Raw genomic sequence first — 57,671 nt, forward strand, 5'->3', positions numbered from 1 at the left:
TTGATGGCTCGCTTTGGCAAGAGTCAGACGGAGCCGGCCTGGCTGCGGGCCATCGGCGGAGTTGTTGCCGGCGTTTTGATTTTTCTCGCCTGAGCGTCCGTTGTTCTGCATCCTGTTGTCTGGAGATCTGGCTTGAAGCTCTTTTATCATCCCAACTCGACTTACAGTCGCCGCGTGCGCATCGCCGCCCTCGAGAAGTCCATCGAGCTTGAACTGGAAAACGTACGCATGGAACGCCTGGCGCATCGACGCAAGGAGTATCTGGCCTTGAATCCGATGGGTCGTGTGCCATGTTTGCAGGATGGCGATCTGGCGCTCTACGAGTCGCTGGCCATTCTCGAATATCTCGAAGAATTGCAGCCGCAACCGCCGCTGATGCCCTCGGGAGCTGCAGCCCGAGCGCGAGTCAGAATGTACATGCAGCTATCCAACGTCGATTTTGGCATTCCTGGTTCGACAATTTACTTTCCTCGTCGCTTTCTGCCTGAATCGCGCTGGCCGCATGAGGCGATGAAGAAGGCCGCCGAGCATCTGGAGCGCCATCTGGCAGCGCTGGCCAAAGACCTGCAGGGACGCGCCTACCTTTGCGATGAATACAGCCTGGCCGATGTCAGCTATGCTCCCTTTCTGGAGTTTCGCTCGCTTTTGGGCCTCGAAATTCCGCCGGCTGTCGAGGACTGGTCGCGACGGCTGCTGGAGCGGCCAGCAATGCTGGAAACCAGGCCGCCAGCGTGATCCAGCGCGCGGCGATCAAACGCTGGCGCGAATCAATTCCTCGGCAACGATCTTCATTCCGCGAGCGACCAGCTCCGGGTCCTGGGCATAGCTCAGTCGCAGCGTCTGCTCCGCTTCCGCTGGCATCGATTCCTGCCCGTAGTAGAAATAGCGGCCCGGCGTTACCAGCACGCCGCGGGCGGCAATTCGGCGGTAGAGTTCGCTCCCGTCGATTGCCAGGTTCCCGGCGCGCACCCACAAAAAGAAGGCGCCCTCGGCTGCATGGACTGCAATGCCCGGAGCATTGCCCAGAGCGCCCAGCAGCGCGGCTTCCGCCCTTTTTCGACGCTCTTCATAATATGGTAATACGTATTGTTTAGAAATAGTAATTAGATCGCCGCTCTGCATCAAATGCATCGCCAGTTCCGGTCCGCAGCGACCAGGCGCCAGACTCAACATGGCGCCAAGTTTTTCCAGAGATTGGACAGTTTCTTCGTTCGCAATTACAATTCCCGTACGCAATCCAGGCATCCCCGCCTTGGACAGACTCAAACAGAGCACGATGTCCGGCGCCCATAGCGGAGTGGCGTTGCCGTAGATCAGCCCCGGAAAAGGTTGCCCATAGGCTTGATCAATGACCAGCGGCGCTTCAAGCTGTCGCGCCAGTTGCAGGCAACGCTGCAATTCCTGATCGCTGCAAACCCCTCCAGTCGGATTGCAGGGCCGCGAAAGCAGGACCGCGCCAATCGGACCGCAGCGCAAGGCCAGCGATTGCAAAGCCTCAAAGTCGATCTGATATCGAAAGCGAGCGCCATCCAGATTTCTGGATTGTGGCGGCGCTTGCAGCAGCAGGCCTGGATCGAGCGGAGCATCGGCATAGCCAATGTACTCCGGACATTGTGGAAGAAGGATTCGCTGCAGTCCGCCGCCAGCATCGCGGCCGGCGAAGAGCAAGAATAGCAGATGGAATGCACTCTGGCTGCCATTGCAGAGAAAAACGTTTTCACTGTTCAATGGCCATCCGTACAAATCGGAAAGCAAGCGGGCCGTGGCGCGGCGAAAGGACAATGAGCCGGCCGGCCCGTCATACACTCCCATCGCTCGCTCAAAGCGATCGGAATCAGCCAGCAGACTCTCCATCTCTTGCCGAAGTCGCTTTTCAACATCTGGAACCCGCGCCGGATTTCCGCCGCCCAGCAAGATCAGGTCCGGTCTCTGGTTCAGAGCCCGATCTAGATCTTGCATCAGTTCACAGATGCCAGAAGGATGCGAAAGTAGCTGGGCGATGCGTGTTTGTTTCACATCCGGCGCTCAGGCCGCCTGTTCCATTGCGGAAGAATAGTCGCCGCGGCAGGCGGCGCTGTTGAGTCGAGCGCGATGCAAGAAGGCCTTTTGTGCGGCATCCACGTTTTGCGATTTTCCGGCCCACGATTTGAGCGCCGCGGCCTGCAGAGCGCGCCCGTAAGAAAAGCTGAGCAACCACGGATGCGATCCAGATTGGTTCATACGATTCAGGTGGGCCGTAGCAAGCTCATCGGACTGGCCTCCAGAAAGAAACACAATGCCCGGCACTGCCGCCGGCACCGTATGGCGCAGAGTCCGAAGCGTCTCCGTAGCAACCTCTTCCACCGTGGCCTGGACGCTGCATTTCTTGCCGGCAATGACCATGTTGGGCTTCAGCAACATTCCTTCGAGCATGACACGGTGATCGTAAAGGGCGTTGAAGACCAGGTGCAGCGTATGTTCCGTAACCTCCTGGCATCGCTGCAAATTGTGCGCGCCATCCATCAGCACCTCAGGCTCGACAATCGGAACCAGTCCATTTTCCTGGCAAAGCGCTGCGTAGCGAGCAAGAGCCTGAGCGTTGGCAAGCAAGCAATACTCGCTCGGTAGAACGGAATCGACCTCGATCACCGCACGCCACTTGGCAAAGCGCGCGCCCATTGAGTAGTACTCCTGCAGCCGCGCGCGAAGTCCATCAAGGCCCTCAGTTATTTTCTCCGCCTCTGACCCAGGCAGGGTTTTTGCGCCTGTATCAACCTTAATTCCCGGAATGACGCCCAGGGATTGCAGCAGTTGTGGAAAGGGCTGCCCGGACGCAGATTTCTGGCGAATCGTTTCGTCGTAGAGTATTACGCCGCTTACAAAACGCGCCATCTCCGGCGCCGTAAACATCAGATCGCGAAAGGCGCGCCGATTTTCCTCGGAATTGACAGCGCCCGCGCTTTCCAGACGCTTACCCATCGTTGCGTTGCTTTCATCGGCGGCGAGAATACCGCGGCCATCGGCAGCCAGCTTCCGTGCGTTGCTTTCCAATTCCTGACGAAATGACATCCCGCATCGGAAATCGAGCTGGAGCTATGCAGCAAGCTAATTTTGGACGATTGACATGATTGCCAGACTGATGCCGGCCTGGCGGGATTCTAAAAATGAAGCGATCGCAGAATAAGATTTCACGGCGCGAGGCGATACGCACGCTGGGCGCTACCGGCGCCGCCTTCCTTGGACTGGCCAGCGTAGTCCAATGCGATTGGCGACTCTTGCGTCAACAGTCGGATCCATTGCTGCAACGAGATCCGGCAGGTCGACTGGATCTGCCGCCAGGCTTTCGCTACCGCATTCTTGCCAGCGCCGGGGACGCGATGGATGACGGTTGCTTACGACCTAATAACCCGGACGGAATGTTTGCCTTCCCACTGGAAAACAAAATCTTGCTGATGTGCAACCATGAGTTGGGTCGCAGTTCCGATTGGATGGCTCGACCGGGCGCTTTTGGCAGCAACAATCGGCTGTGGCGCGAATCGGTCGGCGCGCCTTGCTATGATCCAGGCCAGGTCAATGGTAAAGCGCCGCTGGGCGCAGTAACGGCCTTACTGCTGGACGCCGCATCGCTGCAGCCGCTGGGCAGTCGACTGGCGCTCTATGGAACGCTGCGCAACTGTGGCGGCGGAGCAAGCATTCGACAGAGCTGGATCAGCTGTGAGGAGGCCGTGGATCGAAGCGATGCGGAGCTGGCCAGAGACCATGGCTACGCCTTTGAAATTTCGGCAAGCTGGCCTCCGCCCTCCGGACCAGCGCGACGCCTGGAGCAACTTGGCCGCTTTCATCGCGAAGCAATCGTCTGGGATCAATCGAGCGATGCGATCTACCAAACGGAGGACCGTGAGGACGGCTTGTGGTATCGCTTTCTGGCAACTCGGCGCGGCCAACCGGAAAGTGGCGGACGATTGCAGGCCCTTGCTCTGGTCGGCGAAGACCGCGACCTGCGCAACCAGGAGCGCATCCAGATCGCTGTGGGCGAGGAACGAACAGTTCGCTGGATCGAACTTCAAGACGTGGAAGCCCCGCAAGACGACCTGCGACATCGCGGCCGACGCAAGGGCGCCTTAGCCTTTGCCAGAGGCGAAGGAATGTGGCAGGCTCAAGACCGCAGCATCTACTTCAGCGCAACAAGCGGCGGTCCCCGAAGAATTGGTCAGATCTGGCGTTACCGCCCCTCGCCCTATGAGGGAATTTCGCGCGAACGCGAAGCGCCTGCCCGCCTGCAGTTGTTCTATGAATCGCAGGATGAAAGCCAGCTCGATAGCCCCGACAATCTCTGCGTTGCACCGTGGGGCGACCTTCTGGTTTGCGAAGACGGCGGCGGCATTCAATGGCTGCGTTCTATTGCCCCGGATGGCAGCGTCCGCAATCTGGCCCGCTACCCTACGCTTTTCTCTGAATTGGCCGGGGCCTGTTTTTCGCCTGATGGCCGGGCGCTCTTCCTCAACCTTTATCGTGAAGGTCTGACCATTGCCATTGAAGGCCCCTTCCCATCGGCAGCCGGCTGAGATGAGATTCAATTTCCGGTTGACGTTTTTGCAGCGCACAATAACTATGGCGCAACGCACCATCGATCTGGATGTCGTGCGGGAGGAAAAAATGGCACTGTCCCCGAATATTGAAAATAGCCTGCGTGACGCAGTCAATGCCGGCCTGGGCGCCTTTAAGGCTGCGCAGGAAAAGCTGAATGATATTCAAAGCCAGCTGAGCAAAGGCTATTCCGATCTGGTCAGCAAGGGAGCTGCCGATCAAAGCGCCGAGGTTTCCCAGCTGCGCGGACTGCTGGAGCAAGGTTTGGGCTCGCTCAAGGAAGCGCAAACTCGACTGGAAACGCTGCTGAAAAAGTGAGTCCAGCAAAAGACTCCTGCGAGTCAAAGCAGCCCGCCTTTAGAGGCGGGCTTTTTTTTGCGGCGATACGATCAGCGCAGGGCGCTCAGTACTGCGTCCAGCGCAACAGGCGCGCCACAAGCTACCGAAAGCGTCAGACGACTGCGCGAATCGGTGGAAGCAACTTTTGTCTCAACCGACGCTATGCCCAGTACTTTGAGGGCTCCCTCCAGTTCTTGCCGGAATACTGCCGCATGCTCGGCATTGTTGCGGGCCAGCAATCGATCGCCAGCGCAGACCAGCAATTGACCGGCGTCAAAGCTCAATCGTCCTGCAAATTCTGGCGCGGCGCTCAGCAATAGAGCGGCGCGAAATGCAAACCCAAGAGCGTGCAGCAGGCGAGCATGATTGTCGCCGTCGCGAATCTCGCGCACCTCAAATACGATTCCCAGGCGCTCTTCCGCGCCCTGCTCCAGACGGATATAGGCCTCGTGTCCAATCAGTTGTATGCCGGGACCGGCGGGCACATGGCTGTAGTCAGCTACGTCGAGCCACAGTCCAGGCAGCGCCTTTTCCTGAATCCAGCGGTGAAATACAGGAATGGCGTCAGCCACTTCCGGCGCGCTCGGAGCCAGGGAGTAAACCTTTACACTGAGGTGCTGCAGTTCCATGTTTCCTCGACTCAGGTCGCCGCAGCAAGTCCCGATTGTGCAATTCGGTCGCCCTGCCGCAAATTGCAGGCGTGCGCCGCTTCAACAAATAGTCCCGCTTCTTCCACGCGGTGGTGGGCGCTGCGCTGATCCGCTGGCTCGTCTGCCCGTTCAAAGGCTGAGAACAAGAAGTGCGCAAATTTTCCGCCGGCAAAGGGATCAAAGAACAATTGCGTATCGTAGAGGCGTTTGCGAAATTCTTCGATGATCACCGCCGGAGTCTCGGGAACATCCAGATAGCTGAGCCGCACAAGGCCCCGCGCCGCCTGCAGCATGGCGCGCAAAGCGCGTTTAGCCGCCGCGTCATTGTTGCCGCTATCCAGCAGCAGTTGCGCTTCAAAGACCTCGCGCTCCGCAGCCGCCAGATCGAAATCAATCCTTGTAACGACCTCGCCAGCGCATTCGCCCACGCCCATATCGCCGGTGCTGTACTCGCGCGGATCGCGCCAATCGGAATAGAGGCTGCGATCGGAAGCATGCTCCGGCACTGCCGTCAAATCATCCAGCATCTGCTTGATGGAGACCTTGCCAATGCGCTTGATGAAAAGCTGAAATGTTTCGCCTGCCTGACGCTCTTTGCGGAAGCGATCGGCAATCCTTTCAATCACCTGCGGAATGCGGCGCGAGGGGACAGCCAGAATGGGCAGACCATAAGCGCCGCCGTTTTCGCTCCACTGACCGCCCAGCACCACCTGGAAATGGGGAACAGTATGCGCCCCAACCTTGCGGGCCACGCCATAGAAGCCGAGATCCGCCAGGTGGTGCTGACTGCAGGAATTGAAGCAGCCGCTAATCTTAATCTTCAATCGTTCAATGGTCTCATCGATAGCCATATCTCCTGAAGAAAAGCGGCGCATCAGTTCGCCCGCCAATCCGCGCGAGGCGGATATGCCCAGCTTGCAGGTGTCGGTGCCAGGGCAGGCAACCACATCGCGAATCCCCTCGGCCCCTGCGCCGGCCAACTTCGCCGCCTGTAGCTCGGCAAATAGCGCTGGCAGATCGGAATTGCTGATCCAGCGCAGGACCATATTTTGCTCCACTGTCGTTCGGATTGCGCCGGGCGTATAGCGGCGCGCGATGTCAGCTAGAGCGCGCAATTGCGCAGCGGTAATATCGCCCAGGGGAAGCTTAACGGTAACGGTAGAGTAGCCCTCTTGCTTCTGCGCATAGACATTGGATTTTTGCCAGGGCAGCATTTCGGGATTGGTTGTGCTGGCAAGCGCCGAGCCAGGCTTCGAAGGTTTCTCCTCCGTCGCCTCTGGCAGGTCCGTCAAATAGGCTGTCCATCGCGGATCCGACGGCAGAACCTTGCGCTCCTCCTGCACCAGGCGGCGGAATTCCTCGTCGCCCAGCTTTGCAACCAGGAACTTGACTCGCGCTCTGGCGCGGTTTTTCTTTTCGCCCAGTCGAGCAAACACGCGGCTAACAGCCTGAGCCATCGGCAGCAGTTCTTCTACAGGCAAGAAATCGTACAGGACGCGCGCCGAATGCGGTACGGCGCCAAGGCCGCCGCCAACGAAAACCTGAAAGCCGCGTTGCGTCAGACCATCAACGACGCGAGTTCTGGCGACCATTCCCAGGTCGTGCATATTTGCCAGGCCACAACCATTGTGTGCGCAGCCGCTGAAAGATATCTTAAATTTACGACCGAAGTCCTGCACATCCTGGTGACCGAGCAAAAAAAATGTCAGGGCGCGGGCGTACGGCGATATATCGAAGGCTTCTTCGCGACAGACTCCGGCGATGGCGCATCCGGTGACGTTGCGCACGGAATTGCCGCAAGCCTCGCGCGTTGTGATTCCAACCGCCGCCAGCCGCCGCATCAAAGCCGGAGCATCTTCAATCAGCACAAAGTGCAGCTGGAAATCCTGGCGTGTGGTAACATGGGCGATGCCATCGGAATAGTCTTCGGCCAGCTCGGCCATTGTTTCCAGCTGTTGGGGAGTCAATCCGCCGTAGGGAACTTTGATGCGCATCATGCCCGGCGCATACCACTGGGTCATCGGCCCTTTGGTTGGCGCCTCTGGAAATGCCAGGTTTTGCTGAGCGATGCCATCGTGTCGCAGGCCGTTGTCATAGCGCTGGCCGTAGGCGCCGCGTCGCAGACGCGTCTCAGCAAAGAGCTTCTCGTCGAACTTGCCCTGCTTGCGCAAACGAAGCTCAGTCTCAAAGATATCGATCTCTCTGGCCCAATCCTCGCGGATCATTGGGCCCAATTCCTGGGACCACGCGTCATTCGATGCTTTCATGCCTTCAGACTCCGGGTCAAGGAAACGACCTCCAGAGTGGCGTCCATTCATTTCCTGGAAGATTACCAGGAATCCGATTTTGAAGTTCGACTGACGCCTGGCCGAGTCTCGCCTTCGGTCTCGGACAAACAGGGGACCGCAAAAAAACGGCTTCGCAAGCGCTCCCGCACATGCCCACCTGGCTGGATGCCAGCCCACGGCGCCTGCAGGGCGCATCCGACCTTGCGATCCGTGTCGGCGCTTTTGATTTTGTTCCTTGTTGCGGGGCCGCAGCTGCAGGCGCATCGCCGCGGCGCCGCCGAACGCGCAGCCCCCTACAATTTTCCCGTAGCGCGGTTGCTGCCGCCTGAATTTGATGAATCCCCGGTCGATCAAAATATTGCCTTCGCCCTTGCCCACTCTGCGGCCTACTATCTCAGCGCTTCGCGCAATCTCGCACTGCAGCAGGCGCTGTTGCTGAGAGCCGAAGCTCCGATCGTGGATGAGACAGGTTCCAGCGGCGACGCCGACCTTGCCCTGCGCTGGCGCTATTCGGAAGATGGACAGCGCGTCCGGGCAGAGCTGCAGATCGTCGACCTGCGTCGCGATCGTAGCTGGAGCGCCGGCCGGGTAGAAGGACTGCGATCGGCGCCCGGCGAGATGGCATACCAGATGGCGCGCGCCTGGCTGGAGGCCATCGACGAACACGAGTTGAACAGCCGCGCTCTGGACGCAGAGGACCGTCGCGAGATGGATCTACGTTTCCGTCCCTCGCTACAACCTTACGAACTGTTCGCGCGTGCGCTGACGGTTGAGGAACAGCAGCCGCTTCTGGCGCTGGCGCTCTATCGACGCGCACTTGCGATGGAACCCTACTTTTCCGAAGCCCGCGACCGAGCAGCGGTGGCGGCCTATCGCGGCGGCCCTTTCGCCTACCGTCAACGTCGAGACCTGGAATTTGATTTAAAGCGCCAGCTGCGCAGCGGGCGCCGCGATCTCAGCCACTACGCGCAGCAACTGGGCGCAGTCGGACTTTCGCGTGATCGACAGGGGGATGCGGCCGGAGCGCAGTACCTGTTGATGCAAGCCCTGCGCTGCTGGAGCGCTGCGGGCAGACTGCAGAGTTTCGAGTCGTTGCGTATGCAAAACGAACTGGGACGATTGCAACTTGAAGTCCAGTCCTCCGCAGCGGCCTACCGCCAGCTGGCCGAAGTTCGACGGGGACTGGATCGCGCCGGCTTTCACGTCGGACCAGTCAGCCGTCTGAATTTGCAGCTGCTGGCCTCGGCGGCGGCCGCAACCGGCCGTTATAGCGAGGCGCTGGAACATTTTGATCGTCTGGCGGAGGAAGCCGCTCCCGAATCAGCAGAAGACGGATTGCAAAGCGCGTTGCTCGATTACAATCGCGCGGCCATGCGCGCAGCGGCCTCGGGCGGAGATTTGCAAATGGCGCTGATCGAATCGCGGCGCGCAGCCGCTGTCTTTCACGAGCGGGGCTGGGACAATTCGGAACTGGCTATTGAGAACCTGAATAATCAGGCTGCTATCCTGCGACGCCTGAATCAGTGGGATCAGTCAGAGTCGCTTTTCGAAAAGTCCAGGCAACGATTGCGAATGCTTGGCCTCGAAAACGCCTCCATCTATCCGTCGGTCATTCGCAATCTTTCGCGCCTGCGTGCGCTGCAGGGCGATTCCTACAATGCACAGCGCCTGGGTCGCCAGGCGCAGCTGGCGGCGCGTCATGACTACCAGCGGCGCTGGACGCGCGTCCGCAGCGTATTGCAAAGCGGCGACCTGAGCGTCGCCGGCGTGCGCACCAGCCTGCAAACGCCTTCCGGCGCTGACTCGTTTTTTACTGCCGACGAGGAGGATCAGGTTCGCAGCTTTACCGGCGCCTTTCGCGCCGATCGCCACCCCCAGCACATTCTTTCGCGCACCTATGCCGGTCGGCTCGATGATACCAATGTCTTCCTGTTCGATTTACTAAACCGCAGCGGGGATTCAGCGCCCATGCAGGCCTTGCGCAAGGTAATGATCGCTGGCGGCGACAGCGATGGCCGCGGACTGCTCTTTGTTGACATCGGTCCGGCCATCGCCAATGCCACGGAGCCAGCGGTTACAACTCGCAGCCTGGCCCGCGATTTTCCAGCAATGCAAGTCGTCGCCCTGGATTTGCCGGAACAGGTTTCGATCTTCGAATTTCGCCTGCCTGAGGCTCAGCGACGCCTGGTACTGCAACATCCCAACCTGCAGGTGCTCGCCGCCAATGGTTTCGATCCCTTGCTGTCACAGATGCGCATTCCTGCGCGCTGGCGACGAAGCGACCGGCAAGCGATGATTCCGTCCGAAGGCCAGGCGATCGTTTTGCGCGCGGCCAATTCGATCGACATTTACGGACAGTGGTCGCAGATTCGCGGCGTATTTTCATCGCTCGGTCAGGAATTTGAAGAGTCGCCGGTGCTGTTCTTCTTCAATCAGTCGATCCTCTACAAGGCCCCCGACCAGCGCCGCTTTGCCATCATTGGATTCCTATCGGTTCGCGGCTTCCATCACAATGTTAACAGCCTGGATCGCGGCGGAGACCCGCCTTACACTCTGGCCGCCGAGTGGATCGAGCCCTGAACAAGGACGGATCAAGCTTCGGCCGGATTGCCGCTGGCACATTGTAGCCAGATTTCACGAACCGCGGCGGGCATGGGCCATGCAAGAGCGCGTTCGCGACCGGCCAGGGACATCTTGGCGGCCGTCTTCCTTAAAATGTCCGCGGTTTTTACCGGATCATGTTGCGCGGCAAACTCCAGCGCATAATGACTCAAGAAAACCAGACAGATAACATCCTCCAGCAGCTGCACCTCGCTGTCCTGGCGCAGATTCCTTTTTTGGACCAGCGCCTCGACTCTTAGTATCAGCTCTTCCGCAAATTGCAGCGCTGTCAGAATCTCCCGCAGTTCGGCAGCGTGAAATCGCTGTAGATCAGTTCGCCAGCGATGGTAACCGGCGCGGTCACGCGGATAGGTATCGCGCGGAATTTTCCACCTTCGAATGTGCTGACCGCGTGCGGCGATGCACAGGGCGAGGTTGGCAGCCGGTTCGATGGCAAGCAACGTGGTCGTCATCCTTCGCCCGTAGAGCAGCGCCTTTGCGCTCCCATCCTCTCCATCTCGCTGTGGATCCTCGCTGTTGGCGCGATCAATTGCAGCGTGGACCGCCTTTAGCATTTCTTCGCGATCTTGCATTGCACCCAGCGAAAGTCCCCGCCATGCCCGGGACAATCTTTTCTGCAATCTGCTGGGCGGCTCCTATTGCCAGTCGCAAGCTGTCCGCAGTGGGCGGATCCTTGATTACTCGAAGGCAGGCCTTAGCGGCCGGCGCCGGGCTGCTGGGCGCCGCCGCAGGAGTTGTGGCACAGGGCAGCGACCAGGCGGATTGGTTGCTACAAGGCGGCCAGCTCTTCGATGGCAGCGGCGCAGCGCCTCAACAGGCGGACCTTGCCATCAAAGATGGACATATCCTCGCCATCGGCGGCCTTGAGGGAATGGCGGCGAAGCGTCGCCTCAATCTGCGCGGTCTGGCCGTAGCGCCGGGCTTCATTGATTTGCACAGCCACAGTGATCTTGCGCTCCTGCAGGGCGGACGCGCGCTTTCCAAGCTCTACCAGGGCGTCACCACAGAAGTGATCGGGCAGGATGGCCGTAGCCTTGCACCGCTCAGTTCTGAACAGGCTTCAGCAAGCAACCGACGTCTGGAGGCCATGGGAATTGCCGGCGCGAATTGGCTCGATTTCGCGGGGATGGTGCAGCGCTACGACGCAGCGCCGCTCTATGCCAATGTAGTCTTCCTGGCGGGCGCCGGTCAGTTGCGCCGCCAGATCCTGGGCGATCAGTTTCGTCCGGCCGCGCCGCTGGAGCTGGCGCGCATGACTGCCGCCGGACGCGCTGCGCGTCAGGCGGGCGTCGCCGGGCTCAGCAGCGGACTGGAATATCCGCCGGGCGCTTATGCAACCAGGCGCGAGCTTATCGCTCTGGCCCGCCAGATGGGGTTATACGTTACACATATGCGCAACGAAGATGACCGGGTGCTGGAAGCGCTGGACGAGGCATTATCCATCGCCCAGAATTCTGGCGCGCGATTGCACGTCAGTCATCTCAAGGCGCAAGGGCGGCGCAACTGGCCAAAGCAAGCGGAGATGCTGCGTCGCCTGGCGGTCGACCGCAACGCCGGCGCATGGCGCAGCTTTGACGCCTATCCATACAATGCCTACAGCGTTAGCCTGATCTCATTGCTGCCAGTCTGGGCCCGACTGGATCCGGCGCAGCCACTGGGCGAGCGTTTGCACAATGCAAGCTTGCGCGAGCGGATGGCTGCCGGCTTTGAGCGAAAGATTCAGTCGCTTGATTCCTACGATGCGGTCCTGCTGTCCGATCTGCCTCATCCCGACTACCGGCGCTATGAAGGCGCCCGGCTGGGACAGCTGGCCGCCGCATTGGATAAGAGCCCCTTTGATCTGGTAGTAGAAATCCTCGATGCTCTTGGTCCGCGCGCCGCAATGATTGGCTTTGCAATGAGCGAGCAAAATGTAGCGGCGCTGATGTCCGAAGCCTGGTGCGCCATTGCCTCCGATGGCGCCGCCCTGCCCTTTGAGGGCGAGGGTCGTCCTCATCCGCGCAATTTCAGCGCCTTTCCACGCGCCATTCGCTTTGCGCGGGATGAGGGCGCAGCCAGCATGCAGGAAATGATCCGACGCATGACTTCGCTTCCAGCCGCCATTGTCGGCCTGCAGGGACGCGGACTGCTGTCGACCGGCTTTGCCGCCGATATCGTCGCCTTCGATCCGCTGCACTTTCGTGATCGCGGGGATTACCTGCATCCCCGGCAGAAGCCCGAAGGACTGGCGCATGTATTCGTGAATGGCGCGCCGATGATCCTCAACGGCAATCTGGTCGCGGAGGGGCGCGGCCGGCCGCTGCGCGGAGCACAGTGGCAATGAACAACTGGATCAATGCGCGGCATTGCAGCGATCGAGTCTTTCAGCGGCCGTCGCTTCTGACCGGCCTGATCAACAAGGACATGATCCGCTGGGCCGGGCGTTTTCACGCCCTCGGAAAGCTTCCAGGCATGATCAGCAATGTTCACGTCAGCGGCTACGATCGCTTGCCCCTTCGCGAACAGCCGGCCCCGATACTGAGTTTCTCGCACAAGAAGTTGCACGACGTCTTTACCATAGTAGACTATATGGCCGGGCGGCCGCTGGATCGCTTTCATGAACCGACTATCGTTGCTATGGCCGGTCTCTTCGACGGCTTCTACGCCTACCGTGATCTGCTGCCGGATATCCTGAAAATGGCGCCGCTGCGCCCGGCCGCGGTGTTGCTGGGCCGCAGCCTGGGTCGCAGCATCCGCAGCATTTTTGAGTCGCTCAATGCTCATCCGGTCTATCGCGACGGCAGCGACATCCCGACGCGCGAACAGTACGAAAGCGCACAATATTCCGGGAGGTCGCTCACCGGCATGAACTATGATGACTTCTTGCGTCGCGCCGCAAAAGAGACCTTGAACTCAGTTGTTGCCGTGCAGCGCGAACTCGCCGAGAAAAACCGAACCTTCTTGATATTGCCCGAGGGGCGCTACCTCCATGATGGACAGGTGGCGGAGTTTCGTGATTTCGTGGGCGTGATGGCCTTTCGAAAAAAGCGCGCCCTGGCGCTTTGCGGAATCAGCTATGACGAGTTCTGCCCCGATGCCCTTGGGCGAGTGGAAGCGTGGGTCCATACAATGTCGCCGCTGGCGCCTCCGGAAAGTAGATCGGCGATTCCGACTTTTCTAAATGAGGCGCGCGATTGTCTGCAAAGCGCCGCGCCGCTGCTTGCGACTCACGCCATTGCCGCCGCCCTCAAACCGCTGCTGGATGGACGCGAGTTTCTGCTCGATGATGTGCAATTGGCGGCCAACGAACATATGCAGCGCTTCGCCGCCGCTTTGCTGCCAAAGGACCCGGCCCTGCAGGAGGAAGCGCGGCGCGCGGAACGCTGGCGAAGCTTTTTACGAGCGCGCCAATCGCAATGGATGGAAGCGTGCGCCGGCAATCGCTGGCGGCTGCGGCTTTCCTCGATTGATCGCTTTGCCAGAACGGAGCGAAGCGTAAACGATATCTTATGGAACTACAACTGCGTGGCGCACTTCTGGGATGAATCGTGGCGCAGCCGCGCCATGACGCGCGCCGCCGGGGAATAGCTCTTGACCGGTTGAAGGCGCCGCGCAGCTTCCCGCGCATGTCTGATGCCTATATCCTTGACGGTCGACGCAGCGCCTTTGGCGCATTTGGCGGGGCGCTGCATCAATTGCATCCTGTTGAACTTGCCGTTCACGCTTCCACGCAGGCGTTGCTGGCCGCCGGCGTTGCAGCTTCGGCCGTAGACGAATGCATCTTTGGCAATGTCCTACTGGCCGACAGCCAATCGATCTACTTTGCGCGGCATGTTGCTTTGCGTAGCGGCGCGCCAGTCTCCGCGCCCGCCCTGACGGTGAACCGACTTTGTGGATCGGGCCTGGAGGCAATTGCCCAGGCGGCCCAGCAAGTGCGCTCCGGCGTCAGTCAGTGCGTTCTGGCCGGCGGCGCCGAGAGCATGAGCCATGCGCCTCATCTGCTGCAAAGCGCACGCTGGGGTCAGAAACTTGGCGGCCTGGCGATGGAAGACAGTCTGCTTTCCGGTCTGACCGACGGCTACAGCGGTTTGCCGATGGGCATGACCGCCGAAAACCTGGCCCGCGATTTTTCGATCAGTCGCGAGGACCAGGATGCGTGGGCGCTGCGCAGCCAAACGCGCGCCGAAGGCGCCTCCGACAGCGGTCGCATGGCACTGGAAATCGCTCCGCTGCGACTCAGGCAGCGCAAGGCAGAAGTCAACTTTGACCGCGACGAGTTTATCCGCGGGGCCGCGTCGGCTTCGGCTCTGCCGGGCCTGCCGCCAGCCTTTGATCCACAGGGAACTGTCAGCGCCGGCAACTCCAGCGGCATCAACGACGGCGCCGCGGCGCTGCTGGTCGTTTCGGAAGCGTTCCTCAAGAACTCGGGGCGAAAACCGCGCGCCCGCATCCTGGGCTGCAGCGCGGTGGGTTGCGATCCTTCGCGCATGGGCATTGGACCGGCGCTCGCTATTCCTCGCCTGCTTGCCAGGCATGGGCTGCAACAAAGTGATATTGATCTGTTCGAAATCAATGAGGCCTTTGCGGCGCAGACCCTGGCTGTTATCCGGCAGCTGAAGCTGGATCCGGAGCGAACCAATGTAAACGGCGGGGCAATTGCACTGGGCCATCCACTGGCAGCTTCCGGCGCCAGACTGGCTCTGAGCCTCGCCATCGAGCTGGAACAGCGCAGTCTTCGCTACGGAGTAGCATCGCTCTGCATTGGCGGCGGCCAGGGCATCGCCATGCTGCTGGAAGCCTGTTGAAATTGCAGTCAAGCTTGTGCCAGGCATCTATATTTTCTGGAGGGGCGTCCCCTGCCGCTGCCTGTGAGCCGCACTGAAGATTTCATCGTAGCCGAGTCCCTGGCTGATATCGACCCCGCGCAGTGGGACGATCTCAATCTCGATCGCAATCCGTTTATGGAGTACGGCTTCCTGCAAGCGCTGGAGGATAGCGCCTGCGTTGGACCAGATACAGGCTGGCATCCGCGCTACCTGCTTCTTTATCAAGAGGGCCGGCTGCTGGGAGCGGCAGCCAGCTACTTGCGGGAAGATTCCATGGGCGAATATATTTTCGATCATGGCTGGGCCGATGCCTACGCTCGATCAGGCCTGGCTTACTATCCGAAACTGGCAGTGGCAGCGCCATTCACTCCGGCCAACGGACAGCGACTGCTGAGCGCGAGGCATCTGTCGCCGGAAGAAAGCCAGCAACTTCGGCGACGCCTGGCCGTCGGCCTTTGTGAACTGGCAAAGGCCCAGGGCTGCAGCGGCGTGCATGTTCTTTTTCACAGCGCCGAGGAGCTGGAAGCGCTTCGCCTGGAAGGCTACCTGCCTCGCTTCACGCTGCAATTCCACTGGCACAACCAGGGCTACGCCGAGTTTGACGATTTCCTGGGCGCATTGCGGTCCTCACGTCGCAAGCTGGTTCGCAAAGAACGTGAAAGCGTCGGTCGCCTGGGCCTTGAGATTCGACGGCTGCAAGGCGCACAAATTGAAGAGCAGCATATGGATGCGATGTACGCATTCTACCAACACACCGGCAGCCGCAAGTGGGGGCGTCCCTATCTCAACCGAATCTGGTTTCGCAAAATCCTTGAGCTGCAACGCGATCGTCTGTTACTGGTATTCGCCTATCGTGATGCCCAGCCCATTGCCGGCACGCTGAACTTTATGAAGGATGATGCCATCTTCGGGCGCTACTGGGGGGCTCTGCAGGACTATCCCGACCTGCACTTCGAACTGTGCTATTACCAATTGATCGAAGAGGCGATCGCAAAGGGCGCGGCGCTGGTGGAAGCGGGCGCCCAGGGCGAGCACAAGTTTCTTCGCGGCTTTGGCGCGGAAATTTGCCTGAGCTCCCATTTTCTCTTGAATGCCGGCGGACGCGAGGCTATAGGACGATTCTTGCAGATGGAACAGACTCAAATCGAACGAACGCAGCTGGAGTACAATCGGCAATCGCCGCTCAAAGCCCTGCGAGCCGACGCACAGTTGACGATTGCGCAATCTACTGACGGCGCGGCGCTATGAGCTCGCCAACCAGACGCCAGCAAGAAGAGGGAGCGCTGCTGGCAGAGGAGCGCGTTCGGCCGCGGCGACCATCGCGCTATCTGGTCATCATGCTCAACGATGACTATACTCCTATGGAATTTGTGGTCTGGGTATTGCAGCGCGTATACCACAAGGCTATGGAGGAGGCGACCCGTCTCATGCTTGAGGTACATACGCAGGGAAAAAGCATCGTCGGGGCCTACACCCATGATGTCGCCCGCAGCAAGATCCACCAGACGCATGAACTGGCCAAAAAGCATCAGCATCCTCTGACCTGCGTGCTGGAAAAGGAAGACGGCGATGAGTGAAATTCTGAGCGCAGAGTTGCAGAAAACGCTGGAGCGCGCCTATCGCGAGGCCGCTCAACGTCGCCATGAGTTTGTAACTGTTGAACACTTGCTCTATGCCTTAACCTTTGATCGTAGCGCCTGCGATATCTTGCTGCAATGCGAAGTCGACATTGAAGCGCTGGGCAAGGATCTAAAACTCTTTCTGGACAAGGATATGGAGGCCCTGCCGGAAGCGGATCAGGCCGAGCCGCAATACAGTTTGGGCTTTCAGTACACTTTGCAAATTGCCATCGCCCATGTGCAGAGCGCCGGCAAGTCAGAAGTGCAGAGCGCCAATGTCCTTGCAGCTATCTACCGCGAGCGAGAAAGCCACGCTGTATACTTCCTTGAAAAATACGGCGCCACTCGCTATACCGTGGTGCGCGCAATTGCGCACCCGCCAGCAGAAGCTGGCGGCGCCGAAGGCGCCGCCCAGGACGACAGCGAGGCCGAAGGCGAAGCGGAGCGCGGGCCCGCTCGCGATCCGCTTGGCAGATTCTGTGTAAACCTTAACGATCGCGCTGCAAAGGGCGGGATTGATCCGCTGATTGGACGGGAAAGCGAACTGGAACGTCTGGTGCACATTCTGGCCCGGCGGCGAAAGAACAATCCGGTACTGGTGGGCGACGCTGGCGTTGGCAAGACGGCCATTGTCGAAGGTCTGGCCTATCGCATTCAGCGAGGCGAGGTTCCGGAGAGCCTGCGAGGCCGGATCATCTTTGCCCTCGATATGGGCAGCCTGCTGGCCGGAACTCGTTTCCGTGGCGACTTCGAAGAGCGACTGAAGTCCGTTGTAGATGCGCTCAAGAATCAACCAGGCGCCTCGTTGTTTATTGATGAGATTCATACAATCATTGGCGCCGGCGCAGTGGCTGGCGGCGCTCTGGATGCCTCGAATATTATCAAGCCGGCGCTTGCCTCCGGCGAGATTTCCTGCATTGGCGCCACGACCTATAAAGAATATCGCAGCATATTTGAAAAGGATCACGCCCTGGCCCGTCGTTTCCAGAAGATTGAAGTCGGCGAACCTTCGCTGGAAGACTGTGTGGCCATACTCAACGGTCTCAAGAAGACCTACGAGGAGTTCCACCGCGTAACCTACTCTGCATCGGCAATCCAGGCTGCCGTCGATCTCAGCGCCCGTCATATCACCGACCGATTTCTGCCGGACAAGGCCATTGACGTGCTCGATGAATCCGGCGCTCGCTTGAAGCTGAAGTCCCCCGCGCCTGAAGATTCAGAGCGCAGCCAGTGGCCGGCCGTAGCGCCGCGCGATATCGAAGAACTGGTAGCCAGGATTGCTCGCGTTCCGGCGCGCACGGTACGCGGCGGCGATCGCAATCGACTGCGCGACCTCTCCGACCGAATCAAAAGCAAAGTCTTTGGACAGGATGCGGCCGTCGACCAGGTGGTGCGCGCCATCCAGCTGGCGCGAGCCGGTCTGGGCGAGGCCGACAAGCCAATGGGCGCCTTCCTGTTTGCCGGACCAACTGGCGTCGGCAAGACGGAGCTCTCCCGACAGCTGGCCGCAGAGATGGGCGTTGAATTCATTCGATTTGATATGTCAGAATATATGGAGAAACATACTGTTTCAAGACTGATCGGTTCGCCGCCAGGCTATGTAGGATTTGACCAGGGCGGCCAGCTTACCGATGCTATTATCCGGCACCCGCACAGTGTGCTGCTACTGGACGAAATTGAGAAGGCCCACGAAGATCTCTACAATATTCTACTGCAGGTCATGGACTATGCAACCCTGACCGACAACAGCGGGCGCAAGGCGGACTTCCGGCAGGTCATTGTTATCATGACCACCAACCAGGGAGCGCGCGAGGCGCAGCAGCGGGCGCTCGGCTTTGCCCAGGATCACGACGCCAACCGCTCAGAGCGCTCGTTGCGCTCCATCGAACGGGCCTTTTCTCCCGAATTCCGCAATCGCCTGACGGCTATCGTGCAGTTTCAATCCCTGGCCCGGGAGCAGACTCTACGCATCGTTGATCGTATGGTTGGCGAGCTGGCCGAGCGCTTGAAGGCCCGCAAAGTACAGTTGAAACTGGAGGACAGTGCACGGCAGTATCTGGCTGACCGCGGCTTTGATCCGCTGTTTGGAGCGCGACCAATCAGACGCACCATCGAGAGCGAGATTTCACACGCGCTTTCATCGGAGATTCTTTTCGGGCAGCTGGCGCACGGCGGAATAGTAGTAGTCCGGGCGGAAGAGAACGCATTGCATTTCCGCTTCGAGAGCAGACCGGGCCGCAAGAAGGCGGCGAACAAAGCCTGACAGGCCTTCACCAGGCATCGCGCAGTCGACGCAAGGCCAGAAACACCTGCTCGTCGCGCGGCGCCGCGGCGGAAATCTCGCCGCGAGAGCGCAGAGCGGCAAGAACGGCGGGGCTCTGTAGCCGGAAGAAAAGATTGATCTGGCGCTCTAGACCGACGCTGAGCGTCTGCTCGCTGGATTGGCGCCGACCGCCTTCCAGCTCGCCGAGCAACGACGCTGCGATAGCATTGTCTTTTTCCAGGGAAAGCGTGAAGCGCAGATTGTTCAGCAAGTAGTCGTGTCCGGGATAGAGCAGCGCTGCATCAGGCAGCGGAACAAAGTGCTGCTGCAGCGTGCGAAAAAGCAGGGATGGACTTCCGCTGCGGCAGTGGCCTACGCCCGCCTGAAACACTGTATCCCCGCAAAGCACAGCGGCGACCTGGCCCAATTGAAAGAGAAATAAGGACATATGGTGCGGAGTATGGCCTGGCGTCGCCCGGCAGATAAGCGAGCAATCCCGATCAGCATAAAGGGTTTCACCGTCGCTCAGCGGACGCGGGCAGCCGGCAATGACGCCAGTCGCGCCCGGCATGGCCAGAGACTGCGCCGGGTATCGCCGCAGGAGCTCCGCCGTTCCTCGAATGTGATCGTGGTGTTCGTGCGTATGTAGCACATGACTGAGCCGTAGCCCGAGCGACTGAAGCCACTCAGCAACGCCCGCCCCGTCCCAGGGGTCTACGGCCGCCGCAAAGCTGCCATCCGTAGCGTACAAAAGATGTTCAAAGTTGCGCAGCGGACTGGCGCTCATGCGACGTTCAATTTTCAGCATTTGAAAAAATCCTCAATCTCTCGCCGTCCTGGTCGATGCAGTAAACGATGGCCTCAAGCTCATTGCTGGAAAGAAAAACTCCATCGGCGCCAGGCGCTGTACGCCGCCCCTCGCAGTGCGCCGGAGTGCTCTGGCTGCTCGATGAAATTGAGCGTCGCGCAGAAGATGTCATCGATCGCGAAATTGCGCGCCGGCTGCGACAGTTCGTTGATCGCGTGCAGGAAGACATTCCGCGCGATGTCCTGGAGCAGATTCGCTCCCGACGCAGTGCCATTGACATCAATCGCATCCCGGAAGCGCTCACGCCTTTCTATCGCCACTACGCATTCATGCTGAAGCGCAGCTCGCGCCGCAAGGCGGATGATCAGCTGAGCGGCGAACTCGACTGAAGCGAAGTCTCCTCGGCCAGTTTCGCAAGCCGAAAGACCTGCAGCGGCGCGCTCTTTCCCTTGACCATCACACGCGGCATTCTTTCGCCTTCCACGCCGCCAGCCTCCAGCATTGTGGCCTCCGAAGCCAAGAGCGTCGCCTGAAACTTTTTGCATAACGACTCAATACGAGAGGCCGTGTTCACGGCGTCGCCAATAACGGTATACTCCAGGCGGCTGCCCTGCCCAACATTGCCGGCAAATACCTCTCCGCTGTGCAGACCGATGCCAATTTGTACTGCCGCCAGCCCGCGCCCTCTGCGATCTTCATTAAATGAATGAAGGGCCTCAAGCATGCCGCGCGCTGCGTGCAGGGCGGCGCGTGCATCGCCGCCCTGCTCTGGCAGAGAACGCGGCGCGCCAAAGATAGCCATGATTGCATCGCCGACGAACTTATCCAGGGTGCCGCCTGCGGCGAAGATCACTTCGGTCATCCGCTCCCGAAACTCTCCCAGAAACGCGGCCAACTCCTGCGGATCCATATCCTCCGACATGCGCGTAAAATTGCGAATGTCGCTGAAGAGTATCGTTACCCGCCGACGGCCGCCAGAGGCCAGCGTCTCGCCATTTTCGGCAAGTTCCGCCACAATTTGCGGCGAGAAATAGCGCGCCAGATTCTGACGCTGGATCTCCGCGGCGCCAATTCGCTGTACCATCTGCAGAGCTCTAGCGATGATATAGGCAAGCAGTACGCCGGCGCCGGCAAATACGATCGGGCGAGACAGAATCAGATCGCCGGGAATTACCTCCGGCCCCATGACGTATTTGAACCAATCGTCTGTCAGAATAATTGGCTGCCGGAAGGTAATCACAATCAGGGATGCCAGGGCGCCAAGATGGACGAGGAGTGCGAGGAATAGCAGGCGAAATTGGAACTGCAGGGCCGTAGTCAATAGTGGAAATAAAGTGATCAGCAGCACCGGATTCTTGATTGCAAATGAATAGTTGTCCGACGATGATATGAATGTATAGTACATCAATACGGCATAGATTAGAACGTAGTCAAATACGATGGTAAAGGCCGAAAAGGCAGTCTGCAGAGCTGGCCGGTAAGGTCGCGTCAGCAAATAGCTGTGCACCAGCGTAATGGCAATATAGAGGCCGAGCGCAGTAGAATTCACCAATGGCGAAAATTTCGCATTGCGCAGGCTTAGCGCCAGGATTGTGAGCAAGAGCCAGACAATATAGCGAAAGCGATTGGCAAAGCGCGCTCCATTGTGTTCTTCCTCGGATAGCAACGTGCGCATGGCCGGCGACATGCTGGATCGCTGCAAGGTGCGTAGAAAACTCAGTGGTGAATTTGTCATCCTAATTGACTTCCGAGAGGCCAATTTCCCTGGCCAATTGTACTGCAGATAAACCTGGCGAGCCGGCGGCGTGCTCTTCCGCCTTGTGAACCAGGCGACAGATTGCCGCATTGAGCGGCGCACTGGCGCCCGCTTGCCGGGCAACCTCCACGATCTCGCCATTGATCAAGTCGATCTCCGTTGGACGACGGGCCTGCAAATCCTCCCACATTGAAGATCGCGCCTGCGGATCGATGCGTATCATCGTAGCGGCAATCCGAAAGAAGAGCAGGTCGGGGAGCCCCAGCGCCCACGCCGCAAGGCGCGGCCGCAATTTGCCGGCGGCCTCCACGCGAATGCCAGCAGCGCGCAGAGCCTGCAGGCCTTCGCCAATCAATGCCGCCAAAATTTTCCGAAACGCGCGCTGCTTGAGCTCCTCAAGCAGCGGAATGTTTGCCAGGGCATTGATCGAATTGTTCAGATTCAACAACAGTTTTCCCCAGAGCACGCCTGGCAGATTGCGATGAGCGGCGGCCAGCAATCCGGCGGACTGCAGCAGTTGAGCTACGAGGGCGCCTCGTCCCGCGGGATCCTGTTCGATCAAGAGTTGTCCGGTCGTTCCGCAATGAAAACTGCCAGCGCCGCGATGCACAACATTGAACGGCACCATGCCCGCCAGCGCTATCGCGCCCGATCCATCGAGGCCCTGGGCCAGCAGCGATTGATTGCGGACTCCATTTTGCATACTGACTACGACTGTTTCGGCCGCAATTCGTCCGCGCAGGGATTGCGCAGCCGCCAGCGTTCCGCCTCCCTTTGTGCAGACCAGGATGACCGGGCAATCCCTGAGTCCCTCTGCCTCTTCAAAGAATTGCAGTTGTTCAGGTCGCAGATGCCCCTCTGCTCCCTCCAGATTGCTCCAGTGCAGGCCGTTTGCCTGCAGCTCGGCGCCGATCCGCGCTCGACCCACAAAGCGGACCTGATAACCGGCGCTCAAAAGCCGGGCGCCGATGTAGCAACCGATGCTGCCGGCGCCGAGTATTCCGACCGTGTCAATTTGCTCGAGCATTCTTCAGTTCCTTAAACAATCGAAGCACACCTGGAAAATCCAGTAAGGCGGCGGCGGACATGACGCCGCCCATCAAAGCGCCAGCGACCCCCGGCGAGGAGGCGTCGGCGCCGGTCAGATACAGACCCTGGACCGGCGTTCGAACGCCCAACCATTCGAGCTGAAAGCGCTCTGGCGTGCACGCCAATCCATAGATTGATCCCTGCGGATGTGCCGTAAAGTATTCATTGCTCAGCGGAGTGGATAGTTCCTGGTACACGACCCTGCTTTTCAGCCCAGGCAAATGCCGCTCCACGAAATCAAGCAGGCCATCGGCGATCCGTTGTTTGAGGGCTTCGTACTCCGCCCCGCGATTCTTCCACGCTTCCCCACTCCAGGCCTGAAATGGAGCATAGTCGCAAAAGGTGATGATCTCTGCCGTGTGGGCCTGAGCCATCGGGTCTTTCAGCGAAGGAAAGGAAAGATAGGCCGCGGATATTTTTCCCTGCAGTACATCCTGGCGGCGCGAAAAAATGGCATCATGGTCGTAGTCGTCGTAGATCCAGTAGTTCTCGCCTTGAAAGCCCAGGCGGCGCGGATCTTCGTCAAATCCAAGATAGAGCGTAACACAGCTGACGCCCTGGCGCAGCTCAGCCAGCGCCGATCGAAAGGGGATTTCCACAGCTGGCGGAAGCAGTCTCAAGAAAGTATTGTAGGCGCCAGCGTCGGAAATGACTCGCGGCGCGCGAAAGGTATGCTCGCTTTGCCTTTCGCCGACAATCTTTCTCGAACGCACCCCGCAGACGCGGCCATTCTCGATCAGAATTTCCTCAACATGGTGATTGAGCCTGATAGAGCCCCCGTGATCCTGGATGATTGGCTCGATGCTGGCGGCAATGGTTCCGGCGCCGCCAATCGGATAGTAAGCGCCTCCAAAGTAATGCGTTGCGATCAGAGCGTGAATGACAAAGGCGCTCTCCGCGGGAGGCAAACCATAGTCGCCCCACTGTGAAAGAAGGATCGCTCGCAACTTTGGATCGCGAAAGTTCGACTCCATGTACTCTCTGGTAGTCATCAGCGCGTGACCGCGGCCGATCAGCTTCAGCAAGCCGGCGACTCGTTGCAGCGCCGCCGGCAAAGCCTTCAACGAAACATGGCGACCAAACCAGCTTGCGGTCTGCCGGACGTCCTGAAAATAGGCGGCGATTGCACCTCGTTCGCCAGTGAATTGTTGTTCCAGCAGCGCTTGAAATTCGGCGGGATCATCTGGAATAGCAAAGGTAAATTCGGGATAGATAAACTTCTCAAATGGGTCCGGCATCTTTTGCCATTGGACCGCGCCGCCGCTGATCCAATCAAAAATCTCACGCAACATCGACCCGGGCTGCAAGCCGCCAATGTAATGCACGCCGACATCCCAGCGAAACTTGCCTTCGCGCCTAAAAGCGTGGGTGAAGCCGCCAGCCTTGAAGTGGCGTTCCAGTACCAGGACGCGCCAATTCTTGAGCTGGGCCACTATGCTGGCCGTTGCCAGTCCGCCGATACCGGAGCCGATGACAATTGCGTCCCATTCCTCACCGTCCATTGCTTGAGCTTCCGCCGTCATAGATTTGCTCCCTTCCAGTTGCGTTCGGCCAATCTGCAGCGCTGCCTTTGCGCAATGCCGCGAAAGCTGAGCTGCGCCGCAAGGGCGCCAAGTCCGAATCGATCGATTAACCTGCGCTGCGTTTCAGGCGTCCAGGTCAGGGCACAGACGGGCATGCGGATGCTCCATGCCGCGCCGCTCAGGCGTCAGAGGCGATCGGCAAGCAGGACCGCAGGCGGTCGACCTTAGAATCAGGTAGTCATACCTGGCTTTCGGCCAGCGAAATGCTGCCAATCAAAAGGCCGCGCTTTTGCTTGCCCTCCAGCAGGCTTCAGGCATTCTCCAGTGGTGAAGCCCAAGCCGTTGCAAGTCTTGATCCGAGCCAGGGACGCACTCCTGTCCTCATTTCGTCGCTGGCAGAGCGCCTATCGACAATCCGCAGTCGCCGGCCGTTTGCGCCAATGGACCGCGGCCATAGAGCGCCGCTTTGGACCGCTGGCGGCGGCGCTCTGGAGACAGATCGCTCCCTTGCTGGATACTCCGCGCCGAATCCTTGCCCTGCTTGTCTCCGGGATACGCGCCAAGCTTGCCTGGTTTACAGCATTTTTGATTCTGGTTACAGTTCTATTCCTTTCCATCATCTATCTGCAACAACAACAATCCATCCAAACTGAAAGCTATGACCGTGAGGCGGCCATCTCCCGCCGCTATATTTCCGCTCTGGTGCTGGAGATCGATAATATCTCTCAGAGCCTTGTACGTACCGAGGAATTTCGCATTCGCATCCGAGAACAGCGCGAGGCGCTCAAGCGCTACCGCAGCACGCGTATTGTCAGTCAGGAAAAGGAAGTCTCTCTTTTTGGGATTCGCACTTCGCTGTTTGGAGCGCTTGGCCGCCAGAATGTTCGGCGAACTGCGGAGACCTACTACTCTGCCTATCTTTCCGACGACGAGGTCGATGCACTGGAAGCAAGCTCGCGCGCTCAACTGCAGGGCTCCGGCGGAGAGGGTATTTCCGACCTCGACTTTAGCCGATTGCAGGCGCTGGCGAAAGACTACGTTACAGCGGAAAACAACGTACAGGATGCGCGTCGTGCGCTCCAGGAAGCCGAGCAACGCGCAACGGAGACGCTACAGGGTGCGGCGACCGGCGGCGGCGCTCAGCCATCGATCAATCCGGCCCTGGCCCAGAAGGTCAAGGAAGGCATGGACCGCGCGCGGCAAGCTCGGCTGAGGCTTGATTCGCGCATTGCACAGCTGATGGCAGGCTCCCGAAAGCGAAAAATCAAGGAACTTGGTCTTGATACGGGACGTTTTCGAATCCAGACCTTCCCTACCGGCGCCATCACCGGCAGCGAAAGCTCGCAGCCTACGCTGGATACCAGTCTCTTTGATCCGGAGAGCAAGCTGAATCAATCTCTTGCCGATCCTGATCTTGAAAGTTCCTTGAGCGCCGCACTGGATTCGCTTTCGCAGACTCTTGGTCTGGATTCGTCGTTGACTCCAACCCAGCTGGAGCTGGGCGAGATGCAGCTGCAAGCGCTCTATTCTCCGTACTTTCGCAACCCACAGTCCACCGAGCGCGCCCGCTCCGTAGAAACGCTGCGTGCAGAAGCGCACGAATGGCAGCATTACCTGGAACTGGATGCAAACTACGCAGCCAAACTTGGCGATCTGAGCAAGAAAATCGCTCAGCGCCTGGAAGAATTGCGCAAGCAACGGCCGCCCACTCCGCCCTTTCGCGACACGCAATTCAGGCAATTGTATAGCTCTTATGCCGCTATCGTAGCCGAGCGCAATAAGGCCTTTGCGCAGCAGGCTGCAGCCGAAAGCAGCGCGGATGCCGCCGCGCCGGTTGACCGCCTGGCGGATGCCGTAGGCAATTTGCGCGAGGCTGCGCTGGAGGACGGCGTCTTGCTACGGTTTCGTGAAGACAGCGCCGCCTACGACAGCTATCTACGAGATGCGCTCCTGCGCCAGTCCCAACAAGAACGCTGGCAAAAACTGCGTCAGTGGATTTATGCCGGCGAAAGCGAGACGCCCGACAGGGGTTTGAGTCGCGCCTACAGCGAAGGCATCATTGGCAATAGTCGTACTGAGGCGGAGCAGATCATGTGGCGGCTGGATTCTTCGCCGCTGCTTGCTTCCGACTCCGAAGATGTGAGCCAGCAGGTTCTGGGCCGAAATTTTGCGGGGGTCATTCGAACGTTGGTGGACCGAACTCGCGGGTTGGAAGAAATCAAGCAGAATCGCAATCGCGCCATCCTCTATGCATCAGGTATCGCTGCGCTTTCGATTCTTTTTGCAATCTTCATTTCTGGATTTGTCGTCCAGAAGATCAAACGCATCATTAAGAGCGCCGAGGACGTTGGGCGGGGAAGCCTGAACGTTCAATTCGAGCACGGCGGCAACGATGAATTCGGAAATCTCACGATAGCCCTGAACTCCATGGTCAGCGGCCTGCGCGACCGTGAAAAGATCAAGGGCATCCTGGGCAGCATGGTCGATCCGGTGGTTGTGACCGAGGCGATGAAGGACCTGCAGGCGCTGAAACGCGGCAGCGAAAAGCGAATCACCGCTTTCTTCTCCGATGTCGCCTCCTTTTCTACTATCAGTGAAAAGCTCAGTTCAGTAGAACTCGCCGCGCTGCTCAATGAATACCTATCAGCCATGACCCTGATCCTCAAGGAGCACGAGGGCGTTCTGGACAAATACATTGGCGATGCCATTGTCGGTATCTGGAACGCGCCGGTTGATGTGGATCACCATTGCCTGAAGGCAGTGCAGGCCACGCTGCGCATGGTTGATTGCATGATCGAAATGCGAGCCAGGTGGACCAAAGAGCAGAAATACATTCCTGAGGCGCGCACCATGCGCTTCCGCGTTGGGTTGAATACGGGCCTAGCCAAAGTAGGCTTCATGGGCACGGATGCGCTGGCAGCCTATACCATGATGGGCGATACAGTGAATCTGGCGGCGCGACTCGAAGCGGCCGGCAAGGACTACGGCATCGAGCTGCTGGCTTCCGAAGCAGTCTACCGCGAAGTATCGGACAAGATTTTTGCCCGAAAACTGGATCTTGTTCGCGTCAAAGGTAAGACGGAGCCTGTCGCCCTGTACGAGATCATCAGCGATTCCCCTCGACCGCCAGAGGCGCGGGCGCGCTGCGCTGAGCAATACGAAGCGGCCTTTGCTTTATACTTAAAGCGTCAGTGGCGGCCGGCGATTGCCGGATTTGAGCAAGCGATTGTTGCCAGCGGCGGTAAGGATAAGGCAGCGGACCTGTTGATCCAGCGTTGTCGCATGTATGAGGCCGCGCCGCCGCCTCACGATTGGGACGGAGTCTACACGCGCGAGCACAAATAGAGCCGACAGTACGCTTAGCCTTCGGAGCGCGATCCTCAAGATTGCGCTCCGAAGTCATGCCTGCCTTGATTTCAGCCGACCAGCTTTTTCATCGCCACGCCAATTTCGGCCAGCGAGTTGACGACATGGATTCCGGCGTCGCGCATCGCCTCCATCTTGGAGGAAGCAGTGCCCTTGCCGCCGGAGATAATAGCTCCGGCGTGACCCATGCGCTTTCCGGGAGGCGCAGTCTGCCCCGCGATAAAGCCAACCACCGGCTTTTTGACATGCTGCTTGATCCAGCTGGCGGCATCCTCTTCGTCCGTTCCGCCAATTTCGCCGATCATAACAATCCCTTTGGTATCGGGATCATTGTTGAGTAGTTCTATAGCATCGCGATGTTTGGTGCCGATGACCGGGTCGCCGCCAATGCCGATGCAGGTCGTTTGGCCGAGGCCCTGACTGGTAAGCTGATGAACGGCTTCATATGTCAGCGTTCCGGATCGAGAAACAACGCCAATATTGCCCGGCTTATGAATGAAGCCCGGCATGATCCCGATTTTGCACTGACCCGGCGTAATCACCCCCGGACAGTTTGGGCCAATCAAGCGCGTGCTGGATTCTTTCAACACCGGCCAGACGCGGGCCATATCCTGCACCGGGATGCCTTCCGTAATACATACAACCAGTGGGATTCCGGCGCCTACACACTCCAGGATTGCATCGGCAGCAAAGGCCGGCGGAACAAAAATTACAGATGCATTTGCACCTTCCTTGTCCATGGCTTCCGAGATAGTATTAAAGATCGGCGCATTGTGATGGCTCTGGCCGCCCTTGCCGGGGGTAACGCCGGCCACAACGTTTGAGCCATATTCAATCATCTGCGCGGCGTGAAAGGACCCTTCCTTTCCGGTAATTCCCTGCACGACGACGCGGGTGTTTTTATCTACGAGTACTGACATTATGTTTTTCCTTTGCCTATGGCCGTATCAGGCTTTGAATACCTTGCGAATTTGGTCCACACACTGATCCAGCGTGTCGGCGGCGATGATGCCCAGATTCGCCTCATCGAGAATCTTGCGCGCTACTTCGGCGTTTGTGCCCTGCAAGCGAACAATAAGCGGCACTGATATTTTCACTTCTTGCGCCGCCTGCATGATGCCATGTGCAACCCTGTCGCACTGAACAATGCCGCCAAAAATGTTCACAAAGATGGCCTTTACATTGGGATCGCCCAGAATGATGCGAAAGCCGTTAGCAACAGTGGTAGGATTGGCGCCGCCGCCCACATCGAGAAAGTTCGCCGGATCCGCGCCGGCCAGCTTGCAAATGTCCATGGTCGCCATGGCCAGGCCTGCGCCGTTCACCATACAACCAATATTGCCGTCCAGTCGAACGTAGTTGAGATTGAACTCGGAGGCCTTGACTTCCAGCGGATCTTCTTCGGTGATATCGCGATAGGCTGCCGAATCGGGATGCCGGTAAAGTGCGTTGTCATCGATCTGCAGCTTGCAATCCAATGCGATCAGCGTGTTTTCTTCGGTAAGCACCAGCGGGTTCACCTCCAGCATGCTGGCGTCCTCTTTCGCAAAAGCCGTCCAGAGCTTCATCAGGAAGTCGACGCCCTGCTTCATGACCTCGCCCGGCAAACCCAGCCGAAAGATCAATTCTCGGGCCTGCCAGGGCTGCAATCCCAGATTCATTTCCACCGGCAATTTGATGATCTTGTCCGGATGCTTGGCCGCCACCTCTTCGATGTCCATCCCGCCTTCGGTGGAAACCATGATGATCGGCTTTTGCAGGGCCCGATCCATGAGAATGGAAAGATAGAGTTCGCGGGCAATTCGAGTTCCCTTTTCCAGATAGACCTTCAATACCTGCTTGGCAACGCCGCCGGTCTGAATGGTATGAAGGTACTTCTCCAGCATGTTGCCGCCAAACTGCAGCGCTTCTTCTCGGCTGCGCGCAACCTTGACGCCGCCATCCTGGACCTTTTTGGCCGTAGCCGGATCGGGGCCGTCATAGAGCGCGCCCTTCCCCCGCCCGCCGGCATGGATTTGACTTTTCACGGCGACGATCTCGGCCTTGAGGGCGTCATAGGCTGGACCGAGCTCATCCATCCTGGAGGCCACGCGACCCTCGGGCACGTTAACGCCGTGCTTGCGCAGCAATTCCTTTGCCTGATACTCGTGAATTTTCATAGAAACGGTCGTCTCCGCGTTGCAGTTGTGACAGGATCAAGAGCGACAAGCGGCGGGGGAATTCTTTTTTTGATTTGGGAACAGGGATGTGGATCATTGGCGACATTCATGGCTGTCTGGAGGAACTCGAAGAGCTGCTGGACCAGATTGACCCATCCGACTCGCTGGTCTTTCTTGGCGACTACGTAGATCGAGGCCCGGACTCGCGAGGAGTTATCGAGCGCTTGCTCCGTGAAAAGCGGCGCGCACGTTTTGTGATGGGAAACCACGAAGCTATGATGCTGGCGCATCTTGACGAATCGGGCAGCGCCGAGGGCAGGTCCTGGTTGCATCCGGCCAATGGCGGCGATGCTACGCTTCGCTCCTATGGACTGCGGCCGGGAGCTCGTCTTGAAGAGCTGCCGGCGTCGCATCGCGCCTTTCTACAAGAACTGGAACTATACGTCGAAGGGGAGGACTGGATCGCCGTCCATGCCGGCGTGCGCAACAATGGCAGTACAGCTATGAATGAGCAGCTCCCAGAAGATCTGCTCTGGATTCGCGAGGATTGGATTCGGAGCGAGTCCCGATGGCGCGGCAAGAAAATTTATTACGGCCATACGCCGGCCCGCTATGTTCTCGGTTTGGCTCAAGCTTGCGAGCCAATCCGTGGCAGACGTTCCGTTGGTCTCGATACAGGCTGCGTCTACGGCGGCGCTCTCAGCGCAATGCACCTGCCCGATGAACGACTGCTGCAGGCGCGGTCGCGAGGCGCGGCCCAATGGTAAGCAGCGAGGAATCAGGCGAAAATCCGGTCCAGTCGCACCAGCCTGAACTTCTGTCCAGTCTGCCGGCGCAAACTCAGTCCGATGTCCACGCAATCTACCGCCGCCTGCACGAACTGGGCAAGGAATGCTACCTGGTTGGCGGGGCGGTACGCGACCTGCTGATGGGCCGCAAGGCTGGTGATCTGGACTTTACGACCAATGCCCGGCCTGACGAAATCATCGCCGCTTTCCGGCGCACCGTGCCGACCGGCTTGCAGCATGGAACCGTAACCGTTCTTCTCGGCGACGCCGCTTACGAGCTAACCACCTACCGTCGCGAGACCATTTACAGCGATGCGCGTCGTCCCGACCGAATTGAATACGCTGATCGTTTGCAGGAGGACCTGTCGCGCCGCGACTTTACGGTCAATGCGCTCGCCTACGAACCGGGAGAGGCGCTGCTCCTCGACTATCACAGCGGCCTGCGCGACCTCCGGCAGCGACTGTTGCGCACGATTGGCCGCGCGGAGGATCGTTTTTTTGAAGATGGACTGCGGCCAATTCGCGCCTGTCGCTTTCTTGCCACCCTTGGCTTTCGGCTGGATTCCGCAACGGAGCGAGCCTTGCGCAGTAGCGATGTACAGCAACGCAGCGCAATGGTGGCGGTCGAACGCTTTAGCGAAGAGCTCTGGAAGGGATTGCGCGCCGATCGGCCCAGTCTGATGATTGCGGAGCTGGAGCGATCCGGATTGCTCTACCTTTTTTTCACTGCCGAACACGGTCGATTTGAACGCAGCTCCGGCGCCGCCCTAGAGCGTCTGGATCGATGCCCTGGAGCGCCAATCCTGCGCCTGGCTATGTGGTGGGAGGACCTTGGCCTCAACCCGGATGGCGCCGTCGAACGATTGGCGCGTTCCCTGAAATTTTCATGGAAACAAATTCGAGACGTGGAGTGGCTGCAGCGCTATTTTCAGTTTCAGAAAGAGCTGGCCCGGCGCGGCGCCTACCTCGATGACGATGCAGTGCTCGCCGATCTGCGCCCTGAACTCTCCTATCAATTGCGTTCCTTCCTGAGCCGGGTCCGCGAAACCTTTCGCGATGAGAGCGGCGCATTCCTGACAATGGCGGCGCACTATCCGCTGCATGCCGCGCCCACCCGGCTCTTACTCGCTGGCCTCGAAAAGGAGGCCTTGACCATTCGCGATTTGAAGATCAATGGCGCGGACTTGATGGCGCTGGGGCTCAGCGGGCCTCAAATTGGCAATGCGCTGAAGATGCTTCTGGATCAGGTGCTCCGCAATCAAAGTCTCAATAATCGTCAACGGCTGCTGGCGCTTGCCACCGGTCAGTAGCTGGAGTCTGCGTCGGCCAGCTCGTCCAGGCTGACTTCAGATTCAGGGGCCCAGCCATTGTGAATGGAATGCTCAGGAAAATACTGAAAGAATGCGGCGCGGGGTACAATACGGTAGCCCGTTCCGTAGTTCTCCATCCAGGCCTTGCTGTATTCAATTTCTGGAATCATGTGAAAGGGAATTTCGTTTTCGAATCGATTCATCATATCGACAGTAACGCTCATTCCTGGAGATAGTTGCGTTTTCATAAACGCCCAGTCGCGCTTGAAACGCAGGGGATCGGGGCGCATATCGGGCACGCGCTCTTCAAGCATCAACAGGCGCTTTAGCGGACAGCCAATATCTGAATAAGGAGCAAGATTCACCTTAACAAAACGGTTGGCCAGTCCTAAGTTTTCTGTTACGGGGAGCGTGATCCTGGTCTTGTGGATGCGAGCCTTGCGCAAATCCTGATGTAGGTTTTCCAGACTGAGGTCGATCACATGGCCGCCGATGCCATACTCGCCCTCGCGTACCCAGCGATAGATGTCTCGCGGCTCGGCAAAGGCATAGCGATCCAGAAACTGCTCCGAAATGAACATGCGCTCTTCGAAGCTGACGCCCTCCCCCAGTCGTTCAACGTTCAAGTCCATGGCAGCTTGACAATCACTCAGCGTCTGGAATGCGCCATTCCCAACTCTTCGCCGCGCCAGAGCCGCCGGATATTTTCGCTGTGTCGATAGAGCGTAATCAAAACGGCCGCTACTGTCATCCAGAGAATCGGCAGATGATCGGAGCGCCAGGGTTCATCAACATAGAGGAAATAGGCCAGGGGGAGAATGCTCACGCCAACCAGGCTGCCCAACGAGAAGTATCGAAAAATCCCTATGACAATGACGCCAGCGCCGGCGGCCGCCAGAATACCCAGCGGGAACAGTGCTGCAAAGACGCCGATCAATGTAGCCACGCCCTTGCCTCCCTTCCAGCCAAGAAAAGGAGTCCAGACGTGGCCAGCCACGGCGGCCAGACCAAAGGCGATTTGTAGCCAGACCAGTGCGGCGGCGCTCAAATCGTTGCGCCAGGGCAGGACCAGCAACACGGCCGCCGCTCCTTTCCCTGCATCGAGGATCAGGGTGGCCACGCCCGCCGCTGGCCCGACCACTCGATAAACGTTGCTTGCGCCGGGATTGCCGGAGCCTTCCTGTCGGATGTCAACGCCAGCCAGCAGGCGCGCCAGCAAATAGGAAAAGGGAGTCGAGCCCATCAAAAAGGCGACCGGCGCGCCGAGCAGCAGCAATCCTTGCGTCTCTGTCATTTTCGATCCGCCCCGCTCTCCCGGACATAGAGGCGCAGCGGAATCCCGTCCAGCTTGTATTCCTTGCGCAGCCGATTTTCGATATAGGCGCTCAAGTTGGGCCGAAAGTCCTTGCGCCGGTTCACGAAAAGGGCGAACACCGGCGGCTCGGTTTCCGGCTGCGTCGCGTAGAGAATTTTCAATCCGGCGCGCGTTCCTGGCGCTCCGCGAAACCAATTTTGAACGCGATTGTTTAACTCAGCGGTAGGAATACGCAGTCGCATACGCTGGTCCAGATCAAAGGCGGCTTCCAGTAGATCTCCGATCCGCTGTCCGCTCAGGGCCGAACAGAAGACAACCGGAAAGCGCCGGGCGTGGGGAAAGAGAAACTCGAGCCGATCCCGGTATTCGCTCATTGTCTTCTGGTTCTTGTTCGGAAGCGCATCCCACTTGTTTACGGCCAGAATAGCTGGCCGACGCATTTCGTTGACCATGGCGGAAATCTTTTTGTCGAAATCGGTAACGCCGGCAGTTGCATCCAGTACATGGATGACAACGCGCGCGTCATGGATTGCACGACGCGTGCGCGTCGTAGAGAAAAAATCTACTCGCGCCTTCTCTTCGCGCAACTTAGCCGTCCGGCGCAAACCAGCTGTATCGACAATTCGCGCCTGGCGTCCCTGGTAGGTTAAGATGGTGTCCACCGTATCACGCGTTGTGCCGGGGACCTCGGAAACAATCGACAGATCTTTTCCAGCCAGGCGATTGAAGAGCGAAGATTTGCCAGCGTTGGGTCGACCTACGATTGCAATACGCGTCTCTTCGGCATTGCGCTCGGGAAAAACCGTTGAATCGTCTTTGCGCTGCCCCTTCGCATGCGAGCGAAGCGGCGCGCCATTGCCGCGACGCAAGGACGGCGCCTGTTCGGCCATGGACTCCAGCAATGCTTCCAGATTCCAGCGCCCGCGGGCCGATATTGGCGTGGCATTCAGAAGACCCATTTCAAAAAATTCGGCAAGGCCTTCAGCGGCGTGGGACGCGCCATCGATTTTGTTAACGGCAAATGCTACTGGCGCCTTTGATCCGCTGCTACGAAGCAGAGCGAGAAAATCATAGTCAAAAGCGGCCGGGGCCGGCGCTTCCAGCAAGAAGAGCGTGAGGTCGACGCTGGCGATGAAGTCTCTGGCTCGCTTGAGAACTGTCGCCTCCAGCTCGTTTGGATCTTCGATGTCCAGTCCCGGCGTATCGCAAAGCACAAAGTGGTAGGGACCGCGCTCAATTTCAACTTCTAGAATATCGCGGGTCAAGCCTGGCGTATCATCGGTGATCGCCCGTCGCCGGCCGTAGAGCGCATTAAGCAACGTGGACTTTCCAACATTGCGGCGTCCCACGAGCGCGACGCGCGGCAGTTTTTTACGTTTTCCAGACATAATCAACGATTCGCTTCGCGCAAAGCGCGCTCCATCTCGCGCTTCGCTTCGCTCTTCTTTTCACTTTCGCGTTTATCGGCCATCTTTTTGCCGCGGCCAACGCCCAGCAGCACCTTGACCCGGCCGCGCTCGTTGAAGTACATCTTCAGCGGCACTACACTCAGGCGTTTTTCCTGGATCCGCGAACTCAAATCCGTAATTTCGTTGCGATGCAGCAGCAACTTACGCGGACGCGATTCCTCGTGATTGAAATGCGTTGCATTGGCATAAGGTTGAATCTTGAGATTGATCAAGAAGAGTTCGTTTTGCCTGGGCTGCGCGTAGGCGTCGGTCAGGTTTGCCTGGCCAGCCCGCAACGACTTCACTTCCGTTCCCCGCAATTCCAGACCGGCCTCAATCGTCTCCAGGATCTCATAGTTATGGCGAGCCTTGCGATTCTCGATCGCCGGCGGCGCCTTCCTTGATGCATTCTGAGCCATAGTCAATGCAGGCCCGCGAGCTGAAGTCTGCTACTGGATCTAAGGCCGCGGACCTCCGGCCTCGCCAGGTCCGCCCTCCAGAAATTCGATCCCGTAGCGTTGCCTGACTTCCTGGTCGGCGCCCGCAATCTGCTCCGCCGCAAGTGCAATCGTCGCTCCGCCTTCCAGTCCAATGATCAAATCCTGTCGTTCGCTGAGTCGTTGAATCGCCAGCCGCTTCAATTGTCGGAGGTTTCGCACTGCAACGCCGTTGACGGTCAGCGTGAGGCAGGCGTCGCACTGGTAGCCCGCGGCTGCCTGCGTCTGCAAGACCCGATCCAGAACAACAAAGCGTTCGCCATCTGCGGCGGATTGCAGCCGCTGACTCTGCGCCAGGTAGCGCAGCCGCCAGGGAGCATCCGGATTTTCGCGCAGATATCGATCGCTCAACTCAACAAAGACCAGTCCGCCGACAACCCAGTAGGCGGGGAAGTCAAACTCGCGCGGGCAACGCAGCTGGCGGCGATCAAATGCGCCCAGTTTCAGCTCTACACTGCGACGCTCGCCGCCGCGAACAACGTCCAGAAGCAAGCGATCGCCAGGAGCTGCCAGCGAACCGCGCTGAAACAGGGCGGCCAGCGGCGGAAGCTGCGGACCGAAGGGACCGGCGGCAAGCATCGCCGAATCAGGCAGGCGGCGGCCATTGATGCCTACGATCACGTCTCCAGGCGTCAACGAGGCGCCGGTCAGGTCCGGCCCGGCCTCCGTTACAATGCAGGCCCCGGAACGCGCCTCGACGCCGTAGTGCGCTCTGCTCTCTGCGTCGCTCAGCGGGCGACAGTGGAATCCCGCCCATGGCAGCGCGCTGTACATTTGCTGCTCTGTGGATTCTCTGGAAGTCCCTTCCATACGCAAGGCGCGTTGCCAGAAGGCCTGTATCAGTTCAGCTGGCAGAGCATAGGCCGAGCCTCCTTGCTCCTCGAAGACTACGCCAACCAGTTTCCCCTGCAGTAGCAAGAGCTCGCCAGGTCCCGACTGGCGCTGCCAACCGCTCAAGCGCAAAGCTGGCAGAGGCGTTTCACCCCACGGAGTGTGGCGAACGACTATCTCCTCGTAGACCACGCTCCGGCGGGGCAAGCGACGCTCAACGGCGCCGACCGCTTCAAGCGTCTGGCCGCTGCGGCCGTAGTCCATGCGACCGAGCTCCAATCTACCAGGCATGCTCTCGCCAGCGCCGGCATCGACCTGAAGCAAGGAAAGACCCAGCTCTGGATCGAACCAGATGTAGTTGAGTGAATAGTCGCTGGCCCCCGTCGGTCGAACGAGGGCGCCGGTGCTCTGTAGCATTCTCGGATTCAATGCAGCCAGACGACGACCGTCCAGGCTGAAGGCCGGCACGCTGAAAGAAGACTGCTCGCGTCGCCAGGGCTCGCGATGTGAGATTTCACGAACGCCAATCCGCAACTCAACGGCGGGCGGCGGCGACTCCGCGCCGATCGGCCAGAACGCCAGGGCGGCCAGCAGGAGCAGGAAAGGATTCAAAATCGAAGATGTCTTGCCATCAATGAACACGACCGGCCTCCTGTGGCTGGTAGCGAGCTTCGATACGTCGCTCTATAGCTCCCGCTTCCTCGATCCCAAGAATCAGGGCATCGCTTCGATTCAGAAACTGAAGCACGACTCGCGTCGCTCGCAGTTCGCGCCACTCGCGGGCAAGGTCGCGCAGGCTGCGCACGCGACGGCCATTGATCGACTGCACGACGCCGCCAACAAAGCTTGCGGCGCCTGCATTGGCGCGATCCTCCAGGCGATTGGTCAGCAGGACATCGCGGTCCGCTTCCTCATTGAGTTGGTCAGCGGCAAAGTAGCGATAGCGATACTCGGCCAGCGCGCTGCTCCCCTGCATTTGCCGAATCAAATCGTAGTCCAGTTCCTGAAAAACCAGCCCCGCCGCCAGAAAATAACTACGCACGCTTTCCATGGAGCGACGCAATTGCGGCGGACCACTGTAACTGCTCTTCGGCAACTCAACGCTCTGCTCTACGCCGTTGCGCAGCAGCCGAATCCTCAGTCCTTGCGGCGCCAGGGAATAGCGAAGATCCAGCGGTATTGCTCCCGCAGCGGTCATTACCTGACCGTCTGGCGCGATCATGTCTCCGCCGGCCTCAACCAGTACATCGCCGGCCTGCAGCAAACGATAAGCGGGCGAACCAAACTCGATGCGCGCCGCCAACGCGCCGCCAGGCTTTCCCTCGATTCCCAGCCAGCGACGAAGCGCACTGTGTCGGGCCGGAAGAAGGTCAATTCCCGTCCGCCGTAGACCATCGTAGGCGCCGTCGGCAACATCATCGAGGACGCGCTGAATCACGGACGCTGGCATGAATCGACCGCTTTGACGATCATCCCAGTGAATGACGCCCAGAGCCCGACCTTCGCTCATTGCAACGGCGCTGGCGTAGATTTGCTCTCCGTCCGGCAATTCGCCAACCATCGCAACCTTGCCCTGCAAAGCGAAATCTATATCGCTGCCAGAAACGCCCTCGCGGCTCAAACCGCGGAATACCGCCGGCAATGCACTTTCATCCTCGCCGCTGCGGGGAAAGCCAACAACCGTTAATCCGGCGCCTGCACCGGGCGGCGCTGATACCATTCGCCGGGGCGTCGTTGTGCCATCGGTCCGCTGCAGCAAAGCCAGCGCACAGTCTGTGGCCGCATGTTTCAAACGCAACGTGCGCCACTGCGACTGATCGTATACCTCGATGACTTGAGCGTAGCGTACAGCATCTAGATCTGTAAGCAGATAATCGCCAAGTTCCAGGGCAACCGCGCGCCGTTCTTGCAAGCGGCTGGCAAGCCAGGGCGCGTCGACACGCGGCAGCTTCTGTACAATGCGTAGTTCGCGAAGCGCAGAACTCGCGACGCCAGACACGGGTTGCCCTTCGGGCGGCCGCGAGGAATCCTCGCCGTACAGCGGCGCGCGCAAGAATAGCACAAGGGCCAGAGCAGCAGCAAGCGGCCAGGGACGCACTCTCATCGCAGTTCCTCCACGGCACGGATCTCATCAATTGTAAAAGCCAGGCGATTGCCATTCATCTGAAAGGGTCCCGGTAGAATTTCCGCTGTGTAGCGGCGGCCGCCGCGAAGCAACTCCAGTCGGCTGCGGCGATACTCAGCTTCGCCAATGAGCAAGGGCGGCGGCGTCGATTGCAAACATTCGATCCGCAGCGGCAATCGGTAGAGCTCGCGACCGCTTTCACGGCGCGCCGCAAGAAAGAGGCGAAGCGGGCAGCCAGCATCCAGCTTGAGCCAGCTGCCGGGGGCCACAACGGCCTGCCAGTCTTCTAACAAATTGCGGTGCTTTCTGTAGACCTGATCCTGCTGTGCCAGCTGCAATGTGCGCAGCAAAGCGCCGCCGGCGCGTTGAACAAAAACTGGATTGAGCAGCTCCGGCGCCGGCGCCCGCGGCTGTGCGGCGTGCAGCGCCTCAAGAAAGGGATTGGAGAAGCGAAGCTGACCCGGCGTCCAGCTCCAGCTGATTTGCCCTGTCGACGTAAGGTCAATTCGTTGCAGATAGAGTACGCCCAGTACACTTTCTCGGGCGCCGCGAAATCCGGAGAGTTGCTCCTCGGCAGCAGCCTCGCTTAACTGGATGCCCGGCGCCAGGCTGGAACAGCCGATGATCAACTGCAGAGAGCCGGGCGGCGCAGCCTCCGGCTGTCCTCGCAAGGGACAGGAAAAATCAAAACGATAGGCGCGACGCGGCAGCAGAACGCGCAGTTCTCGGCGCTCAGCCTCAACATTTGAAGGGCCAGGAGCGCGGCTGCGGCTCAACCAGGCCTGCAGGCGCTGCGCCGGAAAGTCGGCGGCCGCCGGCGATTGGATCTGCGGCGCCGCCGACTGCCGATCTCCTGGCAACGCGGCCGGCGTAGCGCAAAGCGCCACAAGCAGCGCGGTTTTCAGCAACGCGGTAGATTTCGAATCGCGATGGGTCATTGGCTGCGACCCTCAGGCGGAGCTGCAGCTGGCGTCGATCCTTCCGGCGGCGATGCGCCTGGCACAATCGGAGCGGCGGGGATCGACGGGTTGCTGTTGGTAGTTTCGTCGCCGCCTCCTTTTACCTGCGGATTTGCAAGCGGGCCAGTGATTTCCTTGCAGAGCTGTCCCCCGGCTGCGCCGCCTTGAAAAATGTAGATTTGAAAAAGGTCAGGATCAATCCGCTCCAGATCCGCAGCAGGCTTGATACAAACATTCAGATTGAGAGTGCTGCTGGCAGCGGAGCCGCCCAGCTGTATCTGGCCATCGATTCTGATCCGAAATCGGTTGCCGCTCAATTCCAGCGGCGAATTAAATCTCAGGTTGTTGCCGCTTGCAGTCAACTCGGCCTGTAGACTATCGAAAATCCCTCGGTCGCCTCCAAGAAAATCCCCTGCCAGCCCCGGCGCCTGCAGAATTCTAATTCCGCTGGCTTCAATGCGCAGCCTTCCGCGCAAGTTTCCCAGACCGCGGCCAAACTCAAGGCCATCAGCGCGCAATTTCAAGCTAACGATACTGAGGTCGAGACTGCCGTTTTGCAATTGCAATTGAAGAGCGCGAAGGCCGCCGTCCGCAGTTCGCGCAAAGAGCGCCATCCACCCGAGGCTCGAGGATATGCGGTCCGCGCGCAATGTAAGCCCGCTATGCAAGGAGACGCGAGGAGACTCGACCTCATCATCTCGGAAAAGATTCAAATCCAGATTGGCATATTCAAGCCGCGCTTGCCCGCCCAGGCCCCGAGCAAGCAGCGGTCGAACAATATCTGAATAGGGCAGGAATAGAAAAAAGGAAAGCAAGAAGGCTGCCAGAAATGCGCCGAATACGATTACGCGCTGACGAAGCGAGAGCCGCGGCAATGGCTCCTCCTCCGCCATCGGGTCATCTGCATCAAGCGACGCCTCGGGCGGCGGCAAAGCCTCCTCAGCTTCTACAGGATACTCCTCATCGCCCATAGCATTCCCTGTTAGCGCGCCGCGCCCGTCAGCGTGATAGTCATTGTTACCTCGTAGACCTCGCGGCCCGAGGGCGCCCTCTGAATCTTGATATTGTCCACTACCGGCGCCGGCAGTTCTCTTGGGTACTCCATCTCATGCAGAAATTTGATCAGGTCTTCCAATCGCACCTGCGCCAGTCGAATGTTTACGCCGTAGGTCGTTTGCCCGTTCTGAGTCTGCGTTCCCGTTTCCTGAAATGAGCTGGAATTCAGATTGAACTTGGTCAGCGAGTTGTTAACATTTTGAAGGAAGGAAGATTGCTCCGGCAGTGGATTGGCGGCTTGCATCGACAGAATCTGACGCTTCAGCTGCGTCATTTCGCCGGCGATTACCCGGCTTTGCTGAACGCGCTGAGCAATTTGAGCTCGGGCGCGTACAAACCAGCTGCCGCCCAGAAACGCCAGCGCTAACAGAGCGACGACCGCGCCTCCAATAACAACTGTTCGTTCGCGCGGTTCAAGTTTTTCCAGCATCTCAGCCACAACTCCCGGCCTGACTGCTTTCCGCCCGATTAAAACTCAATTTGATAATCACGCGCCAGCGCCTGTTTGGTTGCTGCTGCCCTTCCACCTTTACATCAGAGAACATTGAGCTGCGCTTCAACGCTTCAGCCAGGGCCTGTCGCTGATTCAGGTCAGCGACCTCCACATCGATGTCCGCCGTCTTACCATCATACCGAACGCTATTGACCCGCAGATCAATGGCGCTTCGATCCGGAGTCAGTTCGCTCAGCGTCTTCAGGAAATCCACGAAGCGCGGACCTCCGCTCTTTCCGCGTACCGCCTGCAGACGATCCATGCAGATCTTGCTCGCCGCCTGGCGCATAGCCGCCGGGTCGCCATTAGACGGCATACCCGGAATGCCGCGGGCAAGCTCGGCAATCTGCTGTCGATAACTTCGGATGAGAGTCGTATCCTTGTAGATGCTCAAGAAGAAGCCGGCCAGAAAAAGTATGATGGCCCCGAGGCTAAGGATGGCCGGCGTGGAGAAGAAGCTGAAATTGAATTTTCCTCCGCGCAAGTTAGCGCCGAATGCGCCGCGCAAGAAATCAAAACGTTCCGGCGCCTTGAGCGCATAGTGCTCGGCGGCCCCAAGCGCCGTGGCCCACAAGGCGGGGTCCTCGCCGTTCGAAAGCTCCAGCGGATACTGGCGAACATGGACGCCCAGCAAATCCTCAAGGTAACTCGCCGTCCCGCCCAGCTGCGATCCGCCGCCGCTCAAATAAATTGCCTGTACTTCGCCGCCGGGCGCCGCCAGGACGCTGCGCCGTACGTCCTCGGCCAGTTCTGCGAAGGCGGCTCGTATTTCTTTGGCCAGGGCAGCGTATTGTTTGCGATCGATACGATTGCGACGATAGAAGGCTTCGGTCCGATCAGCACGACGTTCATCATACTGCAAATCGAGCTCGAGCTGCATCTTGCGTTCTTCGGCCGCCGCCGGATCAAGCTGCAATCGCTCGCCCACCAGCCGCGTGATCTCCTCCCCGCCGAAGGGAATCTGACGGGTGAAGGCCAGCTTTCCGTTTTGTACTATGTTGAAGATAGAGATGCGACCGCCAATATCAAGCTGGGCGATGCCAGTACCGCTGGTTCCCTCGGGGCCCAGGAAATTGAGGAATCCGGCAAGCGCCGGGGCGTCAATGGTCAGCATTCGAATGGATGCATTGCCGCGCAGCAAGGGCGCCACGGCCTGCTCCAGACTTTCGTGAGTCGCCATAAAACTCAGGACGCTGGCATTTTCTTCGCCCACCTCCCAGGGCTGACCAATCACTTCAGCCTCCTCCAGGGAGACAGGCGCGATGCTTTCGACCTCATGCGGGATGATCTCGGCTATTTGTTTCAGGTTGGAAGCCGGCACCGAAATATCGCGCACGTAGACGCGGTCATTGGGAATGACCATTACAAAGTTCAATTCGTCGGGAAAGAAAGATTGTACATAGCGAACGAGATTGTATTCATACTCGCTCACGCCGCTGAGATCGTCATTGTCCTGGCCTGAATCTCGCCGGATATTGACCACCGGCAGGCTTTCCAGGCGCAGCACCCGACGGCGGCCAGCGCTCAGCTCGACCAGAGCGCCCTTAATCAGTGCGCTGCCATAGTCAATGATCAGAGCCTTTTCAGTAAAAATCTGCACTCAATCCTCGGCATAGTAGATCAGCTGCCGCCCCTGTCGGTCCCAGATGCCCCAGACCCGACGGACAGCCTGCACATCCTGCTCATCGACATTATTATCGACCCGCCGGATCACTGTCCCCAATCCAACCACACGATAATACTGTCCCTCCGTACGGACCAGGCCGGAAATATCGCCCCCGGAGCCGGCCAGCTCATCGTAGAGCGTAAGCCGATCGCCGACGCTGGACTGAAACTCTGGCAAGGAGCGCAACTCGGACAGGCTTTTGATATAGCCCTGGGATTTTCGCCGTAGCTTCAACAGCGCGCGAACGGCCGAATCATTCATATGTTCGGAAAGCGAAAGCAATGTGTAGTAACGGGCGCCATTGATATTGATCTTATCGTCTATGCTCTCGCTGGCGGGGACATAGGCCGTTACGTTGTTCGAAAGAATCCAATCCTCCGGCGCCAGAGCGTATTTCTCGTCCTCGCTTTGAAAACTGGCGGCATGATAGTTCTCCACCCAGCCTTCAGGCGCACGGCTCTCGTAGACTATTTCGCGGTTAAAGTCTTTCACCAGACATAGCTCGGACAGGGAGAACAATCGGAAATTCTTGATTTCACGCGGCGGGCGCAGCGCTCGATAGGCGCTGGCTTCGGCCCCGCCGCTGGAAATATCATTGGCATCAATCCAGTCGACTAGGTTCTCCAGATTGCCCTGCGGTATTTGAAACGACGAAAAGAGTCTGGCAACTATGCCCTTTTGAATGAGATTGCTCTCATCGTTGTAGGCAACCAGATTGTTCAGATTGATTTTCCCGTCCTCCGGTAGTATGCGAAAACTAACAAAGTATATCAGACAATTTTCTTTCTTTTCGTCCTGACATTCCTCCGCCAGCTTCAGTTCCGGCGCCTTGCCAATAAAACCCTGGGTATAGAGGTACTCCTCAGGGATGGTCTGCACTGCGCCCAGGGCGGCGCGGAAGCCAGCCATGGCAACTTCTCGGGCGCGCATTCCATCCGCAGCCGAACGAACAGCGAAGTAGTCGTCGGTGACGCTGTCCATGAATTGCTCTGCAATCAGGTAAGAGGAGAAGCTGACCATAAATATGGCAAGCAACACAACCGCGCCGCGTCGGCTGAACGATATTCGCCGGCCAAAAGAAAGCAGGCGCCGCTGCGGCCGCTGTGCGTCCGGCCGCGGGGAGCGGAAGCCAAAGGACGGCAGCTTCATCGGATATAGATCCCCGGCGCTGCAACAGATTCGAAGAGTTCCGTGCGGTCGCCAATACGCGCCTTGATTTGAATTTGAATTAAACGCGGGATCTTTCGATCTCTGCTGCTATCCCACTCGTCCAGCCAGTCCTTGCCGTTTCGCGAATATCGCAACCGGAAGCTTTCGATGTTACGCGCCAGTGGATAGTTGGCCCCGCCTTCGCCCGGTTTTGCGCCAACGATGTAATTCTCGCGTCGAACCAAAACGTAGAGTTGATCCGCCCCGTTTTGTCCGCGCGGTTGTTCCTGCAAGAAGTAGGTGATATCGCGTACAGCGGCAAGACCAGCTTCGTCAGCGTACGGATTCACGCAAGAGAAGGTCAGATGATCGATGCGCTGTCCCGATCTTGAGTCTTTGTCGCCCTTGAATGACAGACGCGCGACTTCTCTGTTGAAGTAGGTCATGGCCAGCGACGAACGGACATTTTCCAGGGCAAGGAAGGCCTGGCCGCGCTCCTTGCTTTCCGGCCCGGCATTGCCAGTAATGCGTACCATACCGCCGACGATTCCGAAGACCAGCAGCAGGAGCATACCCGACACCAGAAGTACCAGACTGATTTCCGTCAAAGTTACGCCGCTGCGATGCTCGCCGCTTAAAGCGCGCAGTCTGTGCAGCCTTCTGGCGCTTGCCGCGCTCATGATTCGTTTGCTGCCTCGGGCCGTCGCGGCTGCATCGTATGGATGATCAATTTGCCTGTTTCACTGCCAATAGGGTAGCTGATTTCCAGTCGGATCTTCTTCACCGGGATAATTCCGCCGGTAACACTGCGTTCGCTGACGCCCTGGGACTCGGCTGCGCCGGCGCTGTTCTGAGGCCCGGCCGGCGCTGCATCGTCAAGCGCCGGCGTCGCCAGATCGCCCGATGCTTGAACCTTCGCCAGATCGATCTCGCTATTGCTAACTTGTAGCTTGTACTGCATGCCCTGGAAAACTCCGCCGCCAATTGCCCCCTCCTTTTCGCTTGGCTCAGGATCGGGATCGGTGCGCAGGATAGCCATCCGCAACTGGGCCGCAGCAGCTGCTGCTTGAAGCTTCTCCGACTCGACAAGCATGCCAAGTCCTTCAGCGATAAAGGAAAGCACCATCACCGTAAATGTCGAAGCCACCATCATGGCCATGACTACTTCCATCAGCGTATAGCCAGCGGCAGCGGCCCTCGTCCGCAGCAATATCTGAATGACCCGCCAACGGCGATTGATTCGCTTCAGAGATATTCGCCTCATTGGACGCCCCCGGACAAATGCGGAGCATCCTGGTACAATTCGAAACAGCCGTGCTCGGCGCCCGCTTCATCGCCGCGTAAGAGCCGCGTCTCCCCGGTAAATCGGCCGTAGCAAAGCAACTGCGGCGCTTCGCCGTCCGATGAAAAGCGGAACTGCAGCTCTTCTGCAACGCCCGAAGGCAGAAAATAAACCTGAATTCCTCCGCTGCTGATGCTCGCACTGTAGGCGGTACGCACCTCTTCGATGGGGATCTCCACCTTTTCGATAAGCTGCCGACGCCTGGGTTTGTCCTGCTCGCGGTCGAAGGTGTAAGCCTCGTACTCTCGCTTATCAAGGTCCAGGCGCAAAATTACAATCTGATTGGACTTGATCGCGGTGCTGCGGCAAAACTGCAGGTGTCCGGCCAACAGTGTTGCTGGCGCATCGCTGCTCAGACTGGAGAAGAACTGGGCAATGACTGGCGCAAAAATCAGCGTCAAAAAGGACAACAAGAGAACTACAACAATAATCTCAACGAGCGTCATGCCGGCGCGCAGTCGAGGCGCAAGCCGGCGGCGGCAGCCGACTTGCGGCAGAGCTCGGGCGCTCATCGTCCGACGACCTACTGCTCCTGCGGCTTGTCTTCCGGCCGAAATTCCGATGGCCAGCTACTGCGCTGCGTTATAAAGAAGCGCGTGCTGCTATTCTCGCCGTCGGCGCCCCAGGAACAGATCTGGTTCACCCGACCATCGCTGCCGGCACAGGCAAAGTAGGGATGACCCCACGGATCCTTCACTTCGGCGGGATCATCGGTAATCTGCTCCAGGGAGGCCCCGTCGGCCAGCGAGCCGTGAGTTAACTCCCAGCGCTGCAGTTTAATCGGCAGGGTCTTGGCTTGCCCGGTGAAAACCAGGACTTTGGCGTCGTCGATTACGTTCAGATTCAAGTTAGAGTAGACGAGCACAAAAATCAATGCCAGCACAGCGATGACCACGGCCATTTCTATCAGGGTCACGCCGGCTCGCAGCCGAGCGCGGCAGCGCGCTGCCAGGCGTAAGGAGCGAGCTCTTGATCTTGAGAAGGAACTTTCGCGTTTCATTGGGACCTCGGCGTCCGCTGTGCGGGCGCAGTTCAATTTTCAATGTCGAATCTGACTGGTCAAGTTGTACATGGGAAGCAGCATAGCCAGCATAACCATTAATATCGTCATCCCCATGAGGACCATCATCAAGGGTTCGAGCAAACTGGCCAAACGCTGCACCGCCGAATCAACATCATTGTCCAGGACGTCCGCAATTCGCGCCACCATTTGGGGCACGGAATCTGATATCTCGCCGGCCGCAAGCATGCCAAGGGTCATTTGATTGACCACGCGCGAATCGCGAAACGATTCCGAAATTCGCGCCCCCTCTTTGATGCGGTCGATGGCAGTATGGATTTCTTCCCGAAAAATGCCGGAATCCACCACTTCCCCCACCACCTGAAGCGCCGGGATCAAGGGGACTCTGTTTTCCAGCATGACGCCCAGATTGCGTGCAAAGCGCGCCAGCAATGCCTTTTTGTAGAGCGTTCCGGTGACGGGCGGGCTCATCTTCCAGAGCTCCCAGCGCCGGCTGCCGCTGGGCGTATTCTTCCAGCGATAGAATATATAGCTGCCGACAATCGCCATGCCCAGAATCAAAAAAATGTAGGGCGGTCCCAGCAATTCGGAGAGGGCGAGAAAGACGCGCGTGATCAGCGGGAGCTTGGCATCGAGCTGCGTAAAAAGCCGCTGCATCACCGGAAAAACGACGCGCAGCAAAAATACTACAATGCCGCCCAGCATCAACAACATGACTCCTGGATAGGTGAAGGCAGTTGTAATCTTGTTGCGCAGTTTCAGGTTGGCCTCTTCCAGCTCGGCCAGCCGAAGCAAAGCGCTGTCGTAAGCGCCCGTTTTTTCGCCGACGGAAACAATGTGGTGGTAGACCGCCGGGAATATTGCGGGATGCTTCTTCATTGCATCGCTCAGACTTTCGCCCTCAATGATCCCGGCGCGGATTTCAATGAGCGCCTTCTTGAGATACTCGTTCTCGGTCTGCTCTACTATGTTGGCGATCGACCGATCCAGCGGAAGCCCCGCGCCAACCAGCGTGCCCAGCTGCCGCGTAAAAAGGGCGACATCGCGACGCGGAACGCGATAGAGCAGCCTGGTCAAAAACGGAAAGAGGTCGCGGTCCTTCTTTTCTGTATCCTGGGCAAGAGCTCGCACGTAGTAGCCGCGAGCTTTCAGGTTTTTTCGCGCCTGAATTGGATTGGGGGCGTCGACAATCCCCTTTTCTTCCTTACCCTTGCGATTGAGGGCCGTATATCGATAGATTGCCATCAAGTGACCCGCAGTACTTCTTCTACCGTAGTAACGCCCTCGATGACCTTCCAGCGGCCATAATCCTGCAAGCTTCGCATTTGCTGCCGCTCCTGGGCGGCCCGCCCAATTTGCTCGGAATCGTCGCCGCGTAAGACCGATTTCTGCACATCGCTATCCATCAGCATGAGCGAATAGATTCCAGCGCGGCCCCGGTAGCCGGTTTGAACGCACTCCGTGCAACCGGCGCCGCGATACAATTGGCCGCCATGCAATTCGCTTTCGCGAATTCCAGCATCGCTGAGCTCTTCTCGACTGGGCTTGTATCCGGTCTTGCAATGCGGGCAGATGACTCGAACCAGTCGCTGAGCCAGGACGCCGCGCACCGTAGAAGTGATCAAATAGGGTTCAATGCCCATATCAATCAATCGCGTCACCGCCGAAGGCGCGTCATTGGTGTGCAGCGTTGAAAGAACCATGTGACCGGTAAGCGCCGCCTGGATGGCGATGCGCGCTGTCTCCTGATCACGCACCTCGCCTACCATGATCACATCAGGGTCCTGGCGCAGCATCGCGCGCAATGCGGTAGCGAAGTTGAGGCCGATCTTTTCCTGCATTTGCATTTGCCCGACGCCCTCGATCTCGTACTCTACCGGATCTTCCGCCGTCAAAATGTTACGCTGCTCCTGGTTGAGCTCTGTCAGAACCGCATAGAGCGTAGTCGATTTCCCGGAGCCAGTTGGACCGGTGACCAGAAAGATTCCATTTGGCTCGAAGATCATCTTTCGGATCTGCGCTTCGAGCTCGGCGGCAAAACCCATGGTCTCGATCGAATAGCGAACATCACTCTTGTTCAACAGACGCATCACTACCCGCTCGCCATGGCGCGTAGGGACAGTGGAAACGCGAATGTCAACATCATTGCCGGCCAGCTTGATTTTGATGCGCCCATCCTGGGGCATGCGGTTTTCGGCAATATTCAGATTGGCCATAATCTTGATGCGCGAAACAAGGCCGGCATGAATCAGCTTCGGCGGCTGAAGGCGTCGATGCAAAATGCCATCGACGCGATAACGCACATCGAGATGCTTTTCATACGGTTCTATGTGAATGTCGGAGGCGCGATCCTGTACGCCCTGTGTGAGCAAGGCGTTTACCATCCGAATGATCGGGGCCTCATTGGCCATGTCCAGGGTATCTTCGCTGAGCTGACTGAAGTCGGCATACTCTTCTTCGCGGATGCCCTCAATCACATCACGAGCCGCGGCCGCCGCTTGATCAAAGCCGCCGTGGATCACGCGCAGGATCTCGGCCTCGGGCGCCAGGATGAAGCTGACTTTCAAATCGCGCAGACAGCTGCGGATATCGTCCATCGGATGAATGTCCGTCGGATCGGAAACGGCCACTTGAACTGTGCGGTCCTTACGCCAGACCGGCACGATTCTGGAGCGGTGGATCAGGTTGACCGGAATCCGCTGGAAGCTTTCATCGAAGGCAAAGTTGAGCTTTTCGTGAAACTTGTAGCCAAACTGGCGGGCCAGCAGTTTGAGCAGCTGCTCTTCATCAAGCAGCCCCTTCTTCAGCAGAATCTGCCCCAGTTTGAGCGGCGATCGCGACTGGATTTTGAGCGCATCATCGAGCTCGTCGCGGCTTACCGCGCCCTCATCGACCAAAAGATCACCCAGGCGCTTCTTCATGACGCAATCAGCCGCAGCGAGAGGCCTCGCGGTTAGTGTTCTAAATCGTCCTCGATTCTGTCAAAATCTTCCTGGCGGCCGCCGTCAATGGATTGTTCCGGCCAGAGAATAATATCATTGTGCCGCTCCCGGATTTGGCGCGATTGTTCCTCGCGTTTGTATTCCGTAATACGATCGGCTTCCTCGCGATTGTCCAGAATGTGGGGGGTGATGAACAGCATCAGATTGGTGCGGCGCACTCGCTCCGTATTGCGGCGAAACAAATGCCCCAGCAATGGGATGTCGCCAAGCAAGGGGATTTTGGTGATCTCTTGCAGCTTTTCCGTGAAAACCAGACCGCCAATCACAATCGTCTGCTGGTCCTGGACGGTGACGAAGGTCTTAATGTTACGCTTGTTGAATGTTGGATTGGTTGTTGAGCTGGCGCCGCCCTCAATGGAGGTTACTTCACTGAACAGGTCCAATCCTATCTGACCCTCGGCATTTACATAGGGAGTGAATTTTAATTTGATGCCGGACGGCCGGTATTCGAAGGAGTTTACCGTCGCTTCGGCGTTGCCGCCGCCGCTCGTTCGCTCCTGTGTGCGCACCGGCACATCCTGACCCACATTGATTTCTGCTTCCTGGTTATCAAGCGTCAGCACCTGCGGACTGGACAGAACATTGAAGTTCCGATTGTTCATGTTCGCATTCAAGATTGCCAGCAGATCGCCGCTCTGGCGCAGAAATCCAAGACTGAATCCGTTGAGCGTATTGTTGCCGGTAATCTGCCCTTCGGAGTCCAGCAGATTGCCCTCGACCGCCAGGCCGGTGTTGAATTGTCCATAGGGGGCGTTGGGTTGCGCGGCGCGCCAGTCGATGCCAAAATCATTGAGTGATGATGAGGTAACTTCGGCGATCAGCACTTCCAGCAGGATCTGTTTGCGTTCCTTGTCGAGTCGCTCAATGATCTGAACGATCTCGGACCATTCAGCGGAGGTTGCGGTGACTACGATAGAATTCGATTCCTTGTGCGCAACGGCGCGGATCTTCCCTCCGGCCGGTCTGGGGATGGAAGGGGGCACTCCGGCCGGCGGAGCCGTTCCTGGCGCTGCGCCCGGCGCCGCCGGGTCCGCCGAACCGACCGGCGTATCCAGACGGGTGAGGACATTGGCAAGGCTCTCTGCCGTCATGTTACGCGCACGGTAAATGTGAACGCTTTCCGTGCTGGCCACGCCGCCGTCGCCCTGACGCATGGAGTTCATCACTTCCTTCATCACTTCCACGGCGCGGCGCACATTGACTGCGTAGCCAGTGATCACCAGTGTATTGCTTGGCGGATAAGGAATTACCAGGGTGTTCTTGCCGGCAATCTGACGCAGCAAGTTGGCCATTTCCGTCAGACTCACACCGCCCGGTAGTTGAATGACGCGGGAAACGACGCCGGCCTCTCCTTCCACCGGATCGCGATCAGCAGGCTGCGACGCATCGCGCGCTACATCAATTGGCACCACGCGAAGCAGATCGCCATCTTCAATCAGTCCGTAACCCTTGACCTCCAGGACCTGACGCATGAAGTCCAGGGCGCGGGAGCGCGGAATCGGTCGATGCGATACAATCGTGATCTTTCCTTTCACAGCATCATCGACCAGGATATTGCGGCGGGTAATCTGGGCCATGGTCTTCAAGAAGTCTTTGATTTCGACGTCGTTGAAGTTAGCCTCAAAGGTCTGTTCCCGCGGCCTTGGTTGTGAGCCCACTGGCTGCGCAAGAATCGCCAGCTGAGTCAAGAACAGAGCAAGCAGGGCCAATCGCAAAAGTCTGTGAGACATCGTCGTACCCGCCCTGGTCCAGGCAGTCGGTATTGTATCGGAAAGGTCCCCGGCGGGAATCCAATGGCGATGGTCAAAAAAGGCGGGAATTCGCGGACTATTGAATGCTTATGTCAAAAGTCATAACCTGGCCCCCGCGCTCGAGATCGACGGTTACCTGGCTTGAGCTACGCAAAGCGTTGACCACTTCCAGCATCTTTTCGTTCGATTCCAGACTCTGTCCGTTGAAACGCCGGATAATATCGCCGCTTCGCGCGCCCAGTTGATAGAGCAGACTGTTCGGCGGAACAAGCACCAGCTGCAAACCCATGGTTCGTCCGCCGCGCTGGAAGGGACGCATACCGGCCTGCCCCAGGGCTCGCGGATCCTGCATGATTTCGTTGAGCTTGCTACGCTGGACAACGATTCGCTGCACGTTGCCGCCTGATGCCGCGGGGCCGGGGGCCGGCTGCTGCGCCTGAGCCTGGCCCGATTTTTCTCCTACCTTAATCTTCAGGCGCGCGCCGCCGCTTTCCACCAGTACATAATCCGATCCGATGCCAACAATCCTGAACCCGGCCACCGTCTTGCCAAGGCCGTAGCTCTGCGGATCGCTTTGACCGGTCTCCTGAATCAGAGCGCGCGCAAAATCCGCTGACCCGGCAAGAGTGCCAACCAGAGTAATCTCGCCGCCGCCGCTGGGACCGCCCTCGCCAGGCGTGGGAGCTGCAGCGCCGCTATCGCGAAAGAAGGCGCCAGTCGGAATGGAAGCGTACTCTTCCAACGGTCGCGTAGCAAAAACCGGCGCGGGAAGTCGCGCGCCGGGCGGCGCCTCGGCTGCCAGCGAGCTGGCCGAGACAAGGAAGAAGCGGACCAGGGTAGTTCCAAGGTACGCAAGGGCCACGCCCAGCAATGCTGCTGAAGCCACTGTGATGGCGAAGACGTTCTTCTGCAGTTTGAGAATGTACTCGGCCAGAAGCCTGTCTCCTGCGCCCGCTCAAGCGCCCAATTGCCGCCTGGTTACCGCGCTGCTACCTGATTGGCGCGAACCAGTTCACGCATATTCAGCGCACCAATTGGATTGATTGGATTTCGCCACTTACGAACTTCAAAGTGCAAGTGCGGCCCGGTCGCCGATCCTGTTCGACCTACCAGGCCAAGTCGTTGTCCGCGCTTGATTACGTCGCCAGCCTGGACCAGCGTCTTCATACAGTGCGCATAGACGGAAACAAAACCATTGGTATGGCGTAGAAAAATGGCATTTCCATAGCCGCCCATACGGCCGCTGAAAATTACAATACCATCGCGAGAGGCGCTGAAGGGCGTCCCCATTGCCGCGCCGATATCCAGGCCCTTATGAAATTGCGTCGCGCTGCGCACAAAGGGATTGAAGCGCCGGCCAAAGCCGGAAGTAATCACGCCGCGCAGGGGCCATTCGAAGAGCGCTTCGTAACGGTAGCCGGGCGGCGGACCTGATTGTCTTCCAACAACCAGTTGTTGCCCGACGCTCAGTTGATTGCTACGCAGATTGTTCAGCCGCTTTAGCGCTGCCAGACTCAGTCGAAATCTCCGGGCTACGCTGGACAGAGTATCTCCGCGTTTGACCTGATACATCCGATTCTGTAGCGCTGCGGGCGCCGGCGTCTGAATGATATTTGAAATCAGAATTTCTTCGCCAATGTAGAGCGGGCGGCTGCGCAGCTCCGGATTGTTATCAACGATACTATCCGTACTTACGTTGTATCGCCGGCTGATATTCCAGATCGTGTCGCCAGTGGCCACGCGGTGCGAATGCATATCCTGGTCGTCAGCATTTGCCTGATTGTTGAATCGAAAGGTGTCTGCGTCAGATTGGTCGTTGCCATGATCCGCCGGAGCTCCTGAACTTCCAAAGAGTCGGTCCAGCCGCTGTGCGTCCAGATCTGTTGACCCTGTGTTTTGCAGGTTGGCGAAGTAGCGCTCAATTTCCTGATCGATTTCGTCGCTCTCCTGCTGTCCGCTCAGGCCAGAACGTAGGTCCTCTGGCGGCGCCACTGCGCTGCGATGCAGCATATCACTCTGCGATTGCGATCTGGCGGCGCTGGCCATCAGCAAAAAGCCCGCAACGAGCGCCAGTGGACGCAGCTTGGTCACCAAAGTCATAGACTACCTATCGGCGCCCTCTGCTCCAAAACTTCAGATGAGCGGCAGCGGCGACAGCAGTCAGCTCGGCGCCGGCCAGGCGGGCGTCAATGCCGAATGGCAGAACAGTCCCGCCGGATCGGATTTTCGGCCAGGGGACGCCCAGGCCCGCCGCTCAGCGGGCATTTCCTTGCTGATTCAAGGGCTAACGATCAGCGGGCGCCAGCAATTTGTCCAGTTCAGCATGAAATCGCTCGACTGAAATGTACTCCGGGGGCTCTTCATCGCTGCCTTCGGGGACCAGCAGGGAGCGGACCAGGTAGAGAATCACCTTCCCAGGATTCTGCTCCAGGCTTTCCTGCGCGGGAAGTGCGCGCACTCGCAGCCAATCGTCATTGTTTTCGAGCACGATTCGGACTCGGTCGCCGCGCTTGAACAAAACCTCGCGCTGCCCCTCGCTTTCCCGGCTGAAGGGGCTGTAGATATTTTCCCGTACGCGATAGATTCTGGCGCCGGACTCGGCCACTACAACCTGGTAGTCGGGCTCGCGCATCATTCGGGTGCTGCAAAAGGACAGCGCAGCCGCCGCCAGCGAGATGAAAGCCAAGCGCGGAGAGGTCTTCACAGCTCCAACGTGGAATCGGGGCGGCTCAGGGCAACCGCAAACGCGGAACGACTCTGCTCCCCTTAACGCCGGATAGCTATGGATGGCTATGCGAAACTGGCTGCTCTTGATCTTTCCACTTCAGAATCCGGAGGTCAAACTCTGGTCGAGGCATCATTGCGGCGAGGTTTGCCAGGGGTGCAAATCTCGGGGATCAGCCGCGGCGCCCGCGAGATGCAAGAGCGCTTGCGCAGCGCTTTGCACCGCAGCGGAGTGCGAATGCCGCTGGCCTCGCTGTCAATCAACGTAGCGCCACAGCTCAGCGGGCGTCGCGCTTCGGAACTGGAGTTCAGTTGCGCAGCGGCCACTTTGCTGGCGATTGGGATGACGCCGCCGGGCTCGCTCCTGCGGCGCATCGCGGCAGGCGAGGCCATTGCACTTTTTGGGGAACTTTCTCTCTCAGGCGAATTGCTGCCGGTAAGCTGGCTCTCGCGCCGGCTATGGCTGGCCAGCATTGCTGGATTTGCGTTGGCCATCGTCCCCGAAATGCAGGCTCAGGAAGCGCAAGCTGCTGGCGCCTTGCCGGTGCTGCCAGCCAGGGCGCTATGCAGTCTCTGGGAGGAACGTCACCTTCGCACCCTGGCGCCAGCGCCGATCGCTGTGGCTCATCGCGGCTCGCGACTGGAGGGCGCCCTCGTCCGCAGCGATGCACTGCGCGCCGCGACGCTGGCCGCCGCCGGCTGGCATGGCCTGCTCTTTTTAGGACCGCCGGGCGTTGGCAAGAGTGCGATGGCGGCTGAAATTGGAGCCTTGCTGCCGGCGCCAGATCAACGCGAGGCGCGCGAGATTCTGGCGTGGGCGGATGATCTATCCGAAGGCAATTTGCAGCGGCCGCTGCGACAGCCGCATCATTCTGCAACCCGACGCGCCATGATTGGCGGCGGCGCATCGCTCGAGCCGGGAGAGGTCACGCGCGCCCATTGCGGCCTGCTGTTACTCGATGAACTTGGCGAATTTCAACGGGAGACTCTGCAAGCGCTTCGCGAGCCCGCTGAATCCGGAATGGTTGAGCTCAGCCGCGGAAGATTGGCGCGCCGGCTGCCTGCGGGTTTTCTGCTGGCCGCAACCAGCAATGGCTGCCCCTGCGGATATGGCAGCATAAACAGTCAACAGCGTTGCCAGTGCAGCCCGGCGGCAATTCGCGCCTATCGTCTGCGGTTGCTTGGTCCGCTGGCCGACCGATTGGATATGCTTGTTCAACTGGACTATGAGCAGCCTGGCGCCGTTCCCACAACGAGACTCGATGCGACACGGCTGCGCGCTGCAATCGTCGAGTGCTGGGACCGACAGGCGGACCGCTGGAGCGGCCAGCGCTTTCGCCACAATGGCCTGAGGTCTCTGGACCAGTTAGAGCGCGCCGCGCCGCTACAAAATCGCTCCGCCCTTCGCTTTTGCAATCGCTGGCTTCAATCCGGGTCTGTCAGCTTACGGCAGATCGCCGGCGTTCGACGTTTGGCACTGACGATTGCTGACCTGGAGAAATCGGAGGAGACGCGCGAGGAGCATTTACTGGAGGCCAGCCACTTGCGCGGTCTGGAGGTCAGGCTGGATTGGAGAGAGGATGAAGCGCGAAGAAAAGTTCCGTTGTGAGCGACCGACGCCGCAGCGCAGGTCTGCTGCAGCGACGAAGCGCTCACAACGGCGGATTCACCGGGCGAGGAAGTGCATCAACTCAAGAGCAATGCGGTTGATTGCATGATCCATGTAGCCATCATCAGAAATCTTACGTTTGAATTCTGCGATGTTGCGATGCGGATACGGAAGTCCCCGTTTCTTGAGCAGCACCGGATCCAGACCAAAGTCCTTGGCCTCGACTGGCGCCTCCTGGTCGAGCAGCGTTTTCATGGTTACATCCCTGTAACATTTATTTCCATCCGTGGAACGCCGGAATCATTGACCCCGACGCTTTTCAGGATCGACGCGGCTCGAAGCTTGCCCGGTAACAAAACAATTGGGCGCGTTGATTTCAGGCCGCGGCGGGATTTTATTACGACGGCGCTTATGTCGCAGGCTAGAGCCGCAGCCCCTTCGCCCGCCCATTGACTGCCATCACAATTCCCCTTCCAGATATTGGACGATTTGGCCGCCGCTGACAAGCGCAAGATCGAAGGAGATCTCCGGAAATTTACCGGACCGCAGTTCGCCGGCAATGCTCTCCGCTACTTTGCCGGAAGAATCCTCCGACTGCCACTCGCCCTGCTGAAGTCTCTCTAGAAACAGCAACGCCGCCTGACGCATGCGCTGGCGTCGCTGGCGGCCAAGCAGAGTTGCCGGATGGAAATCAGGATCAATACGCAGACAATGCTTGACCTCGACAAAGTGCAGCCGTCCGCCCGGGGCCCACAAGCAAAGATCCAGCTCCGTGCGACCGAGCCGGAGGTTGTGTCCCAGGAGTTGCCAGCCGCGTTCGCGCAGCCAGGCGGCGACCTGTTCCTCCCCTGGATCGCGGAATCTTCCGCTACGCAGCCGCTTCAGATCTCCGCTTCCAGATCGATACTGGCAGCCGCAGGGTCCAGGGCGCGAACAATGTAAAGATCCGCTTCCTTGATTAGATCCAGGAACTGTAGATTGGGCGGCGTTGCGCCGTCGGCGCCGCGCATCACGCGCAATACAGGCCGCAGAGGTTTTTCCGCCCGTGAGCTGACAACCATGCCAACAAATTGATTGCTGAGCTGGACCAGCGATCCCAGCGGATAAATGGAAATGCGACCAAGAAACGTACGCAGCAAGCGCGGGTCGAAATGGTGCATCTGCACCGAAAGCATATGCTTCATTGCGTCGTAGGGTAGATGACCCTTGCGATACGGGCGGCGCTCGATCATTGCTGTATAGACATCGGCGATCGTCGCAATGCGCGCGGTCTCTTCGATCTGACCGCCTTTGAGCGATTGCGGATAGCCCTGCCCGTCAAAGGATTCCTGGTGCTGCAAGGCAACAGTGGCAAGCGAGGCCTTTACCTTGCCGTTTTTGACAAGCAATTGGTAACCAATGAGCGGGTGCGTCTTGACCGTGGACCGTTCCGCCTCATTCAATTCGCTGCTTTTGTCGCGAACGTGCAATGGGATGCGCAGCATTCCGCAATCCATCAGCAACACCGCAAAGACAAGCTCGTGCAGGCGAGGTCGCGAATAGCCCAGCGCTTGTCCAAGGACGGCAGCGTAGGACGCAGCATGAATCGAATGAAAAAGATGCGCTGGTCCGCTGAAGCGCAAGCCATGAAAACCGATCAGTTGCAGAGGCTTGCCCAGCAATTCATCGGCCAGCCTGCCCGCTGTGCGCATGACGGATTGATTGTCGAAGGCTTTGCCATCCATCAATTGCTGCAAATTTGTCTGCAATCCGTCCGCACATTCCTGCACCATGGTGCGGAATGCGCGTCGCGCCTTGCGAAAGGCCTCGTATTCCAGGGCCAGCTGTTTCAATTCCGGATCATTCGACGATGCCCGCGGCATCTCGGCCACCATTGACGGCTGTTCCGCCGTCGTCGCCGTTGGCATGGCAGCTGCGCCGCTTGCCGGCGCTTCTACAACATTGAGGTTGATCGGATTGCCATTGGTTTCAACCTCAAGAATTCCCCACTTTTTCAAGCGCTCGATATCCTTGTCGAGGATCTCCTGTCGGCTCTGGACCAATACGTTGTTAGGATCAATATAAACTGGCTGGTCGAAGGCCATTCCGGCGCGGAGCTCGCTGACTTTGATGCGCTTCATCTGCTCTCAGTTAATCCTTCTGTCGTCGACGCTCTTCGTCCAGTCGATATATCAGCGAAAAGACAGCCGCCAGCGCTCGATACAGCGTTTCCGGAGCTTCTTTTCCCGGCGGCGTGGCCCGCAACGCCTCGCTCAAACCCGCGTCTTCGACCACCGGCACGCCGGCCGCCCTGGCCGCAGCCAGAATGCGATCGGCGTCGGCGCCTCGGCCACGCGCGACAACACGCGGGCCGCGATCGCGCGTGCGGTCGAAACGGAGGGCCTGGGCCAGCCGATAGCCGACTTGCTTTTCCCTGCTTCTTTGATCGGGCGCCAGCATTGCTGAAATTAATGCATGATTTCAAGGATCTGCAAGGAAAAGCCGGTTTCAGACCGTAAGATCTAGAGGCGGCGGCGGCGGGAGGATACGAGCCGTTGCAACTTCAAAGCCCTGCTGTCGCAGTTCAATCAGCCATGCATCCCATGAAGACTCCAGGAGCCCAATCACGGGCCCCCTGCCGGAGGCCAGGATATGCAGGGCCTCCGGGCGTTCACGGGAGGCCACGAGCGCCACCATCAGTCTTTCCTCCTCGCTCAAGCGCAAATGCACGCAAACAGCGCTCTCCCCTTCTC

General features: G+C 58.7%; 53 protein-coding genes (2 of these 53 running past the window's edge). 16 read left to right on the plus strand and 37 right to left on the minus strand.

Going from position 1 to position 57,671, the window contains the following annotated elements:
• Positions 1 to 93 carry the final stretch of a hypothetical protein gene (locus tag K1X75_04805; GenBank protein ID MBX7057362.1) on the plus strand. The gene continues 195 nt to the left of window position 1, outside the view, so the window shows 93 of its 288 coding nt (coding positions 196-288); its start codon lies beyond the left edge, outside the window; the stop codon is at positions 91 to 93.
• 39 nt (positions 94 to 132) lie between these two features.
• Entirely contained in the window at positions 133 to 735 is a 603-nt protein-coding gene (locus K1X75_04810) for a glutathione S-transferase family protein (GenBank protein MBX7057363.1), read from the plus strand.
• Between the two features lie 15 nt (positions 736 to 750).
• Here K1X75_04810 and K1X75_04815 read toward each other — a convergent pair whose 3' ends face one another.
• Positions 751 to 2,016 carry a pyridoxal phosphate-dependent aminotransferase gene (locus K1X75_04815; protein MBX7057364.1) on the minus strand — a complete coding sequence of 422 codons (1,266 nt, stop codon included), beginning with the start codon at positions 2,014 to 2,016 and terminating at the stop codon, positions 751 to 753.
• Between the two features lie 9 nt (positions 2,017 to 2,025).
• Positions 2,026 to 3,048 (minus strand): fructose-bisphosphate aldolase class I, encoded by a 1,023-nt coding sequence (locus K1X75_04820; protein MBX7057365.1) that lies wholly within the window; start codon positions 3,046 to 3,048, stop codon positions 2,026 to 2,028.
• A gap of 95 nt (positions 3,049 to 3,143) precedes the next feature.
• Here K1X75_04820 and K1X75_04825 point away from each other — a divergent pair, with 95 nt between their 5' ends.
• Both K1X75_04825 and K1X75_04830 read left to right on the plus strand, forming a co-directional pair.
• A complete protein-coding gene (locus K1X75_04825) occupies positions 3,144 to 4,544 on the plus strand; it encodes a PhoX family protein (GenBank protein MBX7057366.1) in 1,401 nt (466 codons plus the stop codon).
• Between the two features lie 46 nt (positions 4,545 to 4,590).
• Positions 4,591 to 4,884 carry a hypothetical protein gene (locus tag K1X75_04830; protein MBX7057367.1) on the plus strand — a complete coding sequence of 98 codons (294 nt, stop codon included), beginning with the start codon at positions 4,591 to 4,593 and terminating at the stop codon, positions 4,882 to 4,884.
• Positions 4,885 to 4,955: 71 nt separating this feature from the next.
• On the opposite strand, the gene K1X75_04835 is transcribed toward K1X75_04830, so the two are convergent.
• Positions 4,956 to 5,534: a hypothetical protein gene (locus K1X75_04835; protein MBX7057368.1), complete on the minus strand. Its 579-nt coding sequence runs from the start codon at positions 5,532 to 5,534 to the stop codon at positions 4,956 to 4,958.
• 11 nt (positions 5,535 to 5,545) lie between these two features.
• On the minus strand, positions 5,546 to 7,822 hold the full coding sequence (locus tag K1X75_04840) for a nitrite/sulfite reductase (protein ID MBX7057369.1): 2,277 nt from the start codon (positions 7,820 to 7,822) through the stop codon (positions 5,546 to 5,548).
• 222 nt (positions 7,823 to 8,044) lie between these two features.
• Between K1X75_04840 and K1X75_04845 the strand changes: the two genes are divergently transcribed.
• The gene (locus K1X75_04845; GenBank protein ID MBX7057370.1) at positions 8,045 to 10,423 is read left to right on the plus strand and encodes a tetratricopeptide repeat protein; all 2,379 of its coding nucleotides are present in this window, start codon (positions 8,045 to 8,047) and stop codon (positions 10,421 to 10,423) included.
• An 11-nt stretch (positions 10,424 to 10,434) separates the two neighbouring features.
• Here K1X75_04845 and K1X75_04850 read toward each other — a convergent pair whose 3' ends face one another.
• Complete coding sequence (locus K1X75_04850; GenBank protein MBX7057371.1) at positions 10,435 to 11,037, minus strand: DUF4202 domain-containing protein; 603 nt, start codon at positions 11,035 to 11,037, stop codon at positions 10,435 to 10,437.
• Between the two features lie 89 nt (positions 11,038 to 11,126).
• Between K1X75_04850 and K1X75_04855 the strand changes: the two genes are divergently transcribed.
• The 6 genes from K1X75_04855 to clpA all read left to right on the plus strand — a co-directional run bounded on the left by K1X75_04855 (position 11,127) and on the right by clpA (position 19,152).
• Positions 11,127 to 12,788 (plus strand): amidohydrolase family protein, encoded by a 1,662-nt coding sequence (locus K1X75_04855; GenBank protein ID MBX7057372.1) that lies wholly within the window; start codon positions 11,127 to 11,129, stop codon positions 12,786 to 12,788.
• A complete protein-coding gene (locus K1X75_04860) occupies positions 12,785 to 14,032 on the plus strand; it encodes a hypothetical protein (protein ID MBX7057373.1) in 1,248 nt (415 codons plus the stop codon). The genes K1X75_04855 and K1X75_04860 overlap by 4 nt, the downstream gene beginning before the upstream one ends.
• A 38-nt stretch (positions 14,033 to 14,070) precedes the next feature.
• The gene (locus tag K1X75_04865) at positions 14,071 to 15,249 is read left to right on the plus strand and encodes a thiolase family protein (protein ID MBX7057374.1); all 1,179 of its coding nucleotides are present in this window, start codon (positions 14,071 to 14,073) and stop codon (positions 15,247 to 15,249) included.
• Between the two features lie 63 nt (positions 15,250 to 15,312).
• Positions 15,313 to 16,518: a GNAT family N-acetyltransferase gene (locus tag K1X75_04870; protein MBX7057375.1), complete on the plus strand. Its 1,206-nt coding sequence runs from the start codon at positions 15,313 to 15,315 to the stop codon at positions 16,516 to 16,518.
• Positions 16,515 to 16,847, plus strand: a complete 333-nt coding sequence (clpS, locus tag K1X75_04875; GenBank protein MBX7057376.1) for an ATP-dependent Clp protease adapter ClpS — start codon at positions 16,515 to 16,517, stop codon at positions 16,845 to 16,847. Before K1X75_04870 ends, clpS begins: the two co-directional genes overlap by 4 nt.
• A complete protein-coding gene (gene clpA, locus K1X75_04880) occupies positions 16,840 to 19,152 on the plus strand; it encodes an ATP-dependent Clp protease ATP-binding subunit ClpA (protein MBX7057377.1) in 2,313 nt (770 codons plus the stop codon). The genes clpS and clpA overlap by 8 nt, the downstream gene beginning before the upstream one ends.
• A 7-nt stretch (positions 19,153 to 19,159) precedes the next feature.
• Here the strand turns inward: clpA and K1X75_04885 are convergent, their stop codons facing one another.
• Entirely contained in the window at positions 19,160 to 19,960 is an 801-nt protein-coding gene (locus K1X75_04885; protein ID MBX7057378.1) for an MBL fold metallo-hydrolase, read from the minus strand.
• A 47-nt stretch (positions 19,961 to 20,007) separates the two neighbouring features.
• Between K1X75_04885 and K1X75_04890 the strand changes: the two genes are divergently transcribed.
• On the plus strand, positions 20,008 to 20,349 hold the full coding sequence (locus K1X75_04890) for a hypothetical protein (protein MBX7057379.1): 342 nt from the start codon (positions 20,008 to 20,010) through the stop codon (positions 20,347 to 20,349).
• Here K1X75_04890 and K1X75_04895 read toward each other — a convergent pair.
• Genes K1X75_04895 through K1X75_04905 form a run of 3 tightly spaced genes read right to left on the minus strand, consistent with a single transcriptional unit; the run spans position 20,325 to position 24,307 of the window.
• Positions 20,325 to 21,695, minus strand: a complete 1,371-nt coding sequence (locus K1X75_04895; protein MBX7057380.1) for an adenylate/guanylate cyclase domain-containing protein — start codon at positions 21,693 to 21,695, stop codon at positions 20,325 to 20,327. The genes K1X75_04890 and K1X75_04895 overlap by 25 nt on opposite strands.
• A 1-nt stretch (position 21,696) precedes the next feature.
• Positions 21,697 to 22,743 carry a 2-dehydropantoate 2-reductase gene (locus tag K1X75_04900; protein MBX7057381.1) on the minus strand — a complete coding sequence of 349 codons (1,047 nt, stop codon included), beginning with the start codon at positions 22,741 to 22,743 and terminating at the stop codon, positions 21,697 to 21,699.
• Complete coding sequence (locus K1X75_04905) at positions 22,727 to 24,307, minus strand: NAD(P)/FAD-dependent oxidoreductase (protein MBX7057382.1); 1,581 nt, start codon at positions 24,305 to 24,307, stop codon at positions 22,727 to 22,729. Before K1X75_04905 ends, K1X75_04900 begins: the two co-directional genes overlap by 17 nt.
• A 531-nt stretch (positions 24,308 to 24,838) precedes the next feature.
• Between K1X75_04905 and K1X75_04910 the strand changes: the two genes are divergently transcribed.
• The gene (locus tag K1X75_04910) at positions 24,839 to 27,673 is read left to right on the plus strand and encodes an adenylate/guanylate cyclase domain-containing protein (GenBank protein ID MBX7057383.1); all 2,835 of its coding nucleotides are present in this window, start codon (positions 24,839 to 24,841) and stop codon (positions 27,671 to 27,673) included.
• A 71-nt stretch (positions 27,674 to 27,744) separates the two neighbouring features.
• Here K1X75_04910 and sucD read toward each other — a convergent pair whose 3' ends face one another.
• The gene (gene sucD / locus K1X75_04915) at positions 27,745 to 28,614 is read right to left on the minus strand and encodes a succinate--CoA ligase subunit alpha (protein ID MBX7057384.1); all 870 of its coding nucleotides are present in this window, start codon (positions 28,612 to 28,614) and stop codon (positions 27,745 to 27,747) included.
• 27 nt (positions 28,615 to 28,641) lie between these two features.
• Positions 28,642 to 29,853 (minus strand): ADP-forming succinate--CoA ligase subunit beta, encoded by a 1,212-nt coding sequence (sucC, locus tag K1X75_04920; GenBank protein MBX7057385.1) that lies wholly within the window; start codon positions 29,851 to 29,853, stop codon positions 28,642 to 28,644.
• A gap of 86 nt (positions 29,854 to 29,939) precedes the next feature.
• On the opposite strand from sucC, the gene K1X75_04925 reads away from it, so the two are divergent.
• Positions 29,940 to 30,620, plus strand: a complete 681-nt coding sequence (locus K1X75_04925; protein ID MBX7057386.1) for a serine/threonine protein phosphatase — start codon at positions 29,940 to 29,942, stop codon at positions 30,618 to 30,620.
• On the plus strand, positions 30,614 to 31,951 hold the full coding sequence (locus K1X75_04930; protein ID MBX7057387.1) for a CCA tRNA nucleotidyltransferase: 1,338 nt from the start codon (positions 30,614 to 30,616) through the stop codon (positions 31,949 to 31,951). The genes K1X75_04925 and K1X75_04930 overlap by 7 nt, the downstream gene beginning before the upstream one ends.
• Here K1X75_04930 and K1X75_04935 read toward each other — a convergent pair.
• From K1X75_04935 to K1X75_05035, 21 genes are all read right to left on the minus strand, one after another.
• A complete protein-coding gene (locus K1X75_04935) occupies positions 31,945 to 32,583 on the minus strand; it encodes a hypothetical protein (GenBank protein MBX7057388.1) in 639 nt (212 codons plus the stop codon). The two genes, K1X75_04930 and K1X75_04935, sit on opposite strands and share 7 nt — an antisense overlap.
• Before the next feature lie 17 nt (positions 32,584 to 32,600).
• Positions 32,601 to 33,245, minus strand: coding sequence for a glycerol-3-phosphate 1-O-acyltransferase PlsY (plsY, locus tag K1X75_04940; protein MBX7057389.1), 645 nt, complete (start codon positions 33,243 to 33,245; stop codon positions 32,601 to 32,603).
• A complete protein-coding gene (gene der, locus K1X75_04945) occupies positions 33,242 to 34,615 on the minus strand; it encodes a ribosome biogenesis GTPase Der (GenBank protein ID MBX7057390.1) in 1,374 nt (457 codons plus the stop codon). The genes plsY and der overlap by 4 nt, the downstream gene beginning before the upstream one ends.
• 41 nt (positions 34,616 to 34,656) lie before the next feature.
• Positions 34,657 to 35,133 (minus strand): SsrA-binding protein SmpB, encoded by a 477-nt coding sequence (gene smpB, locus K1X75_04950; GenBank protein ID MBX7057391.1) that lies wholly within the window; start codon positions 35,131 to 35,133, stop codon positions 34,657 to 34,659.
• Positions 35,134 to 35,172: 39 nt separating this feature from the next.
• Complete coding sequence (locus K1X75_04955; GenBank protein ID MBX7057392.1) at positions 35,173 to 36,684, minus strand: hypothetical protein; 1,512 nt, start codon at positions 36,682 to 36,684, stop codon at positions 35,173 to 35,175.
• Complete coding sequence (locus tag K1X75_04960; GenBank protein MBX7057393.1) at positions 36,674 to 38,146, minus strand: hypothetical protein; 1,473 nt, start codon at positions 38,144 to 38,146, stop codon at positions 36,674 to 36,676. Before K1X75_04960 ends, K1X75_04955 begins: the two co-directional genes overlap by 11 nt.
• Positions 38,143 to 39,105 carry a hypothetical protein gene (locus K1X75_04965; GenBank protein MBX7057394.1) on the minus strand — a complete coding sequence of 321 codons (963 nt, stop codon included), beginning with the start codon at positions 39,103 to 39,105 and terminating at the stop codon, positions 38,143 to 38,145. The genes K1X75_04960 and K1X75_04965 overlap by 4 nt, the downstream gene beginning before the upstream one ends.
• Entirely contained in the window at positions 39,102 to 40,097 is a 996-nt protein-coding gene (locus K1X75_04970) for a hypothetical protein (GenBank protein ID MBX7057395.1), read from the minus strand. Before K1X75_04970 ends, K1X75_04965 begins: the two co-directional genes overlap by 4 nt.
• Positions 40,098 to 40,108: 11 nt before the next feature.
• Entirely contained in the window at positions 40,109 to 40,621 is a 513-nt protein-coding gene (locus tag K1X75_04975) for a type II secretion system protein M (protein MBX7057396.1), read from the minus strand.
• Entirely contained in the window at positions 40,614 to 42,275 is a 1,662-nt protein-coding gene (gene pilM / locus K1X75_04980) for a pilus assembly protein PilM (protein MBX7057397.1), read from the minus strand. The genes K1X75_04975 and pilM overlap by 8 nt, the downstream gene beginning before the upstream one ends.
• Positions 42,276 to 43,379, minus strand: coding sequence for a general secretion pathway protein GspK (locus K1X75_04985; protein ID MBX7057398.1), 1,104 nt, complete (start codon positions 43,377 to 43,379; stop codon positions 42,276 to 42,278).
• A gap of 107 nt (positions 43,380 to 43,486) precedes the next feature.
• Complete coding sequence (locus K1X75_04990; protein MBX7057399.1) at positions 43,487 to 44,170, minus strand: type II secretion system protein GspJ; 684 nt, start codon at positions 44,168 to 44,170, stop codon at positions 43,487 to 43,489.
• A complete protein-coding gene (locus tag K1X75_04995) occupies positions 44,167 to 44,754 on the minus strand; it encodes a hypothetical protein (GenBank protein ID MBX7057400.1) in 588 nt (195 codons plus the stop codon). The genes K1X75_04990 and K1X75_04995 overlap by 4 nt, the downstream gene beginning before the upstream one ends.
• Positions 44,751 to 45,278, minus strand: coding sequence for a GspH/FimT family protein (locus K1X75_05000; GenBank protein MBX7057401.1), 528 nt, complete (start codon positions 45,276 to 45,278; stop codon positions 44,751 to 44,753). Before K1X75_05000 ends, K1X75_04995 begins: the two co-directional genes overlap by 4 nt.
• Before the next feature lie 77 nt (positions 45,279 to 45,355).
• Positions 45,356 to 45,832: a prepilin-type N-terminal cleavage/methylation domain-containing protein gene (locus K1X75_05005; GenBank protein MBX7057402.1), complete on the minus strand. Its 477-nt coding sequence runs from the start codon at positions 45,830 to 45,832 to the stop codon at positions 45,356 to 45,358.
• A 39-nt stretch (positions 45,833 to 45,871) separates the two neighbouring features.
• Positions 45,872 to 47,098 (minus strand): type II secretion system F family protein, encoded by a 1,227-nt coding sequence (locus K1X75_05010; protein MBX7057403.1) that lies wholly within the window; start codon positions 47,096 to 47,098, stop codon positions 45,872 to 45,874.
• Positions 47,098 to 48,774, minus strand: coding sequence for a type II secretion system ATPase GspE (gene gspE, locus K1X75_05015; GenBank protein MBX7057404.1), 1,677 nt, complete (start codon positions 48,772 to 48,774; stop codon positions 47,098 to 47,100). The genes K1X75_05010 and gspE overlap by 1 nt, the downstream gene beginning before the upstream one ends.
• 32 nt (positions 48,775 to 48,806) lie before the next feature.
• On the minus strand, positions 48,807 to 50,585 hold the full coding sequence (locus K1X75_05020) for a type II secretion system protein GspD (protein MBX7057405.1): 1,779 nt from the start codon (positions 50,583 to 50,585) through the stop codon (positions 48,807 to 48,809).
• Between the two features lie 97 nt (positions 50,586 to 50,682).
• Entirely contained in the window at positions 50,683 to 51,492 is an 810-nt protein-coding gene (locus tag K1X75_05025) for a hypothetical protein (GenBank protein MBX7057406.1), read from the minus strand.
• A gap of 92 nt (positions 51,493 to 51,584) precedes the next feature.
• Positions 51,585 to 52,706, minus strand: a complete 1,122-nt coding sequence (locus K1X75_05030; GenBank protein MBX7057407.1) for a M23 family metallopeptidase — start codon at positions 52,704 to 52,706, stop codon at positions 51,585 to 51,587.
• Between the two features lie 184 nt (positions 52,707 to 52,890).
• Positions 52,891 to 53,241, minus strand: coding sequence for a hypothetical protein (locus K1X75_05035; protein ID MBX7057408.1), 351 nt, complete (start codon positions 53,239 to 53,241; stop codon positions 52,891 to 52,893).
• A gap of 147 nt (positions 53,242 to 53,388) precedes the next feature.
• On the opposite strand from K1X75_05035, the gene K1X75_05040 reads away from it, so the two are divergent.
• Positions 53,389 to 54,939: an ATP-binding protein gene (locus tag K1X75_05040; GenBank protein ID MBX7057409.1), complete on the plus strand. Its 1,551-nt coding sequence runs from the start codon at positions 53,389 to 53,391 to the stop codon at positions 54,937 to 54,939.
• A gap of 57 nt (positions 54,940 to 54,996) precedes the next feature.
• On the opposite strand, the gene K1X75_05045 is transcribed toward K1X75_05040, so the two are convergent.
• From K1X75_05045 to K1X75_05065, 5 genes are all read right to left on the minus strand, one after another.
• Positions 54,997 to 55,194: a hypothetical protein gene (locus K1X75_05045; protein ID MBX7057410.1), complete on the minus strand. Its 198-nt coding sequence runs from the start codon at positions 55,192 to 55,194 to the stop codon at positions 54,997 to 54,999.
• Positions 55,195 to 55,398: 204 nt separating this feature from the next.
• Positions 55,399 to 55,695, minus strand: coding sequence for a hypothetical protein (locus K1X75_05050; GenBank protein MBX7057411.1), 297 nt, complete (start codon positions 55,693 to 55,695; stop codon positions 55,399 to 55,401).
• Between the two features lie 125 nt (positions 55,696 to 55,820).
• Positions 55,821 to 57,059, minus strand: a complete 1,239-nt coding sequence (locus tag K1X75_05055) for an HD-GYP domain-containing protein (GenBank protein ID MBX7057412.1) — start codon at positions 57,057 to 57,059, stop codon at positions 55,821 to 55,823.
• A gap of 10 nt (positions 57,060 to 57,069) precedes the next feature.
• On the minus strand, positions 57,070 to 57,378 hold the full coding sequence (locus K1X75_05060) for an EscU/YscU/HrcU family type III secretion system export apparatus switch protein (GenBank protein MBX7057413.1): 309 nt from the start codon (positions 57,376 to 57,378) through the stop codon (positions 57,070 to 57,072).
• Positions 57,379 to 57,426: 48 nt separating this feature from the next.
• Positions 57,427 to 57,671: the end of a hypothetical protein gene (locus K1X75_05065; GenBank protein MBX7057414.1), read on the minus strand. Its footprint extends 559 nt past the window's final position; 245 of the gene's 804 nt are visible here — the last part of the coding sequence; the start codon falls outside the window, past its right edge; the stop codon is at positions 57,427 to 57,429.

It is taken from the genome of Leptospirales bacterium (assembly GCA_019694655.1).
In the GTDB taxonomy this organism is placed as follows: Bacteria; Spirochaetota; Leptospiria; order Leptospirales; family Leptonemataceae; genus SSF53.

Bases quoted from the DNA above. Each gene is read 5' to 3' on its own strand.
- K1X75_04820 (MBX7057365.1), bottom strand. From the start codon at position 3,048: ATGTCATTTCGTCAGGAATTGGAAAGCAACGCACGGAAGCTGGCTGCC.
- K1X75_04825 (MBX7057366.1), top strand. From the start codon at position 3,144: ATGAAGCGATCGCAGAATAAGATTTCACGGCGCGAGGCGATACGCACG.
- K1X75_04830 (MBX7057367.1), top strand. From the start codon at position 4,591: ATGGCGCAACGCACCATCGATCTGGATGTCGTGCGGGAGGAAAAAATG.
- K1X75_04835 (MBX7057368.1), bottom strand. From the start codon at position 5,534: ATGGAACTGCAGCACCTCAGTGTAAAGGTTTACTCCCTGGCTCCGAGC.
- K1X75_04840 (MBX7057369.1), bottom strand. From the start codon at position 7,822: ATGAAAGCATCGAATGACGCGTGGTCCCAGGAATTGGGCCCAATGATC.
- K1X75_04850 (MBX7057371.1), bottom strand. From the start codon at position 11,037: ATGCAAGATCGCGAAGAAATGCTAAAGGCGGTCCACGCTGCAATTGAT.
- K1X75_04860 (MBX7057373.1), top strand. From the start codon at position 12,785: ATGAACAACTGGATCAATGCGCGGCATTGCAGCGATCGAGTCTTTCAG.
- K1X75_04865 (MBX7057374.1), top strand. From the start codon at position 14,071: ATGTCTGATGCCTATATCCTTGACGGTCGACGCAGCGCCTTTGGCGCA.
- clpS (MBX7057376.1), top strand. From the start codon at position 16,515: ATGAGCTCGCCAACCAGACGCCAGCAAGAAGAGGGAGCGCTGCTGGCA.
- clpA (MBX7057377.1), top strand. From the start codon at position 16,840: ATGAGTGAAATTCTGAGCGCAGAGTTGCAGAAAACGCTGGAGCGCGCC.
- K1X75_04885 (MBX7057378.1), bottom strand. From the start codon at position 19,960: ATGCTGAAAATTGAACGTCGCATGAGCGCCAGTCCGCTGCGCAACTTT.
- K1X75_04890 (MBX7057379.1), top strand. From the start codon at position 20,008: ATGGCCTCAAGCTCATTGCTGGAAAGAAAAACTCCATCGGCGCCAGGC.
- K1X75_04895 (MBX7057380.1), bottom strand. From the start codon at position 21,695: ATGACAAATTCACCACTGAGTTTTCTACGCACCTTGCAGCGATCCAGC.
- K1X75_04900 (MBX7057381.1), bottom strand. From the start codon at position 22,743: ATGCTCGAGCAAATTGACACGGTCGGAATACTCGGCGCCGGCAGCATC.
- K1X75_04905 (MBX7057382.1), bottom strand. From the start codon at position 24,307: ATGGACGGTGAGGAATGGGACGCAATTGTCATCGGCTCCGGTATCGGC.
- sucD (MBX7057384.1), bottom strand. From the start codon at position 28,614: ATGTCAGTACTCGTAGATAAAAACACCCGCGTCGTCGTGCAGGGAATT.
- sucC (MBX7057385.1), bottom strand. From the start codon at position 29,853: ATGAAAATTCACGAGTATCAGGCAAAGGAATTGCTGCGCAAGCACGGC.
- K1X75_04925 (MBX7057386.1), top strand. From the start codon at position 29,940: ATGTGGATCATTGGCGACATTCATGGCTGTCTGGAGGAACTCGAAGAG.
- K1X75_04930 (MBX7057387.1), top strand. From the start codon at position 30,614: ATGGTAAGCAGCGAGGAATCAGGCGAAAATCCGGTCCAGTCGCACCAG.
- K1X75_04935 (MBX7057388.1), bottom strand. From the start codon at position 32,583: ATGGACTTGAACGTTGAACGACTGGGGGAGGGCGTCAGCTTCGAAGAG.
- plsY (MBX7057389.1), bottom strand. From the start codon at position 33,245: ATGACAGAGACGCAAGGATTGCTGCTGCTCGGCGCGCCGGTCGCCTTT.
- smpB (MBX7057391.1), bottom strand. From the start codon at position 35,133: ATGGCTCAGAATGCATCAAGGAAGGCGCCGCCGGCGATCGAGAATCGC.
- K1X75_04960 (MBX7057393.1), bottom strand. From the start codon at position 38,146: ATGAGAGTGCGTCCCTGGCCGCTTGCTGCTGCTCTGGCCCTTGTGCTA.
- K1X75_04965 (MBX7057394.1), bottom strand. From the start codon at position 39,105: ATGACCCATCGCGATTCGAAATCTACCGCGTTGCTGAAAACCGCGCTG.
- K1X75_04970 (MBX7057395.1), bottom strand. From the start codon at position 40,097: ATGGGCGATGAGGAGTATCCTGTAGAAGCTGAGGAGGCTTTGCCGCCG.
- K1X75_04990 (MBX7057399.1), bottom strand. From the start codon at position 44,170: ATGAGCGCGGCAAGCGCCAGAAGGCTGCACAGACTGCGCGCTTTAAGC.
- K1X75_04995 (MBX7057400.1), bottom strand. From the start codon at position 44,754: ATGAGGCGAATATCTCTGAAGCGAATCAATCGCCGTTGGCGGGTCATT.
- K1X75_05000 (MBX7057401.1), bottom strand. From the start codon at position 45,278: ATGACGCTCGTTGAGATTATTGTTGTAGTTCTCTTGTTGTCCTTTTTG.
- K1X75_05005 (MBX7057402.1), bottom strand. From the start codon at position 45,832: ATGAAACGCGAAAGTTCCTTCTCAAGATCAAGAGCTCGCTCCTTACGC.
- K1X75_05010 (MBX7057403.1), bottom strand. From the start codon at position 47,098: ATGGCAATCTATCGATATACGGCCCTCAATCGCAAGGGTAAGGAAGAA.
- gspE (MBX7057404.1), bottom strand. From the start codon at position 48,774: ATGAAGAAGCGCCTGGGTGATCTTTTGGTCGATGAGGGCGCGGTAAGC.
- K1X75_05020 (MBX7057405.1), bottom strand. From the start codon at position 50,585: ATGTCTCACAGACTTTTGCGATTGGCCCTGCTTGCTCTGTTCTTGACT.
- K1X75_05030 (MBX7057407.1), bottom strand. From the start codon at position 52,706: ATGACTTTGGTGACCAAGCTGCGTCCACTGGCGCTCGTTGCGGGCTTT.
- K1X75_05035 (MBX7057408.1), bottom strand. From the start codon at position 53,241: ATGATGCGCGAGCCCGACTACCAGGTTGTAGTGGCCGAGTCCGGCGCC.
- K1X75_05040 (MBX7057409.1), top strand. From the start codon at position 53,389: ATGGATGGCTATGCGAAACTGGCTGCTCTTGATCTTTCCACTTCAGAA.
- K1X75_05045 (MBX7057410.1), bottom strand. From the start codon at position 55,194: ATGAAAACGCTGCTCGACCAGGAGGCGCCAGTCGAGGCCAAGGACTTT.
- K1X75_05055 (MBX7057412.1), bottom strand. From the start codon at position 57,059: ATGAAGCGCATCAAAGTCAGCGAGCTCCGCGCCGGAATGGCCTTCGAC.
- K1X75_05060 (MBX7057413.1), bottom strand. From the start codon at position 57,378: ATGCTGGCGCCCGATCAAAGAAGCAGGGAAAAGCAAGTCGGCTATCGG.